Consider the following 42,608-nt stretch of genomic DNA (forward strand, 5'->3'; position numbering starts at 1 on the left):
GCGGCCTTCTGAACGTATACTCGCTCCACGACGGCGGAATCTGGATGGCATACGCGCTCGCCGCATCGGTGTACCGGCTGCCGACGACGGCAAAATCATCCGAGCCGTTCCACTGCTTGTACTCCTCGATCCACAGCAGATCGCTGTAAGGAACGCCCTCCGACTGTCCCGGCGCTTCCCGAAGCTTATGCACCTCGAGCATCCCGTCGCCGTTGCCGTCGCCGCTCAGCACCGCGTTCGCGTTCGTCTGCACGTTCTCGTCGCCGGATGTCGGCGGCGGGAAGACTTGGATCAGCTTGCCTGCATTCCATACCAGCATCGTCGAAGTGGACGAGTTCGATCCGATGGCGGCATCCGTCACGATTCCGAATTTGCCCGGGGCGAGCTTGCCCAGCTTCACCTGGATGTACCCGTTCACCGAGCCGTCCAGCCCGGCGGAAGCGATCTTGCTCACGTTGTCCCCGCGAAATTGGTACATTCCGATCGTCGCGGTCATCTTGATCCCTTGCAGGTTGATCAGGCCGATCTCCGGACTGCCGTCGCCGTTGCCGTCGCCGATGCCCATCGTATCGTACGGAAGCTCCGCGATCGGCTTCGGCGGGCTGATATCCCGCGGATCCGGGCTCAGATGGTACAGGGTCAAAATATGCTGCGGCTCGCCGAACTGGTTCCATCCGATCATCAGCTCGGGCACGCCGTCGCGGTCGAGATCCTCCGCCCGCAGCACGTCCACGCCGTACGCGGACGATTCCGCGAACGTAACGCGCTGCCTCCAGCTGCCCGCCGACTGCTCCAGCACCATGGCATGCTGCGTGCCGGTCTCGTCCGCGAAGACGACGAAAGCTTCCTTCGTTCCGTCGCCGTCGCCGTCGAATTCGAGAATCGACGCGTTCGCGGCCTCGTGGGTGACGACCGCCAACTTGGCGCGCAAGGGCAAAATGTTCTTCAACGCGGCGGCCAATGCCGTATTCGTCGGCATCGGCCGCGGGGCCATCAGCAGATCCGCCGGCGTCTTCGTATACCGGCAGCCTGCGGTCAGCAGCAGTACGGCCAGCCCTCCGAGCAGGAACGCCGCTCGCATATAACGTCGTATGACACTCAATCGTTTGGCGCTCCTTCCCGATTACTTCTTGGCAGGCAGTGCGCTTTTGTCCTCTGCCTTTGCGTTTTTGGTGGTAGCATTGGTGTCCGAATTATTGTTTGCATTTGTGTTTGCATTTGTGTTTGCCTCAGCATTTGCGTCAGTCTTAACGTTGGTTCCTGCTTTTGCGTTTGTATTCGTATTGGCCTTTGTATCGGCTTTTGCATCGGCTTTCGTATCCGTCTTTGCGCCGGCTTCTGTCTTTCCGCCTGTACCGTCCTCAACTTCTGCCTTTGCGTTTCCGCCGGCTATTGCGTTAGCGTCGGTCTTTGCACCAGCGTCCGCCTTCGTATTCGTGCCGGAGTTTGCTTTCGAATTCACGTTCGTCTTTGCGTGCGCCTTGGCCTTGGCGTCCAGCAGCTCGCTGACCGTGACGAAGGTATAGCCTTTAGCCTGAAGGTCTTTAATGATAAGCGGCAGCAGCTGCACGGTATTGCCAACATGCTTGCTTCCGAACGAATGCATAAGTATGATGCCGCCGGGATGCGTGTTTTTGTTCACGTTAGCCCGCATGGCCGTAATCGTGCTGCCATCCCAATCGCGCGTATCCACGGTCCAAAAAACGAGCGATCGCCCATTGTCGGCAACGATTTTCTTCAACTGGGGAGACGAAGCGCCGTACGGCGCCCTCACCAATCTCGGCACGAAACCGGTCTGCCTCCGGATCAACGTGTCCGTCCATTTAATTTGATTTAAAATAGGATTGCTGTCAAGCTTGGATAAATCTTGATGCGAATACGTATGATTGCCGATTTCGCTGCCTTCCTTCACGATCCGCTTCATGACGCCCCCGTAGCGCTTAACCTGGAGACCGACGCAGAAGAAAGTCGCATGGACTCCCTTCGCCTTCAACACGTCCAAAATCGCCGGCGTGTACCGGTTATCCGGCCCGTCGTCGAACGTCAGCGCCACAAGCTTGGCGCCCGGCTTGCCCTTATACGGCATCGCGGGCTCAGTCGGCTTGTCCAGCTTAACCGGCGCTGCAGGCGGTTTCGAATCCGCATCATTCGGCTTCGTCGCTCCCTTGGTGCCCGAATCCGAGCCGCTCGGCTTGGTATCCGGTTTGGAGCCCGTCTGCGGCGGCTTGGCTCCCCCCGAAGTTCCCTGAGGCGTCTGCGTTTGGCCGTCCGGCGGTTTACCCGCGGCGTCGGTACCGCCATCCTGAGACGATGAGCCGCTGCCGGAATTCTTTGGTCCCGTGCCCGCGTTCGCATTTGAACCCGTATCGGAGCCGTTATCTTGGCTGTTGCCGCTCTCCGACCCATTACCGCCGGATGTCCCTGTTCCGGGTGGACCTGCCGATCCTCCGCCGCCGGCCAAAGACCCCGCGTTTGATGATCCATTCGTATCCTCGCCATGGGCCGCGAGATTAGTTCCGGCGCCCGCGTGCTGCGGCTTCACTGACTGCAAGCCGCAGCCGCTTGCCAGCGCCAAGCCGCCTATCATCATCGTTGCCATTATCGAACAGGCTAAACGCCCGATAGTTCCTCTCATCCTCGTGAGCCGCATGAAGTTATCCCTCGCAGTCTACTTTATCTCTAGGTTCTATCCCCCCATCTTACTAGATTCGAAGCAAGCAGTCGTTACAAAGAAGTAACATGTCGCCGGTTTCCGCTGGCAGGGTTTCCAATAAACGCAAAAAAGCCGTTCCGCCGTCAATAATGACGTACGGAACAGCTTTACATTCAACCCTAGGATGAAAGCAGCGTGTGGATGAGTACTTGCGCAGGTGTTATTATTTCAATGCTTTCGCTGCAATGTCGGAACGGCTGTGCATGCCGTCGAAATGGATGACCGACACCGCTTCGTACGCGCGGGCGCGAGCTTCGGCGATATCGCGGCCGCGGCCGACGATGCCAAGCACGCGTCCGCCGTTCGTGACGATAGCGCCGTCTTTCAGCGCCGTGCCGGCGTGGAAGACCAAGGCGCCTTGTTCCTTGGCGGCCTCGAGCCCCGTAATTGGGAGACCCTTCGGATACGGTCCCGGATAGCCTTCCGATGCGGCGATGACGCATACCGCGGCTTCGTCGCTCCATTCGATGTCGAGCTGATCCAAACGGCCGTTCAGCGAAGCAAGGATGATGTCGAGCAGATCGGTCTTGAGACGCGGCAGCACGACCTGCGTTTCCGGGTCGCCCATGCGCGCATTGAACTCGATCGTCTTGACGCCGTTCTTCGTCATCATGAGACCTGCGAACAGCACGCCCCGGAACGGGCGGCCCTCGCTGACCATCGCCTTGGCCGTCGGCTTGATGATGTTCTCGATCGCATCTTCGACGAGCGCGGGATCGATGTGCGGCAGCGGGGAGTAGGTGCCCATGCCGCCCGTATTCGGTCCTTTGTCGTTGTCGTAGACCGGCTTATGATCTTGGGCCGGCACCATCGCGCGCACGGTTGCCCCGTCCACGAAGGCAAGGATGGACATCTCTTGGCCTTCCAGGAATTCTTCGATGACGACGCGTCCGCCGGATTGGCCGAATACCATGTCCACCATCATGCCGCGAAGCGCTTCTTCCGCCTCTTCGATCGTGTAAGCGACCGTTACGCCTTTGCCTGCCGCCAGGCCGTCGGCCTTCACGACGATCGGCGCCTGCTGCTCCCGCAAATAAGCGAGCGCGGACTCGTAATCGGTAAAGGTCTCGTATTTCGCCGTCGGGATGTTGTATTTCTTCAACAGGTTCTTCATGAAAATCTTGCTGCCTTCGATCTCGGCCGCATTCTTCCGCGGACCGTACACCGGGATGTTGCGCTCTTCGAACGCGTCTACGATGCCGTCCGCAAGCGGATCGTCGGGCCCGACCACGACGAGATCGACTTCGTTGTCGCAGGCGAATTGGATGAGATCGTCGAACCGGTTGACCGGGATCGGCACGCACTCCGCCAGCTCCGCGATGCCCGCGTTGCCCGGCGCGCAAAAGATTTTGTTTACCTTCTCGCTCTTCTCAAGCGCCCAAACGATGGCGTGCTCGCGTCCGCCGCTGCCAATAACCATGATACGCAAAGGAACCCCTCCTAGAAGCCGCTGTCCGCGTGCTAGTGTTTGAAATGACGAACGCCCGTTACGACCATGGCGATGTTATTCGCATTCGCGACCGCGATGGACTCTTCGTCCTTGATGGAGCCGCCAGGCTGGATGACGGCCGTAATGCCCGCTTTCGCGGCCATCTCCAGCGTATCGCCCATCGGGAAGAATGCATCGGACGCCAGTACGGCGCCTTTGGCTTTGTCGCCCGCTTGCTCGATTGCGATGCGCGCCGCGCCGACGCGGTTCATCTGGCCTGCGCCCACGCCGACCGTCATGTCGTCCGCCGCGAGCAGGATGGCATTGGACTTCACGTGCTTCACGACTTTCCAGCCGAAGAGCAGCTGCTTGAGCTCTTCTTCCGTCGGCTTGCGGTTCGTCACGACTTTGATGTCGTCTTCCGTCAGACTGTGCACGTCGCTCTCCTGTACCAGCATGCCGCCGTCCACGCTCGTGACGAGCCATTCCGGCTTGCGCTCCCCGGCCGCTTGCAGCTCGCCGAGCTTCAGCAGACGAATGTTCTTCTTCTTCGTGAGAATGTCGAGCGCGTCTTGCGTGAAGCTCGGCGCGATGACGATTTCCAGGAAGATCTCGCTGAGCAGCTGCGCCGTATCCGCGCCGATCTCGCGATTGGCCGCTACGATGCCGCCGAAGATGGACGTCGGATCCGCGGAGTAGGCTTTCTGGTACGCTTCGTGGATGTCTTGGCCGATGCCCACGCCGCAAGGATTCATATGCTTCACAGCGACGACGGCCGGCTCGTTGAATTCCTTCACGATGGCCAGCGCCGCGTTCGCGTCGTTGATGTTATTGTAGGATAATTCTTTGCCGTGCAGCTGTTCCGCTGTCGTGACGTTGCCTTGCGCCGCAAGCGGTTTGCGGTAGAACGCCGCCTTCTGATGCGGGTTTTCGCCGTAACGAAGGTCTTGTACTTTCTCGTAGGTGACCGTCAGGCTCTCCGGCAGCGGGTTGCCCTGCAGCTTGGACAGGTAATCGGAGATCAGCGCATCGTACGCGCCGGTGTGACGGAATACTTTCGCCGCCAGCGCTTTGCGCGTATCGAGCGTCGTGTCGCCGCCTGCTTTGACTTCGTCGAGCACGGTTTGGTAGTCCGCCGCGTCAACGACGACGGTGACGAACGCGTGGTTCTTCGCAGCCGAGCGAAGCATCGTCGGGCCGCCGATATCGATGTTCTCGATCGCGTCTTCGTACGCTACGCCGGGCTTGGCGATCGTCGCCGCGAACGGATACAGGTTCACGACCACGAGGTCGATGTAGTCCAGGCCGAGCTCCTGCATCGCTTTCTGATGTTCTTCGTCGTCCCGCACGGCCAGCAAGCCGCTATGTACCGCGGGATGCAGCGTCTTCACGCGTCCGTCGAGAATTTCCGGGAAACCCGTTACGTCGGAGATGCCGATGACCGGCACGCCTTCCTTTTCCAACAGGCTCGCCGTTCCGCCCGTCGAAATGATTTGAACGCCCAGTCCGGCAAGCGCCCGCGAAAATTCCACAATTCCCGTCTTGTCCGATACGCTGATCAGTGCTCTGCGAATAGTCACAATGATACCTCCTGAATGATATAGTGCGCGGCTGCTGCGAGCCCGCTTCTTCTATAGGTTCTGTTCTACCGAATTCCGCCGATGTAATGCTGCTTGGTGCACCTCTTGTGCCCGAAAACGCCGTTTCCCGGTCTTGTCTATCGCACAACTACATGACGTCCGTCCAGCTCCACCGCGCCGGCGGCGATCCGCCCGACGACCCACGGGAGCAGCTGCTGCTCCGCCCTGTGCATGCGCGGGGCCAACGACTCCAAGGTCTCGCCATCGGCGATCTCGACGACACGCTGCGCGATGATCGGACCGCTGTCGAGGCCGCCGTCCACGAAGTGGACCGTGACGCCGGTCAGCTTGACGCCGTAATCGAGCGCCTGCTTCATGCCGTTCACGCCCGGAAAAGCCGGCAGCAGCGACGGATGCACGTTGATCATCCGGCCGTAATAAGGCTCCACCAGCACCGGCGTGATGATCCGCATGTAGCCGGCGAGCACGATCAGCTCGATTCCGCGGCGCCGAAGCTCCGCGAGAATCTCCGCATCATGCGCTTCGCGCGCCGCATAATCCTTCGGCCGGAACACGAACGTATCGATGCCGGCCTCCCGAGCCCGCTCGACCACGGGAGCTCCCGGCCGATCACAAACAAGAAGCTCGAGGCTTGCGCCATCGAGCCTGTGTTGTTTTGCCGCTTCCGCCAGCGCGCCGAAGTTGGTTCCTTGGCCCGAGGCGAATACGGCAACACGAAGTCCTGCCATTAGACGTCCGCTCCCGTGAAGGTCACGACACGGCTGCCTTCCGTTACTTTGCCGATGATGTAAGCATCCTCGCCGAGCTCTTTCGCGGCGCGAAGCGCTTCTTCCGCCTGCTCGGCGCCGACGACGACGATCATGCCGACGCCCATGTTGAACGTCGTGAACATGTCGCGGTTCGTGATGCCGCCCTTCTCCTGCATCAGCTTGAAGACCGGTTGGATCGGCCACGAGCCGTATGCGATTTCCACGTTGACGCCTTCCGGCAGCACCCGCGGAATGTTCTCGATGAAGCCGCCGCCCGTAATATGCGCCATGCCTTTCACCGTCACGCGGTTGATCAGCTCCAGCACCGATTTCACGTAGATGCGGGTCGGCTCGATGATGACTTCGCCCAGCGTTTTGCCTTCCAGCTCCGGCAGTTTCTCGTCCAAGCCGTAGCCGGAGTTGTCGACCAGCAGACGGCGAACGAGGGAGTACCCGTTGCTGTGAATGCCGCTCGATGCCAGACCCAGCACGACGTCGCCCGGCCCAATCGTCTTGCCGTCGATGATCTTCTTCTTGTCCACGATGCCGACCGTGAAGCCCGCGATATCGTATTCGTCGCCTTGGTACATGCCTGGCATTTCAGCCGTTTCGCCGCCGATCAGGGCGCAGCCGGACTGCACGCAGCCGTCGGCGATGCCTTTGACGATCGCTTCGATCTTGGCAGGCTCGACTTTGCCGCAAGCCAGGTAATCCAAGAAGAAGAGCGGCTCCGCGCCTTGCACGATGATATCGTTGACGCACATGGCAACGGCGTCGATGCCGATCGTGTCATGCTTGTCCATGGCAAAAGCGACCTTCAGCTTCGTGCCTACGCCGTCCGTACCCGATACGAGTACCGGCTCCTCGTACTTGTCTTTGTTCAGTCCGAACAGTCCGCCGAAACCGCCAAGGTCCGTCAGCACTTCCGGGCGGAACGTTTTCTTCACGTGCTTCTTCATGCGTTCGACCGCTTCGTTGCCTGCCGCGATATCGACGCCGGCTTGTTTATACGCTTCTGCCACGCTGGGTCAGCTCCTTAAAGGTTTTTGCGGGACAATCCCGCCTCCGGTCGCCCGAAGGTTGTTGAATCTCTATTTAAAAAGCGAGAGCGCGCATAAAAACGCGCAAGCTCCCCCGGTCTTATAAAAATGGTCGAGCGCAGCGAAGAGGCCGGAGGCCGATGTGAAGTCGGAGAAACGCAAGTGGTCGCCTTTGTAGATGGAATTCAACCGCAAAGGTTGAAATTCAAAGAACTCCATCTACAACAGCGATCGGAGACTCACATCGGCCGGAGGCCGCCCCCCGTAGCCCCATCCCGCAGCTCCCTAGCAGCTGCAGCTCTTCTCCGAAGTCGGATCGACCGGCGTCGGATAATCGTTGTCGAAGCAAGCGAGGCACATGCCCCGGTTGTACTCGCCGTCGTTGCCGCCAACCGCCTCGATGAAACCTTCGTTGCTTAAGAAGTACAGCGAATCCGCATTGATGGCCTGACGAATCTCTTCCACCGTCTTCTGCGAAGCGATAAGCTCCTTGCGGTCCGGCGTATCGATGCCGTAGTAGCAGGGATTCTTGAACGGCGGCGACGTGATGCACACATGCACTTCCGTCGCGCCGGCTTCGCGAAGCATGTTGACGATACGCAGGGAGGTCGTGCCGCGGACGATCGAATCGTCGATCATCACGACGCGTTTGCCTTCCACCACTTTGCGGACGGCGGACAGCTTCATCTTGACGCCCTTCTCGCGCAGCTCCTGCGAAGGCTGGATGAACGTCCGGCCCGTGTATTTGTTCTTGATCAGTCCCAACTCGTATGGAATCCCCGTTTGCTCGGCATAGCCGATTGCCGCCGAGATACTGGAGTCCGGCACGCCGGTCACGATATCCGCATCGATAAACGATTCCAACGCCAGCTGGCGTCCCATCCGCTTGCGGGCGGAGTGGAGGTTGATGCCGTTGATGTCGCTGTCGGGACGGGCGAAATAAATGTATTCCATCGCGCACGTGGCGCGGCGCTCCAGCTTCTCGAAACGATCGACGCGCAGGCCGTCCTTATCCAGAACGAGCAGCTCGCCCGGCTGCACGTCACGTTCGTACTCGGCGCCCACGGTTTCCAGCGCGCACGTCTCCGACGCGAACACGTAGCCGTCGCCCAAACGACCCATGACAAGCGGTCGCAGGCCGTGCGGATCGGAAGCGACCAGCAGCTTGTCGTTCGTCATGATGAGGAACGCGAAGCCGCCGATAATGCGCTGCAGCGCATCCTTCGCCGCGCTGACGAAGTCCTTGCTCGAACGCGCGATCAGATGCGCGATGACTTCCGTGTCGCTCGTCGTTTGGAAGATCGAGCCCTGCATCTCCAATTCCTTGCGGATCGAAGGTGCATTGACGATGTTCCCGTTCGTGGCGACGCCGAGGTCGCCGTCCCGGTATTTGAAGATCAACGGCTGCGCATTCGCCAGCTTGCTCTCGCCGGCCGTCGAATACCGGACATGCCCGATGACGCGGTCGCCGGGCAGGCCTTCCAGCGCGGTTTGGTCGAACACTTCCTTCACGAGACCCATGTTGCGATGGTACGAGAACTTGCCGCTGGCGGATTCCACCGTGGCCATCCCCGCGCTTTCTTCGCCCCGGTGCTGCAAGGCATGAAGACCGTAGTAGCCGAGCGAGCAGGCGTCCGGCACGTTAAACGCGCCGAACACCCCGCACTCCTCGCGCAATTTATCGAAAATATCATCGCGGCCGATGCCTTCGTTGTAATGATCGCCCAACCACAGCTTCGGCAGCTGTTTTATTTTTTCATCAGACATGGAATCGCATCCTTCCAGACCTTCTCCAGTTGCTCAACCGGCGCATTGACGCCCGGTTTGCCATTGATGTTGATGATCAGTCCGCTGCTGCGTACGACGCCGATGATTGCATTCGGAACGCCTTGCTCCGTCAGGTATTGCGCAAGCTTGTCCGCTTGATCCGCTTTCGCCGAAAGCAGGATGCGGGATTGGGTTTCGCTGAACAGCGCAGCGTCCGCGCGCAGGTCAGTCACGACATTGACTTCGGCGCCGAGCTTGCCGCTGATCGCGGATTCCGCGACCGCGACGGCCAGGCCGCCTTCGGAAAGGTCATGCGCCGATGCGACAAGGCCTTGCTTGATCGCGCCAAGCACGCCCTGCTGCAGCTTCTTCTCGACCGCGAGGTCGATTTGCGGCGGACGGCCTTCGCTCTTGCCTTGAAGGACGTACTGCAGCTCGCTGCCGCCAAGCTCGTGCTTCGTTTCGCCGGCGAGGATGATGACGTCGCCTTCGGCTTTGAAGCCTTGCGTCGTGATGTGGTCCACGTCTTGCACGAGGCCGACCATGCCGATAACCGGCGTCGGGTAGATCGCGCCTTTGGCATTTTCATTGTACAGGCTGACGTTGCCGCCGATGACCGGCGTATCCAGCACGCGGCAGGCTTCGGAGATGCCGTCCGCGGCTTTCTCGATTTGCCAGAACACTTCCGGCTTCTCCGGGTTGCCGAAGTTCAGGTTATCCGTGATCGCGAGCGGTTCCGCGCCCGAGCAGACGATGTTGCGCGCCGCTTCGGCGACGGCGATTTGCCCGCCGACTTCCGGATCGAGGAACACGTAACGGCCGTTGCAGTCCGTCGTCATCGCGAGCGCCTTGCGCGTGCCGCGAATCGTGACGACCGCCGCGTCGGAGCCCGGTTGAACCGCCGTGCTCGTGCGCACCATGTAATCGTATTGGTTGTAGACCCACTCTTTGCTCGCCACCGTCGGCGAACCGAGTACTTGTTTCAGTGCATCCGTCAGATCCGTTACTTCCGGGTAAGCCGTCGTGTCGATCGCCGCGTTCGCTGCATAGTAAGCAGGCTCCTTGGACGGTTTGTCGTACATCGGGCACTCGTCGACGAGCGCTTTGACCGGCATGTCGGCGACTTCCTCGCCTTGGTGGAACAAGCGGAGACGTCCGTCATCCGTAACTTTGCCGACCTTCACGCAGATAATGCCCCAACGGTCGAAAATTTCTTGCGCTTGCGCTTCATGCTGCGGCTCGACGACGAAGAGCATGCGCTCCTGCGACTCGGACAGCATCATTTCGTACGGCGTCATGCCTTCTTCGCGCTGCGGCACCTCGTCGAGGTAGAGCTCCAGGCCGTTGCCGGCTTTGGATGCCATCTCCGCGCTGGAGCAGGTCAGGCCCGCCGCGCCCATATCTTGAATGCCGACCACGATGCCGGAATCGATCAGTTCCAATGTCGCTTCCATAACCAGCTTCTCCATGAACGGATCGCCGACTTGGACGGCCGTACGCTTCTCTTCGGACTCTTCGGAGAGTTCGACGGAAGCGAACGTCGCGCCGTGGATGCCGTCGCGGCCTGTCGCAGGACCTACGTAGAACACGGGATTGCCTACGCCTTTGGCCACGCCGCGCTGGATTTTGTCGTGATCGATGAGGCCGACGCACATCGCGTTGACGAGCGGGTTGCCCTCGTAGCTCTCGTCGAACATGACTTCGCCCGCCACGGTCGGGATACCGATGCAGTTCCCGTAACCGGCGATACCGCCGACCACGTGCTCGAACAAATATTTAACGCGCGCGTTTTCCAGGTTGCCGAAACGCAGGCTGTTCAGCAGCGCTACCGGACGCGCGCCCATCGAGAAAATGTCGCGGATAATGCCGCCGACGCCCGTTGCCGCGCCTTGGTACGGTTCAACCGCGGACGGATGATTATGCGATTCGATTTTGAACACGACCGCTTGGTTGTCCCCGATATCCACGATGCCCGCGCCTTCGCCCGGTCCCATGAGGACCTTCGGGCCGTCGATCGGGAACTTCTTCAGAATCTTCTTGGAGTTCTTGTAGGAGCAGTGCTCCGACCACATGACGCTGAATACGCCGATCTCGGTGTAATTCGGCTTGCGTCCGAGGAAACCGCAAATCAATTCGTACTCGTAATCCGTTACGCCAAACTGCGTGTAAATGCGCTGATCCGCGATTTGTTCCGCCGTCGGCTCCTTAGCCGTTAACTGCTGCGCCATGTTGTTCCCTCCATGCGTTCAAAATCGATGTAAACATCCGTTTGCCGTCTTCCGAGCCCAGCAGTTGATCCACCGCGCGCTCCGGATGCGGCATCATGCCGACCACGTTGCCGCGCTCGTTGCTGATGCCGGCGATATTCTTAAGCGATCCGTTCGGGTTGTTATCGTCGCCCGCATACCGGAACACGATTTGGTTGTTCGCTTCAAGCTGCGCGAGCGTCTCGTCGTCGCAGTAGTAGTTGCCTTCGCCGTGCGCGATCGGAATGTTGATGATCTCGCCTTGGCTGTATTGGTTGGTGAATGCCGTGCCGTTGTTCACGACTTCGAGCGGCGTTTGGTGGCATCTGAACTTCATGCCGCTGTTGCGGAGCAGCGCACCAGGGAGCAGGCCTGCTTCCGTCAGAATTTGGAACCCGTTGCAGATACCGAGGATGAACTTGCCGGCTTCCGCCGCTTTCACCACTTCGTTCATGACCGGAGCGAATTGCGCGATCGCGCCGCAGCGCAGGTAATCGCCGTACGAGAAACCGCCGGGCACGAGAATCGCGTCATAAGCGGACAGGTCTGTCGCCGTATACCATACGTAGTCGACCTCTTGGCCGATCGTATCTTCGACTGCTTTGTAGCAGTCGATATCGCAGTTGGAGCCTGGAAAAACGATTACCGCGAACTTCATCGTGTTACCCCTCCAATTCAAAGCGGAAGTCTTCAACGACCGTATTCGCGAGCAGCTTCTCGCACATCGCCGTCACGCGCGCTTCGGCTTCTGCTCGGTCGGACGTATCCAGGTTCAGCTCCATGTACTTGCCGATGCGGACTTTGCCGACTTCCTCGAAGCCCATCGTGTGCAGGGCGCCTTGTACGGCGCTGCCTTGCGGGTCGAGCACGTTCTCTTTGATCGTTACGTAGACTTTAGCCTTCATTAGGGGGGTCGCCTCCTGGAAAATGGTTGATTGCTTGGATGGGAGCGTTCCGCAAATGCCGGGAGTTCCCGCCTCCGTCGCTGTTGAACTTGGGGAAACGTGAACAATAACCTCGCGGTTGTTTCCCAAGTTCAAAGGCGATCGCTAACGCTCTTCGTCGGGAATCCCGCATTTGCTCCACCCATCCGGGTACACCTTTTTGCATGATGCTCTTGGGAGCGGCATGCGCGCTGCGCGGGCTTTCGCCGCGCGCGGCGGGTTATTCACCGGCGGCCTGTGCGCCGCCGGGTGGTACATTGCGCCGCGGGCTTGCGCCGCTTGGCGTTGTTGATTTTTTGGCCAGCGGGCTTGTGCCGCTTGGCGGTTGCCTTTGGGCCGGCGAGTTTTCCGCCGCTCGGCGAGTTGCTGCGTGCCGGCTGGGTGGCGCCGCACGGCGATTTATGTGATGCGGGGCATCTTTGCTTGTCCCGCGTGTTGTTGGAATTGGTGCAAGTATTCGAACGCGTTCGCCTGAGCGCAATCCACGCAATCCAGGCTAGCTATACAACTCGTGCAGCACCAGGCCCTGCTCAGCAGAAGCTAAGCGCACGCCCGAATATTGCACATCGTGCAATTTTCAGCCCGCGAATTAGCTGAAATCGCTCGATTGTTGCACTTAATACAGCTTTCTAGTCCCGAAACAGGCTCAAACGTAACTTTCCGTGCCTCATTGTTGCATATTGAGCAACTTTGGAGCTTACCGGCCTGTTCTAGACGCTGAATTGTTGCATATTGTGCAACTTTGGAGCGGATCGCATTAGCCCAAGGCCACGGACAAGTAAGTGCCGAGCCTTGCTTCGCTCTGACTCGCACTGGGCTGTCGCCCTGGCTCGCCCTGAGCTGCCGCTCTGACTGGCTCTGACCGGCTCTGACTAGCTCTGACTGGCTCTGACCGGCTCTGACTGAACAAGCCCGCTAGTTCAGCGGCTTGCCGGTCAGCGCTTCGTAGATCGCCAGATAGCGGTTGGTCGTTTCTTGAACGACCGCTTCCGGCAGCGGAGCCGGCTTGCTGTCGCGGTCCCAGTCGGATCCGAGCAGGTACGTGCGAACCGGTTCTTTGTCCATGCTGTCGATTTCGATGTCGAACGCATAGTTCGCTTTCGCCCAGAAACGGGAGGAGTCCGGCGTGAAGATCTCGTCGATCAGGATGACTTTGCCGTCGATAAGGCCGAATTCGAATTTGCAGTCCGCCAGGATGATGCCGCGTTCTTCGCAGAACGCGCGGGCGAATTCGTACAGCCGGATGCTTTTGTCGCGAAGCTCCTCGGCGAGCTCGGCGCCGACCATCTCCTGCATGCGCGCGAACGGGATGTCCTCGTCATGGCCGACGTCGTTCTTCGCCGCCGGCGTGAAGATCGGCGCCGCGAAGCGTTCGTTCTTCCGCAGGCCGGCCGGAAGCTCGATGCCGTTAATTCCCGATGCGTTCACATATTGTCTCCAACCGCCGCCTGTGATATAGCCGCGCACGACGCATTCGATGTCGATCCGCTCCGCTTTCTTCGTCACCATGATGCGGTTCTTGAGCAATTCCGGCTTCGTCACGAGATCCCCCAGCCGATGCACGTCCGTGTGAACGACGTGATTGGCCATGAGTTCCGCCGTCTGCTCGAACCAGAAAGCCGACAGGCGGTTCAGCACGTTCCCCTTCTCCGGCACGGCCGGATCCAGCACGTAGTCGAACGCGCTGATGCGGTCGGTCACGACGATCAGGAAATGCTCGCCGAGATCATACAGTTCACGAACCTTGCCTTTATAAATAAGCGGCGCCTTGATATATTCCGCGGCCGTGGACAATGCTTGCGTCATTTCTCCCTCTCCTCCTGCCCCATTCAAGGGCTTGAAATTTTTTTAAAAGGTTTGTACGGAGCAGGAGAAAACAGTCTGTAGAAGCTAAGGTGAATGCTGCATTCCCAGGCCCAGCCTAGAAATGCACTAATCACCTGAAGCGTTCGCCTTTGTACCCGGAATTTCTCCGAACAGGATAAATTCAAAAAATTCCGGGTACAACAGCGATCGAAAGACGTTTTCTCATGCGGAGTATGCTTTTAAATAAGTTCAAGCCGCTTGAATATCGTATCGACATGCTTCAAATGCCAAGCCGGATTGAAGCAATCGGCGATCTCGTCGGCCGACAGCTGGCTCGTGATCTCCGGCGTCGACTCGATGATGTCGCGGAATTGGCGCTGTTCTTCCCATGCCTGCATCGCGCGCGGCTGTACGGTGTCGTACGCTTGCTCGCGGCTGAAGCCTTTGTCGATCAGCTTCGTCATGACGCGGCCGGAGAACGGCACGCCGAACGTACGCTGCATGTTGCGTTTCATGTTCTCGGGGAACACTTGCAGGTTCTTCAGGATGTTGCCAAGACGGTTCAGCATGTAGTTCAGCAGCATCGTCGCATCCGGCAGGATGATACGTTCCGCCGAGGAATGGCTGATATCGCGCTCATGCCAAAGCGTCACGTTCTCGTACGCCGTCAGCATATGGCCGCGAATGACGCGGGACAGACCGGAGATATTCTCGCAGCCGATCGGGTTGCGCTTGTGCGGCATCGCGGACGAGCCCTTCTGGCCCTTCGCGAACGGCTCTTCCACTTCACGGAATTCGCTCTTCTGCAGGGCGCGGATTTCCGTCGCGAACTTGTCGAGCGACGTTGCGACCAGCGCCAGCGTCGCCATATATTCGGCATGGCGGTCGCGCTGCAGCGTCTGCGTCGAGATCGGAGCCGGCGTGATGCCGAGCTTGCGGCAGGTGAATTCTTCGACGAACGGATCGATGTTGGCGTACGTGCCGACAGCGCCGGAGATTTTGCCGAATTGCACGCCGTTCGCCGCATGGCGGAAGCGCTCCAGGTTCCGTTTCATCTCTTCGTACCATAGGGCGAGCTTGAGGCCGAACGTCGTCGGCTCGGCATGCACGCCGTGCGTACGGCCCATCATGGCCGTATCTTTATAAGCAACCGCTTGGCCGCGGAGAATTTCGATGAAGTTCTCGATGTCTTTCTCGAGGATTTCGTTCGCTTGCAGGAGCAGGTAGCCCATCGCCGTATCGACGACGTCCGTGGACGTCAAGCCGTAGTGCACCCATTTGCGCTCGGGGCCGACCGTCTCGGACACCGCGCGCGTGAACGCGATCACGTCATGGCGGGTCTCCAGTTCGATTTCATTGATGCGGTCGATATCGAACGTCGCTTTCTCGCGAAGCGCGACAACGTCCTCGCGCGGGATAATACCCAGCTCCACCCAAGCTTCGCAGGCGCAAAGCTCCACTTCGAGCCAGGCTTTGAATTTGTTCTCTTCGGTCCAAATCGCTCTCATTTCCGGTCTGCTGTAACGCTGTAGCATCAATTAAACCCTCCAAATATTCGTTTCAGAGATCCACGCCAGCGCTTGCTCCGCATTCTCGGCGAGCACGTTGACATGTCCCATTTTGCGTTTAGGTTTGGCTTCATGTTTCCCATATAAATGAATTTTAGGCGCGACGCCCAAACGTTCGGCCGAAGCATCCTGCTCCGCGACCAGCGCGAGCAGCGGCTCCACATGCTCCCCGAGCACGTTCACCATGACGACCGGCGTCAGCAGCGACGTGTCCCCCAGCGGCAATCCGCACACCGCGCGCACATGCTGCTCGAACTGCGACGTCCGGCAAGCTTCCATCGTGTAGTGCCCGCTGTTGTGCGGACGCGGCGCCAGCTCGTTCACGAACAGCTCGCCGTCTTCCGTCAGGAACAGCTCGACCGCGATGAGTCCGACGGCGCCGAGCCCTTCCGCGATGCGCGCCGCAAGCCGCTCGGCCTCCCGCTGAAGCTCCGCGTCGATGCGCGCCGGCACGATGGACAGATGCAAAATATTATCGACGTGAATGTTCTCCGCCGCCGGGAACGTCCGAATCTCTCCCTGCGGACTGCGCGCCGCGATGACGGATAGTTCCTTCTGGAAACGGATGAATTGCTCCACGACCAGCTCGGTGCCCGCCCGGTTCAGCGTCTCGAACGCTTCGTCGACCTCGGCCTCGCCGCGAATGACCCACTGTCCTTTGCCGTCGTAACCGCCCGTCGCCGTCTTCAGCACGCAGGGGAGGCCGAAGCGCGAGACCGCCTCGCGAAGCTCGTCCGCGCTGCGAACCTCCGCATAAGGCGCCACCTTCACGCCTGCCGCTTCGATCGCCCGTTTCTCCCGCAGACGATGCTGCGTCGTGTAAAGCAGCTCGCTGCCCTGCGGCACGTAAGACTGCTCCATCAGCATTGCCGCGACGCCGGCATCGACGTTCTCGAACTCATACGTAATGACGTCCGCGCGCTCGGCAAGCTCCTTGGCGGCATCGCGGTCATCGTACGCCGCGACGATCTGCCGGGCGACTTGCCCGCAAGGCGCGTCAGGCGTCGGGTCCAAGGCGACGAAGCGGTAGCCCATCGCGCTGCCTGCGTTCGCCATCATCCGTCCCAGCTGGCCGCCGCCCAGGATGCCGATCGTCGATCCCGGCAAAATCACTTTCATATCTTTAGCCGTTTCGCTCATAGCGTCTCACTGCTTTCCAGCACTTCGCGCTGAATCCGATCGCGGCGCGCCTGCACGCGGGCTTGTACCTCCGGATCGAAGGCGCCGATGATTTGGCCCGCCAGCAGTCCGGCGTTCGTGCCGCCCGCATTGCCGATCGCCACGGTCGCCACCGGGATGCCGCCTGGCATCTGCACGATGGAAAGCAGCGAGTCGAGGCCGTTCAAGTTCGACGACTTGACCGGAACGCCAATAACCGGCAGGATCGTCTTGGCAGCGACCATGCCGGGCAAGTGAGCGGCTCCCCCCGCCCCAGCGATAATGACCTTCAAACCGCGCTCCGCGGCGCTTTCCGCGTATTCGAACATCAGATCCGGCGTCCGGTGCGCAGAGACAACCTTCTTCTCGTACGGAATTTGCAGTTCGTCCAGAACGTCGCAGGCAAGCTTCATCGTATCCCAATCCGACTTGCTGCCCATGATAACGCCCACTTGTACCGCCATTTGCTTACGACACCCCTTCATAGGTAAAATTCCGCAAAAAAATCCCTCAGCATCGCTCCAAAAACCTGGCATGCTTCGGGATCCCACGAGACCTGCGGCGAAGGCGTTCCCGGCTTCTCCATCCGATGACCGGAATGAGAGGCAGGTACGTGAAGACAACATCAGGCTGCCCCGTCTTGGCGGCAACCTGGATCCTTCGCGGCAATGACTCGTAGTCCGAAAATTGAGGTTTTCGGGTAGATACTCTCGGGCCTGATTCCCAAGGATATACGAGATGAATCGACAAATTTTTATCAAGTTAACTATCTCTAGTTTATCAATCCTCACGTGGAATGTCAACGCAAAAACACGAACATTAACATCGGATTATCTCCGATAGTTCGTATTTAGACACCATTTCATACCAAATGCTTTTCATCCTATCGTTGAGATGATTTATTTTGTCAGAAAACTCAACCAACTTTGTGTTGACTGGAGAGTCAAATCGAGCTATAACTAAGTTGACTGGGCAGTCAACACGGCTCGTCTCCCTTCCATTCTAAGGAGGTCATCCCCTTGAAACCGATCGTGGACATCGAGCGGCTGAGCAAGACCTACGGCAAAAGCCGGGGCATCAAAGACATCACCTTCTCCATCGAAGAAGGCGAAGTATTCGGATTCATCGGACCGAACGGCGCGGGGAAGAGCACGACGATCCGAACGCTTCTCAACATCATCTTCCCTACCTCGGGCAGCGCGCGCATCTTCGGCAAGGACATCGTGGCGCATTCCAAGGAGATTCGAGAGGGTATCGGTTACCTGCCCTCGGAGGTTTTCTATTACGACGACATGAAGGTCATCGACCTGCTCCGTTTCTCCGCGTCGTTCCATCGCTGCCGGAACGAGAAACGAATCGCCGAACTTGCCGAACGGCTCGATCTCGACCTGTCCCGCAAAATCGAGGATCTATCCTTCGGCAACCGGAAGAAAACCGGCATCGTACAAGCGCTGCTTCATGAGCCCAAGCTGCTGATTCTGGACGAACCGACAGGGGGACTCGACCCGCTGATGCAAAATACGTTCTTCGAGCTCCTCAAGGAAGAACGCGCCAAAGGGACGACGATCTTCTTCTCCTCGCACGTGCTCAGCGAGGTGCAGCGCATGTGCGATCGCGTCGCGATTATCAAGGAAGGCGCGCTGATCAAGGTCGAGACGATCGAGAACCTGATGCGCAACAACCTGCGGCATATTACGTTCGCCGTGCAGCAGCCCGAAAGCATCGACCTGTCGGGAATTCGCGGCATCGTCAAGCAAGAGATCCTCGGCACGCATCTGAAGCTGCTGTACGAAGGCGATTTGCGAAGCTTCGTGCAAGGCGTGGCCGAACTTCCCTTCAGCGATATGCTGATCGAGGAGCCGTCGCTCGACGAGATATTCCTGCACTATTACATGAAATAACGGAGCGTGATCGCCATGCTGTTCAGAAGAGAGTTCAAACGGAATTTACGGAGCCTCATCATATGGAGCATCATTATCGCGGGCATTATTCTCATGTACTTAAGCATCTTCCCGTCGATGGCGAAGGAGCAGGCGAACATGGATAACCTCGTCAATGCCGTTCCGGAAGGCATGCAGAAGGCATTCGGCATGGACCGGCTCAGCCTCGGCACCCTGCTGGGGTTCTACGGGATCGAGATTCATCTCATGACGACGCTGCTCGGGAGCATCTACGCGGCCCTGCTGGCATCGGGCATCATCGCCAAGGAGCAGAACGAGAAGACGGCGGAGTTTCTGCTCGCGCTGCCGATCTCGCGACGGACGATCATCGCGCAGAAAGGGCTAGCCGTCCTTGCGAACGTCCTGCTGTTTAACTTCGTCATCGTCGTGTCGTCTCTGATCGGCTTTCAATTCGCGTCCGACCAGGATCTGCCTTACAAGGCGTTCTTCCTGCTCGAGCTCGCGGTGCTGATGATGCATCTGACCTTCGCCGGGATCGCTTTCCTGTTCTCCGCCGTGGCGCGCCGGACGAGATCGATCGTCTCCGTGTCGCTCGGCACCGTGTTCGTCATGTACTTTCTCAGCGTCGTCGCGGGCATCTCCGAGCGGCTGTCCTGGCTCAAATACGTCAGCCCGTTCAAGTACGCCGATTCCGCGCAGATCCTGACCGAGAGCAGGTTCCATCCGCTCTACGCCGTCATCATGGGGGTCGTCATCGCCGGTTGCTTCCTGTCCGCGTACTGGTATTATAGTAAAAAAGACATTGCCGTCTAACGCGCAGAACGAGGTGAGCCCCATTTATCCCGCATTCGCGAAGGTTCCCGCAGAGAAACAGGAGCTCATCCTGACCATATGCATCGAAGAGTTCGCTAAGAACGGGTACGACAACACGTCGACGGACACGATTACCGCGCGCGCAGGTATCTCGAAGGGCATCCTGTTTCATTATTTCAAAAGTAAGAAGAACGTATATATGGCCGTCGTCGCGCATTGCACGCAGCTGCTGATCGACCGGACGATGGAAGAAGTAAACCGCATCGACGCGGCGGATTTCTTCGACCGTCTCAAGGAAATCATCCTCGCCAAGCAGCGGGTGACCTTGCGGTACTTGCCGGAAGCCGAGCTGGTGCAGCGGGCCATGCTGCATCCTCCGAAGGCATTAAAGGAAGAACTCGATGCGTTCTTCGCCGCGCACCAAACCAAATACACGGATCCGTTCATGCTGAACGACCTGTTCAAGACCGACCTGCTGGCATCCGGCCCTCTCCGCGAAGGCGTCACGCCGGATAAGGTGTTCCGCATGGTGATGATGGTGCTGAACCAATACTCCGCTAAATATTTGCAGTTGTATCAAAGCGGAGGTTATACGCACGAAGCGCTGCAGGCGATGCTGATCGCGGAGTCGGAGGATTTTATCGACATGGTGAAGTACGGGGTCTATAGGAAGTAGGAAGCCCGAAGCAACGAATGACAACCAATCGGGATACGAAATAAAGGCATTCGGTCTGCGTCTCTGCCGAAAGACAGGGAAACAGCCGAACGCCTTTTTGTTTTGCCCGTTTTGTTCGTTGGCTCGTTTTGCTCGTTGTTCGTTTTACTCGTTTGCCCGGCGTGCAACTTCATACGCCCCGAGTGCGTTTACTATCTATCCAGAAAGATCCATATAAAACGGACATTAGGGGGAGAATTCCATGCAGCAAAAGACGCTCGTCACGCTGGCGCTGTCGTTTCTCGTTATCTTGCTCGTTGTCTTATGGTTCGTAACGGGCGGGAGCGGAACGGTCAAAACCTTCGAGACGACGATCGACTCCGTCCAAGCCCAGGATCAGGACCAGGATCAGGATCAGAACCAGGATAATGACCGCGGATTGCTCGTGAATTGCTCGGATCAAGTGAACCGCGGCAAACACGGAGACAGGGATGATATCGGTTACCTATGCAGCATCAAAGTAACGGACGGGACCAAGCTTGCGGACGCCGACGGCACGCCGCTGACATTTGACGATTTCGCGAATGGCGATTCCGTTCGAATTACGTTTTCGAAAGGCAAAAACATCAGCAGTCGCCATTTGCGTCAATATAACGCGGCCGAAATCACTCGTCTGCAGCAGGCTCAGGGCCAAGCGCAGGAGCAGCAAGCTCAAGAACAGCAAACCAAGGAACAGTAAGCCGTCTTATGCATTCTGCTTCGACGGACCGTCCACCCGGAACGCGGCTTTCGCCCAGCCGTAGTCGGGATCTTCCAGCGTGCCGTCCTTGTACGTCGAGATCAGCGCCCAGCGTTCCTCGCCGGAGCTGTTCGGATGCGAAGCATGGAACAGCAGGTCGTGAAAAATAATCGCGTCTCCTCGCGAAGCGATCAGATCGACGATACGTCCGGGATCGATATCTTCATCCCGAAGCCGATTGGTGAAGCCTTCTTCCCTGCCCGTAAAATCCGCATGCTCCACATCCTCGTGATGCGAACCGGGGACGATGCGCAGGCAGCCGTTCTCCGGCACGGCGTTGTCCAGCGCGATCCACACGGAAAATTTATGGCTGCCATGCCAGTACGGATAATCCTGATGCCAGGGCGATCCGAAATCCGTGGATGCGCTCTTGAACACCACCTTGTCGCTAAGAAACAGCACATGGTCGCCAATGATCTGCCCGAGGGCATTCGCGAGCACCGGATGCGCCGCTGCCTCCTTGAACGCGGGGCTCGCGACCGCCATGCCGACGTACACGCCCGATTTGTCGACGCCGTTCTTCTCGAGCACCCGTTTGGCTTCCGCTTTCAGCAGAACCGCCTCTTCCTCGTTGAAGAGCTGCTTAAGAACCACATATCCGTTCGTTTCAAACTGCTCCTTCAGCCTTGCATCCATGGGCAGACACCTCTCTCTTGGGTTTCAACCTATTGAACCGCTTTCACGTCAAAGCCATACCTTCTGAAGTACGCCGAAAATTCGGAATGGGGAGCAAGAGCAGTATGTACGACGGATCCCGTCCGGATATTCCTCATTCTCTAGTTTCACTATAGTACCGATTCACGAACATGGGAATCATAAAATGCGGCTTGCCTCCCTATCGCCGTGCGCAACCGATTGGCCCAAATTGCCGCAGAAGATCATCGCACGCTTGCCGACGCATAAAAAAGCACAGCGCCGGTCCGCGCTGTGCTCGAGTCTCTCTCTCTATTTAGCCCTGGCTGCCGATCCAACCGTAGCGCGCGATGATCAGAATCGCGAGCACCCACATGAGCCAGTGGACTTTGTATTTGCCTTTGCCCGACAGGTTGCCGACCGTTGCCAGCAGCACGTACGAGACGATACCCGCGGACACGCCGTTGGCGATGTTGTACGTGAACGGCATCAGCGCGATCGTCAGGAACGACGGAATCGCGAACACCATGTCTTGGAAGTCGATTTCTTTGATCGACTGCACCATCAGCACGCCCACGATGATGAGCGCCGCAGCCGTCGCGGAGCCCGGGATAAGCGAGATTAGGGGCCACAGGAACAGTGCCGCCAAGAAGGCAACGCCAGTCGTAACCGCCGTCAGGCCCGTGCGGCCGCCCTGCGCGATACCCGCGGAGCTCTCGACGAACGCCGTTACCGTACTCGTGCCGAGCATGGCGCCGCCGCTGACGCCGACCGCATCAACGAACATCGCTTTGCCGACGAGCTTCTTGCCTTTTTCCGGATCCTTCATCGCGCCCGCGCGGTTAGCCGTACCGACCAGCGTACCGAACGTATCGAACAATTCCACGAACGTGAACGTCGCGATGATGGAGATCAGACCCGTGTGCCATACGCCTTTGAAATCAAAATCCCAGAAGCTGAGTTCGTTGAAGTTCGGGGACCAGCTTTGGCCTTTGAGCGTTTCGCTCACGTTGACGTTGCCCGTGATGATCGCGATGATCGTCACGCCGATAATGCCGAACAGGATCGCGCCAGGCACGCGCAGTACCATGAGCACGGCGATCAGCAGCACGCCGATCAGCGTCAGGTAGACGCTGGAGCTCTCCAGGCTGCCCATGTGCAGAACCGTTTCGAAGCCAAGGACGTCCGTGAACGTGCCCTTCGGAATGTCGTTCAGCGATTCCACGCCGACCGTCATGATGCCGCTGTTCTTCAGGCCGATGATCGTGATGAACAAGCCGATGCCGACCGTAATCGCATGCTTCAAGCTGTCCGGAACGGCGACGATCAGCATCTGGCGAACCTGCGTGATCGTCAGGATCAAGAAGATGATACCCGAGATGAAGACGGCCGTCAGCGCCATTTCCGGCGAAATCGGCGAATTCGTCGCTTTCGAAGCCAGTACGGTGGTCGCGAAGTACGCATTCAAGCCCATGCCCGGCGCAAGCGCCGCTGGGAAGTTAGCGAACAGCCCCATCGCGATCGTGAAGATACCTCCCGCAAGCGCGGTAGCCAAAAACACGGAGTAGACATTCAGTCCAGCCCCTCCGAGAATGCTTGGATTGACGGCCAGAATGTATGCCATCGTCATGAAAGTCGTAAGGCCCGCCATAATTTCCGTTCTTACATTTGTTCCGTGTTCCTTCAAACGAAAGAAACCACCCATTTTTCTAAAACCCTCCCAAAAAATGTTGTCAGAACAAACAAAGAACCTAGAGAAAAACGCCGACGCTTCGGCATTATTCTCTAGGTTCTACGCAAAAACAAGACACGGAGCCCGCGAATGGACCGTTCGCGCGCGCGTTCTTGCTCTTCGTAGACAGGTCATTTACGGTGACCTCGTAGAGACTCTCAAGCCGATTCTTGAGATTATACGAAAAGACATGCAATTTGTTTGTATTGAGTCTGTGAACATTTTAGCTAGATTATTCACGGCCTGTCAATGGAAAACGTTCGGATATCAGGTTGAAAATAGCGGGTTTTCGTACCGAATGGCAAAAAATCGCAAGAATCGGCCTCGAAATGCAAAAAACCGCCCGAGAATGCTCGAACGGTCTTGTTATTCGCGATAACCCTTACTCCCACTCGATCGTGGCCGGCGGCTTCGACGTCACGTCGTAGACGATCCGGTTCACGTTCTCGACTTCGTTGACGATCCGCACGGAGATCTTCTCCAGCACGTCCCAAGGGATGCGCGCCCAGTCCGCCGTCATGCCGTCGATGGACGTCACCGCGCGAATGCCTACCGTGTAGGAATACGTACGGGCGTCGCCCATGACGCCGACGCTCTTCATGTTCGGCAGCGCCGTGAAGTACTGCCAGATCTCACGGTCGAGACCGGCTTTGGCGATCTCGTCGCGCAGGATCGCATCGGAATCGCGTACGATCTTCAGCTTGTCCTCCGTCACTTCGCCCAGCACGCGGATCGCAAGACCCGGGCCCGGGAACGGCTGGCGCCATACGATCGCTTCAGGCAGGCCGCATTCTTCGCCGACCTTGCGGACTTCGTCCTTGAACAAAGCCTTCAAAGGCTCGACGAGCTTGAATTTGATGTCTTCGGGCAAGCCGCCGACGTTATGATGCGATTTGATCGTTTGCGCCGTCGCCGTGCCGCTCTCGACGATATCCGTATACAGCGTGCCCTGCGCGAGGAATTCGAAATCGTCGAACTTCGCCGATTCCTCCTGGAACACGTAGATGAATTCGTTGCCGATGATTTTGCGTTTCTGTTCCGGGTCGTCCACGCCTTTCAGCTTGCCCATGAAGCGTTCCTTGGCATCGATCTTGACCACTTTCATGTCGAACTTGCCGACGAACGTCTCCATGACGCCTTCGGCTTCGTCTTTGCGGAGCAGGCCGTGATCGATGAACATGCAAGTCAGTTGATCGCCGATCGCCTTATGCAGCAGGATCGCCACGACGGAGGAATCCACGCCGCCGGACAGCGCGCACAGCACTTTTCCGCTGCCGACCTGCGCGCGGATGTCGCGGATCGTGTCGTCGATGAACGTGCTCATGCTCCAGTTGCCTTCGCATCCGCACACGTTATAGAGGAAGTTGCGGATCATTTCGTTCCCTTGCAGCGAGTGGCGCACTTCCGGATGGAATTGTACCGCGAACAGCTTGCGGTCCGGATGGCTCATCGCCGCGATCGGCGCATGGTCCGTGCTGGCATCGACGCGGAAGCCTTCAGGCAGCTGAACGACATGGTCGCCGTGGCTCATCCATACGGTCTGGCGGTTCTCCAGGTCCTTCACGAGCTCGCTGCCCGCGGCGAAATCCACTTCCGCTTTGCCGTATTCGCGCTTGCCGGCGCGTTCGACCTTGCCTTCGAGCTGATGCGCGATCAGCTGCATGCCGTAGCAAATGCCGAAGATCGGCAGGCCCAAATCATAAATCGCGGGATCTACGAGCGGCGATTTCTCCTCATATACGCTTGCCGGTCCTCCCGAGAACACGATGCCTTTCGGCTGCAGTTCGCGGATCCGTTCCACCGAGGTATTGTAAGGCAGCAATTCGCTGTACACGCCCAAATCCCGGATACGTCTTGCAATCAGCTGGTTGTACTGTCCGCCGAAATCGAGGACAACGATCATTTCATTTGGCTTGTTCACTTTTGTAGAAGCCTCCCTCAAATCATTGTGTCAATTATATATAGGCGGTATGGGACAGTCAAGAAAACGAAGGGCCCAAATAAGAGGCGGAAAAATGTAACCGCTACCGCTGGATAAATGATGCAATGACGCGTGCCGCATCGCGCAAAAAGAGCCGGACGGACCCGTTCTCGGCCCATCCGGCTCTCATGCATCGTGATTGGATCAGGCTCACTCGGCCGCGGCTGCGGTAAGCGCCTGCTGTTGCTTGTTCTTGGCCAGCTTCAAGTAGCCGTGCACGTTCTGGAATTCGCTGTCTTCCACGTAGCGCAGCCGGATAGATCCCGCTCCGTCGTCCAGGTAGCTCCGCAGCGCTGCGGCGCCGCCCCCAAGGACGTAGAAGCATTGGATATCCGGATTCTTCTTCCATCGCTTGACGATGAGATCCAGCACCTTGTTCGCCGCGCGGCCGAAGTAATTGTCCACGATCGGACGGATGTCCGCCTGCCCTTCCCCGATACGGTGAATAAGGTAATCGTTGCTCTTGATCTTCTGAATCAGCTTCGTGCGGCTCGGGAAACGGTGTCCGAACTGATCCTCGACGTCCCGGATGATCTGGTCCAGGTAGCCGGCCAGTCCGAACTGCTCGCCCGTGCTGAACTGATTGTCGATGCTCATCCGCTTGATGACCGGGAAGTCCGTCGTCAGCGCGCCCATCTCGCAGATGCCGATGCAGCCGTAGTACAGCTCTTCGTTGCGCACCGCCAAATTGTCGTGCGTCGCCATATGAAACAGCGCGGCAGCGCCCTCGATCGACACGACCGCCCGCTTGATGACGACCTTGATCGAGCGTCCGCGCAGCTTCGGCGTAGAGAGGAAGGTCACTTCATGCTCGCCGACGAGGCGCTCCTCGAACTGCTTATGGAAGCCGGCATACGTGCGGACGGGAAGCCCGGTGCCGACGATATATTCCACGACTTGGCTCGTCTGTCCCTCGGACGGCTGATAGGAGCCGCTCGTGAGACCCGCGTAAGCCAGCGCCGTCAACGCCACGATCAGCGCCTGGTCGCTCGTCGCCTTGTTGTCGGTTTCTTCCAGCTCGGAGTTGTCCTGGTCTTCCATGGCGAGCATGCCAACGAAATACCGCTGGTTGTTCTTCTTCAGCTTCGGGCTGTACACCCGCACGTCCAGCGCCTTCAGCGGCGAATCTTCCTCTTGGAAAATATGCCGTTCGTAGCCCGGCGCGAGAATGCTCGGAATGACGACGGGCTCCGTCGCTCCGTCGATCAACAATTTGATGCTGTCGTTTCCTACGTCTATACCTGCGAGCTTGATCACAATGATTTCCTCCGTTCATGTCTTGAAGCCGGCTCGCCGCCTATGCCTGCTTGGCGAATTCAGCGGCTGGCTAATCCGTATAGTGGCTCATCATTTCGCCATCATCCGACAAATTCCTTTCAGAATGTCGAATTTATTTCAAAGCTAAGCTTTTTGCGAGCGTCTGCCGAAATTAATCGGTATATGTGTTTTCGGCATAATCATCCCAAAACGTTAAGGAGGCAGGCATGAAGAAGAAAAGACGTCTTGCGGGCGGCCGGTATACGTTTCTCGTTCTTCCCGACGACGGCGGTCCTTCCGTTCGGTTTCGGGCCTCCGCCCTCCTCTTGGCGGTTATACCGATCTTGACGATCGCGCTGGCCGGCGCGGCGTCGACGTTCTATCTGCTGCATGAACGCAGCGCATGGAAAGTGGACCGCCTCCAGGAGCAAATCGCCATGAGCTCCGGCTCGTACCGAAGCGAAATCGCCTTCAAGGACGCCTCCATCCTGAATCTCCGGAAGCAAGTGGTCGAATTCGCGGGGCAGGCCGCCGACGTACAGTCGCGCTTGGACGAGCTGGACAAGCTGGCTTCGGCCATGCAGTCCTTCGTCGGCCTGAAGGATTCCTCCCCGCGGGAGAAAACCGCCGAAGACGGCACCGGGGGCGAGCTCTTCACCGCGACCGACAGCGATTACAGGGACTTAGCCGACGGCATGGACGACTTGTACGCCTCGCTGGATGCCGAGATCGACGAGTTGAAAGCGACGCTGACCCGCGCGCATACCGAGGTCGTGAAGAAAAAGCAGCTGCTGCGCTCGGTGCCTTCATTGTGGCCGACGCATTCGCAGCGCATCACGTCGCAGTTCGGCGTGCGGATCGACCCGTTCACCGGCAACCCCGCCAAGCATACCGGACTTGATATCGCCGGACATTTCGGCGATTCCGTCTACGCCGCGGCCGACGGCACGGTAAGCGAGACCGGCTTTACGAGCACGCTCGGCAACTATGTCCTCATCCGCCATAAGGGAAGCCTTTCAACCAAATACATGCATATGTCCCGGATATCCGTCCGAAAGGGCGACGTTCTTAAGCAGGGCGGCGTTATCGGCGCCATGGGCTCCACCGGGCGCAGCACCGGTCCTCATCTTCACTTCGAGGTGCTGGAGCATGGCGTGCCCGTCGATCCGAAACCGTACTTAAACATAGCTATGAAGGAGCTGCCGACTGATGTTCAAGTTTTGGAAGAGAGACAAGATTAGCACGCTGCTGACCGATACGTTCATCGGCGAAGGCACCATCGTCGAAGGCGCGATCCGCTCGGCCGGCAGCGTCCGGCTGGAGGGCCAGCTGCGCGGCGACGTATTCAGCGAGGGAGACGTGGTGCTGGGCGAAAGCGCGTTTGCCATCTCCAACATTACGGCACGGAATGTATTCCTGGCCGGCCAGGTAACGGGGAACGTGCGCATCAGCGGCAAGCTGACGATCGCGGCGACCGGCAAATTATACGGCGACTTGGACGCGGCTACGATCGCGATCGAAGAAGGCGGCGTCTTCCAAGGCAACAGCGCCATGGATACGGGCGAGCCCGTCGTCAGCCCCGTGGAGCGCCGCGGCGGACGCGACCGCCGCGCGGCGGGCGGGTCCGGTTACGACGGCGAAGAGCGCAGGAGCGGTTATGACCGCCGGGACAAGGACGGGCAGTCCGCGCTGCGGCTGAGCCGATTGGCGTCCGATCGGGTCCGCTCCTCCCTCGCGGCGGCGGAAACCGCGGCGGGGCCGGAGGACGCGCCGGCAACGACTCCGGACACTACTCCGGCCGCTCCGGCCGCGCCTGCGGCCGATCCGCTGCGCGAAAGCGGGCGGGCGTTCATGCAGAGCATGCATGGCGGCGGCAGGCAGGCTGGAGCCGCAGCCGAAGGCATCAGCGAGGATGAACGGGCTGCATTGGGCATGCCGGGCCATACGGTCATCGCTGCGGCTTCATTGATCTCAGCAAGCAAGGCCGGACCTATCGGAGATACGGTGGCGGCCGAAGGAAGCAGCGAGGAGCTCCCGGCGGACACGGCCGGGGATCAAGCAGCGAAGGCGGCAGCTGCCGCGGATGGGCTTGCCGAGCTGCTCGATGACGTTACTGCGGCCGCGGACGCGTCGGTAGATGCCGCGCTTGCAGCGGACAGCCTCTTCGGCGGAGAATCCGATAACGCCGCAGCGCCCGCGCCCGCCACAATGGATGCCATGCTCGCAACCGAAGCGCCTTCCGAGGAACTATTCGTCCATGCTGGCAGAGCGCCCGTCGGCGTCGAGTCAGATACCGCCCTTGAAGCGAGCGATTCGTCCCCAAGCACGATCTTCGCCTCCCCTATCGATCCTAACGGCAGCGTCGCGGATGCCATATCTATGGAGCTCGAAACTGTCGATGCCGGCGTGCAGTCCGGGAGCCCCACGGCATCCGGCGCCGGCCCGGACAACGCTTCCCGGAGGGAAGAGGAAGCCGCGGCCTTATTGCGAAATTGGTAGCAGCCAAGGCACGACGCAAATCGAACGCAAATTAGCCTTGGCAGCCGCGGCCGCCAAGGCTTTTTATAGTAGAAGTTCCTTCGGCCGGGGGAGGCCTCTAAGAAAGGTTGATCGAACGAATCGTCTCTAGCGGAATCTTAGGCTTTCGATCCTCGGTCAGCAGCCCGTTGATCTCCTGCTGCACGTCCGTGATCTGGGTGTAGCAATACCCGCAGACGCTCTCCGTGTCCTTGATCGCCTGCGTAATGCTCCTGAACCGGGCGATGAACGCTTCCTCGTCCTTCACCTGATCGCCGTACCCCCAGCCCTTCTCGTCCGTGAACGCGATGCCCCCGAACTCGCTGATGATGATCGGCTGCCCGCGGTACGCATAGCCCTGCGCCATGGCGAAGCGCCAATTGTTGAAGGCCAATTCGTTGCCGGCGATGCCCGCGATATGCTTGTAACGGGCCAGGAATTTCTCGCCGTATTGCTCGTAATCGTGCAGCGTGAGGATATCGGACACCGTGTGCTCCCAGCCGTCGTTGACGATTACCGGCCGCATCGGATCGAAGGCCTTGGTCAAATGATAGACCGCCTCGGTAAACTGCTGCTGCCGCTTGTCGGAGAACACGTTGCCGATTCCCCACGACTCGTTGAACGGCACCCACGTCACGATAGAAGGGTGATTGTACTGCTGGCGGACGATCTCCATCCACTCCCGCGTGAACCGTTCCACGGCCTCGTCGTTGAATTCGTAGGTCGCCGCCGCTTCCGACCAGACCAGCAGCCCCTTCACGTCGCACCAATAGAGGAACCGCGCATCCTCGATCTTCTGATGCTTCCGGACCCCGTTATAGCCCATCGCGAGGATCGCATCGATGTCCGCGATAATTGCTTCTTCCGACGGCGGCGTCAAATGGCTGTCCGGCCAGTAGCCCTGATCGAGGATCATCCGCTGATAAAGCTGGTCGTAGTTCAACATGACCTTGCCGTTCACGATCGAGATCTTGCGCAGGCCGAAATACGAAGAGACGCGGTCGACGATCCGATCGTCTTCGCGCAGGACGAATTCCACCTCGTACAGCTTCGGGTTCTGCGGACTCCAATACTCCGCGCGCCACTCCCGCTTCTCGCTGATCAAATCCACCGTCGCGAAGAACGCGGCACGGTCGACCAGCTGGGTCGTTTCCTTGATCAGCTCGCCTTCCATGCTGATCGAAGTCGTCAGCCGAAGCGGCTTCGGCGAAGCGCCGAGCGCCACGCGGTAATCGAACCGCACGGCGTTGGCGTCGACGTCTGGCGTCATTTTGACCGATTGCACATGGCTCGCTTCCACGTATTCCATCCAGACCGTCTGCCAGATGCCCGTCGTCTGGACGTACCAGCAGCCGAAGTTCGCGCCGCGCCAGCGCTGCTTGCCCCGCGGCTGCGTGCCGCTCTCGGTATCCTCCGCGCGCACGACGACATGATTATCGCCGCTAGGACGCACGAACGGCGTCACGTCGAAGGAGAACGCGGCGTAGGCACCCTCGTGGCAGCCGGCATATTGTCCGTTGACCCATACCTTCGCCAGATAATCCACGCCTTGGAAATGCAGGACGATCCGTTTGTCCCGCTGTTCCGCTGGCACCTCGAACGTCCGGCGATACCAGACGTAAGGATGGGCGGTTTCGTCCGCGATGCCGCTCGCCTTGGTCTCGTACGAGAAAGGCACCTCGATTCGAAGATTCGAAGGGAACGCGTCGAACCAGCGGGCCGCCTCTCCTTCGTTCCGATCATCGAAACGGAAATCCCATGTCCCGTTCAAATTGAGCCAGTCCTGGCGGACGAATTGCGGCCGGGGATAATCCGGCCGATATATGCTGAGCGTCAAAGCTGTCACCCTGCCTTCATTTTATGAGTTGTAAGATAGCCGTATTAGGAAAGGCCGTCACCGTCTTCCGGCAGCGACGGCCTTTCGATTCGCATGCAATGCGGCATGCAATATTCGCATGCTGTAAATGCACGCTTTATTCGCATTCAAAAGCACGTGCCGTTCGATCCATTAATCAACCCGCCTCGGGCAGCGGCGCGACGCCGAACGCATCGAACCGCGAAGACGCGGAGACGGACTTGAAGCCGACCCGCCCGTGCAGGAAGGCATCGTCCGCGTCGTCGGCATACCGAATCGCAGGTTTCGCCGCGTCCCCTACATAGACGGAGATGACGCTTCCCGCCGCCGCCACCTTGAGCCGGACCATCTCGCCGGCCTTCGGCATCGCCATCGCAGCGTCGGCAAGCGACGTCGTATCGTAATCGTGCTTCGCAAGATGCACGCCCTGCACGTCGACGTACGCGAAATACCCGCGCTGGAAATCGCTGCGGTTCTGATTCAGCTCCGCGCCGTTCGCCGGCTCCGTCACCCGAACCAGCAGGCCGGTCTGCCCGCCTTCGTCCGGTACCGTCACGTCGGCTTCGACCGCGTAATCGCTCCAGCCGTCCTCGCCCGTCAAGATCTTGCCGTCCTCCGAAGAAGACGCGCGAAGCTGGCCTTCCTTCACCGACCATTGGCCGTCGTAAGGCGTCCAGCCGCGAAGCATCTTCGCGTCGAACCCGTCCTGCTTCGCCGCGACCGGCACGTCGGGCGATGCCGCGAACCAAGCCGCGCTCAGCTCGCCCTGCTCCACCTCGAGCGTCAGGCGATGCGGACCGGCGCTCAGCTTCGCGCCGCGAACGGAGACCGTCTGCCACGAAGCGCCGCTGCCGCCGCTCGGCTTGATCTCGACGTCATCCGTGACCGGCTTGCCGCCTTCCGTCAGCCGCAGCCGCGCCCCGCCTGATGCCGACACCCGGAAGTCGAAGCGGTACGTATCGGTCTTGGCGGCGTTGACCCGATACGTCAACGGCCCCAAAGCGTGCAGCTTCGCCGCGGCGAATCCTCCCGCTCCGTCGTCCGCGAGCATGGACCGGCTCGCAGCGCCGGCTTCGTCCTGAAACGCATTGACGCGCCCCGGCAGCGGCGCATACGCCAAGCCCGTACCGCTGCCGTCGATCGAGCCGCTGAAAGCGACATAGCCGAAGTCCGCGTCTGCTCCCTCGACGGCATAGCCGATCTGCCCGGCCCCGGCTTCCGCCGGCAGCGCCATCGTCAGCAGCTTCATCCCTTCCGCGTAGACCCGCAGCTCGCCGCCGGCCTTCTCGATCCGCACCGTCTGCAGCTGTCCGAGATCCAAATTGCCGGGAACCTTCGCCGATTGTTCCGCTGCCGCTTGGCCGTTCTTCACGTAACGCGCCTCCAGCGTATGGTCCGCCGCATTCCACTCGGCGATGCCGTAGTTGGCGCCGTCGACGTAAGAGAACACGACGCCCGACTTGCCCTTCCCCTCGGTCAGATGGCGCACGTGGAATTCGGCCGTGTAGCTGGCCGGCGTCTTCTCGCGCGCGACCAGCGTCGACAACGCCGGCCGGTCTGTCCCCTTCGCCGTCAACCCTTGCTCGGCCGTGATGGACCAGTCCGCATCTCCCTTGCTCTTCCAAGCCTTGCCGAGCTTCGTCCGATCGAACCGGTCGGCGAACGCAGGCAGCGCCGGCGCCGGCTGCGCCTCCGACGTCGGGCCCGCGACCTGCAGCCGATTGCCGTCCCAGACGATGCGGTCGATATTCATATGCCGCAGCGGCCCCACGACGCCGTGACCTTCCAGGTTGTGGTACACCATGTACTGCGTGTCCAGATCGGGACCGGTCACGACCGAATTATGGCCCAGGCCGACGGTCGCGCCTTCCGTCCGCAGCAGCACCGGATTATTCGCCTGCCCGGCGAATCCTTGCAGCGGCGAATCGCTGACGGCGGCATCGACGCGGTAGCCGGCGCTGAACACATGGTTGCCCGTATAGGTCATGTAATACTTGCCGTTATGCTTGAACACGGTCGGACCCTCGGTCCAGCCGCCCATGTACGCGCCCGTTTGCGCTTCTTCCGGCGCGACGGTCAGCGGATCGGTCATCGGCGCCGACTGAATGCCGGACGGCCCCGCGTAATAGAAGTACCACTGCCCGTCGTCGTCCACGAACGTCGTGCCGTCGATCGTGCGGCCGAAGTTGTCGGTCGCGACCGTGAACGGCCCCGTCGGCTTGTCGCCGACCAGCACGTAGTGTCCTTGGCCGGCAGGCGACGTGTACATGTAGAACTTGCCGTTCCAATACCGGACTTCCGGGGCGTACGCCCCCGTCGTCACGGGATCGTCCGCGGCCAAGCCTTCGTACGTCCAGTCGACGAGATCCTCGGAGCGCCACACCTTGACGCCCGCGTCGGTATCGCGCGTGCTGACGTAGAGATAATAAGCCCCGTCGAAGGCGAAGACGAACGGGTCGCCAAGTCCGTAATCGCCCCACTCGTCGGCCAGCTTGATCGGATTCGCGTACGTGCGCTCCAGCGCGGGCCCGGGTACTTTCTTCTCGCCGGCGTCGTCATTGTCCGCGCAGCCGGCCGTCCCCAAGCAAAGCAGGAGCAGGAGCGATCCCGCCCATTTCATGCGCGACATGCGGCCGTTCCCCCGTTCTCCGTGATTATTGGCCTAACACGATCTTGCGGATCTGCTCGAGCGGCAGCTTCGGCTGACGGTCGTACGTCAGCAGGCCGTTAATCTCCTGTTCCACGTCGGTCAGCTGCGTGTAGCAGAAGCCCTGCACGAGCGGCGCCTGGCGGAGCGGCTCTACCACGTTGCGCAGGCGCGCCTCGAAATCGGCTTCGTCCTTCGCGCCGGAATAGCCCCAGCCCTCCCAGTCGCCCTTCTGGAACGAGATGCCGCCGAACTCGGTCACGAGAATCGGCTGGCCTTCGTACGGGAAGCCCGGCACGAGGATCCAACGGTTGCCCGGACGGGCGGCAAGCGCCTTGTCTGCCGACGAGTACCGATCGGCCAGTACCTCGCGGCGCCATTCGTAATCGTGGATCGTCACGAGATCGGTCTTCACGAGCTCCCAGCCGTCGTTGGAGATGACCGGACGGGTCGGGTCGAGCGATTTGGTCATATGGTACATCGCCAGCGTATGCTGGCGCTGCTGCTCGTCGACGAGAATGTTGACGACGCCCCAGCTTTCGTTGATCGGCACCCAAGCGACGAGGCAAGGGGCATTATAGTCGCGTTCGACGGCCTCGATCCATTCGCGCGTGACGCGGCCGACGTACGATTCCGAGAAGTGGTACGCGTTCGCCATCTCGCCCCATACGAGCAGGCCGAGCCGGTCCGCCCAATACAGGTAGCGCGGATCCTCGATCTTCTGATGCTTGCGGGCGCCGTTGAAGCCCATTTCCTTCGTCAGCTCGACGTCGCGCTTCAGCGCTTCGTCGCTCGGCGCCGTCAAGAGCCCCGTCGGGAAATAGCCTTGGTCGAGCACCATCCGCATCTCGTACGGGCGGTTATTCAGCAGGACGACGCCGTCTTCGATGGAGATCTTGCGCATCCCGAAATAGGTGTCTACGCGGTCGGTCTCCTCGCCATCCACGACGAGCGTCAGGCGCAGGTCGTACAGGCTTGGCTTCTCCGGGCTCCACCAGCGGCCGAGGCCGTGGTCGTTGAAATCATGAATGCCGATGATGCGCGTCTCCGATTCCCGCGTCACGCGGAACGTATCCTCCGAGACGAGCTCGCCCTCGAACGACACCGTCGCGCGCAGCGATACTTCCGCTTCGGGGCGCAAGCCGCCGATGAACGCCTGCAGCTTCAGCTGGTTATGGTCGATGTCCGGCGTCATGCGAACGCGGCCGATATGCGTCGGCGCGACCGGCTCGAGCCATACGGACTGCCAGATGCCCGTCGTGCGGGTGTAGAAGATGCCCGCGGATTTCTCTTCCCAGAACTGCTTGCCGCGCGGAAGCGTGACGTCCTTGCTGTAATCGACCGCTTTGACGACGAGCAGGTTCGCGCCGTCCATCAGGGCATCGGTGATATCGGCCTTGAAAGGCGTATGGCCGCCTTCATGCGCGGCCACGAGCTTGCCGTTCACCCAGACGCGGCATTCGTAATCGACGGCGCCGAAATGCAGCACGATGCGCTGGTCCGCATAATCGGCTGGAATCCCGAACGAGCGGCCATACCACACGATGTCGTGGAAAGCCGTGTCCGCGATGCCGCTAAGCTCGCTCTGGTAGCAGAAAGGGACGTTGATCTTCGCCTCGAAGGCGCCGGTTCCGTCCTGCCATCCCTCGCGTTCCCCGACATTGCCGTCGTCGAAGGCGAAATCCCATTCTCCGTTCAAATTCATCCAGCGGTCGCGAACGAACTGCGGGCGCGGGTATTCTTCTCTAAGTTGTCGTTGTTGCATGTTCTCTCCCACTCCTTGTACGCTTCTGTCTATCTTTCTTCGTGATGATCCAGACGCCGAACGAGGCGACGGCCAGCAGCGCTGCCGCCATCCATAGCCCGTCCAAGGCGCTTAGGAGCAGATTGTTTTGTTGGTTGCCCTTCAGGGCGAAAATAAGCAAATTGCTCATGACGAGGCACCACAGCACATTGCGTCCCATCGCTTCGAACGGGGCGAACGGCGCGGGATAGCGCTCCATCAACCGGCTGAGCATATAGTAGCCGTACAGCAGCAGCGCAGGTCCGGCGATCCACCAGATCGAAGGCGGGAACCGTTCCGGCAGCGCGCCGCCCGCCAACCACTTCCATAGAAATGCGCCGGAGGCGAGGACAGCGCCCGCCAGCACGCGCCAATCCCATACGATGCGATAGCGGGCGAACAGCATGCCGACGATATAATAAGGAAAATATTGCAGGACCGGAAACGACGCGAAATCGCGCGTGCCGACCAGCGGCCCCAGCTTCATCGCGTGGACGGAGCCGTAGGGCAGGTAAGTCGCCGCGAGCAGCAGCCCCGCGATCGCGAAGCCGAGCCATTTTCGCTCCGCCAGCCGCTTGAGCGGCGCGAACAGCACGAGCCCGAGCACCATCAGATACGCGAACGACCAGAGAAACTCCGACCATCCGGGCATGTCGTTCAGCAGCAGGATCGGCTTGACGTTCGCCCACGAGAGCACTCTGCCGTCGATGAACAGACGGTACGCCGTGCCGGATACGTAGAAGGCGATCAGCGTCTTGAGCGCCGCGGCGAGCATGCGGGGAGCGGCTTCCCGGAACGATTTGCGATAATAGGCCAGCTGGGCCACGTAGCCGAAGCTGAAGACGAAGCCCGAGAACGTAATCAAATTGATGATATCGATGACGTGCTGCCCGTTCGGATAGATCTGCTGGTCGCTGAAAAATTGCAGGACGTGGCAGTACACCATCCCCAGGACGAGCAGTCCTTTGAACAGGTCGATTGCTCTCTCGCGCCTCGGCGCGGCCGGCGCCCCGCTCAACCTTTAATACCGGACAGGCTGACGCCTTTGACGATCTGGCGTTCGAAGACGAGGAAGAGCAGCATGATCGGCAGCGACGCGATCGTGTTCACGACCATCGGCTTGACGTAGTCTTCCGAATAGGAGCTCATCAGCGTCGGGATGCCCATCGGCAGCGTGAACAGGTTGTCGTCCGTAATGGACAGGAACGGCCAGAGAAAATTGTTCCACGAGCCGATGAACGTCAGAATCGCCATCGACGCGAGCGCCGGACGCGTGAGTGGCAGCATGATGCTTTGGAAAATGCGCCACGTGCCGCCGCCGTCGATCTGCACGCTCTCGAGCAAGTCGTTCGGCACGCCGTCGAAGAAGCTCTTGAGCACGATGACCGCGAACGGCGAGGCGAGCGCCGGAATGATCAAGCCTTGGTACGAGTTCAGGAGATTCATGTCCTTGGCGACTTGGTAGAGCGGAATAATGATGGCTTCGCCGGGAACGAGCAGGCCGGCCAGGATGAAGAAGAACATGAACGAACGATAGCGGAACGGCACCTTGGACAGCACGAAGCCGGCCATCGCCGCGATGATTACCGTCAGGACCGTCACGCAGACGGCGACGAAAAAGCTGTTCAGCACCCAATTCGAGAGCTTCGTGCCGCTCAGGATCTGGTCGTAGACCGCGAACGAATACGGCGGCGTGAACCAGTCGAGCACGGTGACGATCTTCATGCCTTCTTCCTTGATGGACACGACGAGCATCCAGACGATCGGAGCCAGGAAGAACAGCGCGAAGAGAAGCGATACGATGCGGTAGACGTTTTTCATTTAAGCGTTCGCTCCTTTCCGGTTGTTCAGCCAGTATTGGAAGACCGACAGCACGAGCAGAATCGCGAACAACATGTAGGACATCGTCGCCGCGTAGCCGAGGTTGTTCTTCTTGAAGCCCGTTTCGTAGATCAATTGGATGATGGGACGCGTCTTGTCGAGCGGTCCGCCGCCGGTGATGATGTAGATCTGCAGAAACACTTTGAAGGAAGCGATGATCTGGAGCATCGTGATCGTCTTCGTGATCGGATTCAAATACGGGAACGTGATCCGGAAGAAGATCTGTCTATCGTTCGCGCCGTCCAACCGGGCGGCCTCGTAGATTTCATCGGGAATTTCCTGCATGGCCGACAAGTACAGGATAAAATTGAAGCCGACGGTCCACCACAGCGTGATGACCGCGATGGCGATCCAGGACAGGTTCGTCTCCGTCAGCCAGAAAATTTCGGTATTCTCCGGGAGCAGCCGAATCAGATGAAGCGCCGAATTGACGAGCCCGGTATACGGTTGAAACACGAAGAGGCCCAGAAACGATGCGACCGCCACGGACAGTACGCTCGGCAGGAAGAAGATGCTGCGATAGAAACGCTGAAGCCTGGACTTGCGATTGGCGATCATGGCCAGCACGATGGCGAGCACGACCATGGCCGGCGTGGTCAGCAGGACGAAGATGCCGGAGTGCCCGATGGCCGCCCACATGTCTTTGTCGTGAAGCATGGCGGAATAGTTATCCCAGCCGACGTATTTCATTTTGCGGATCAGCGTCCATTTATAGAACGTCATGTTTACGCCTTTGATCATGGGCCAGATCGTGAACAGAATATAGACGACCAGAAACGGCAGGAGATATAGAAGCGCCTGCACGTCCGCTCTCAGCTTGCTCATTCTCATTTTGCGGCTTCTCCTCTCCATTTCGCCGCAGAGCTTGCAGCCATAAACGGCCGCAAGCTCTCGGGAAACGATACGATATGAATCGAACTACTCGCCGATCGGACTACTCGTCAAGGACCTTCTGAACGCCTTCTTGCAGTTTCTTCATGGCGTCCGCCGGGCTCAGTTTGTTCGCCCATACTTCGTTCAGGACTTTGAAGGACGCATTGTCGCGAATTTGCCAGTTTTTCGTGGACGGCTTGTTGAACTTAACGGTCGAGGCAACCGACGCATAGTCGCTGCGGTAAGGCATCGCTTTGTAATCGGCGTTCTCAAGCACGGACGGCTTGGACGGAATGTGGCCCGCTTTCGCCCAGATTTGGCCGTTGGATGCGATCCAATCCGCGAAAATCATGGCCGCTTTGCGTTTCGCCGCATCTTCGGACTTCGTCACGGGCAGGATGATCGTGTGGGAATCGCCCCATGTCGCTTCTTGGTCGAAGATTTTCGGAATCGGCATCGCGCCGAACTCGAGGCCTTTCGTCGACTCCCAAGTACCCGTTGCCCATACGCCGGTCATCATGATCGCCGCCGTGCCGCTTTGGAAATTCTTGTAGAAGTCAGGGTCGTTCTTCTTGATGTAACCGCCCGTGTAGAGCTTCTGGATATAGTCGGCCGCTTTGGCGCCTTTATCCGCATCGACGGATGCCGTCTTCAGGTCGTCGGCGACGATGTCGTTGCCGCCTTGCTGGGAGTACAGCGACCACCACAGACGGTAAGGGTCGTCGTTGGAATTGGACAGCGCGAACGGCGTTACTTTCGCCGGCAGTTTCGCTTTCAGCGTGTCCAGGAACTTCATGAAGCCGTCCGCGGATTGTTCCAGAACCGGTTTGCCGTCTTCGCCGAGAAGGCCGGCATCCTTCAGCAGCTTTTTGTTGTAATACATGATGAACGGATGGGTATCGATCGGAGCGGCATAGTGCTTGCCGTCGACGACCGTTGCGTTCAGCAGGTTCTGATTGTAGGAGCCCCAGTCGACGCCTGCATCCTTCGCGGCATCGTCCAGTTCGGTCACGACGCCTTGATCGATCAGATCGGGCAGGCGCGACGTGTGTGAAATCCCTACGTCGGGGCCGTTGCCGTTGCCGACCGCCGTAATGAGTTTCGTATAGTACTCGCCCCAGACGAGCTTGGTGTTCTTGACTTGAATGTTCGGGTGCGTCTTGTTGAACTCGTCGACAAGCGCCTGCATGTTCGCGCCGTCTCCGCCGTCGAACAAAGTCCAGAAGGAAAGGTCGACTTTCTCGTCGCTGTCCGCGGGAGCCGCGTTGCCGGCATCGGCATTGGTGCCCGCGTTATTGGTCGGTGCCGTATTTCCGCCGTTAGCGCTTCCATTGTTGCCGCCTTCGTTGCTGTTTCCGCCGTTGCCGCCGCAAGCGGTCAGGAGCAGGGAAATCGAAAGCAGTGACGTCATTGCCAGTGAATAAGTCTTTTTCATGGTTGGCCTCCCTATAATTCTATCATTCCGGTCTAGAAACAAAATATGTTTCTTGATTTGTTACACACATCTTGTTTCTATGACCTTATATTAGCTGTCGTTTTTACGGATGTCAACGGTTTCATTCAACATATTTGTAACTAAACAGACAAAATAAACCTTTAACTACAGGGATTCTGTAATTAAAGGTTTATTATTCGCATGATTTGCCGTTTTTAGTCGAGACGGCCGATTGGGCATAGTAATCGAGTTAGCAAAGCTAACCAAGTTAACCTAGTTACCCCGCCAAGATTGATTGAGTACTCAACCAATCATTGAATGAATCAGGTTACCCAAGTTAGCTAGTCAAGTTTTAATCGAGCACGTACGTCACTTTCATCGCGATCTCCTGCTCGTAATCGCCGAAATGCCGGCCGAACAGGTTCACGCCGCCTTTATGCACCGCGTCGTCCTTCACGCCGATCCGGAGCTTGACGCTCGGCCGCTGCTTCAGGTTCAGGTCCGCCAGCTTGACGTCCGACACTTCCCGCATATCCAGCGTCGTCCGCTCCTCGTTGATGATCCAGGTTTTGAGCAGCCCGTATTGGGTCGCGACGTCCAGCCACCAGGACGGATTCAGCTTGCCTCTCCGGTCTCCGAAATCGCCGGGGCTCGTCCAGCAGCCGATCTCCCGCCCATTGACCCACAGCGTGATGTCCGAAGGCCAGTTATGATCGTAATTCGGCGCTTCCGAACACATCTCCATCGCGAATTCGAGCGACTTGATCCGCGCGCCCGACGGCAGATCGAGCGGCAGCTGATATTCGACGTAGCCCTTGCGGAACCAGATCAACTGGGCATCGATATGCTTCGGATGGTAGAACTGCACCGGCTCGTCTTCTTCGAAGAGCACCTTGTCCGCTCCCGCGATGCCGCAGGTCGGGTACACCTCGCAGTCGCTGTAATGGCCGATCGGAATCTCGATCCTGTATTCGAGCGCCTCGCCCTTCGGCGGCAGCTTGGGCGCGTTGAAGCCGATATGGATGTCGTCGTAGTTGCGGCTGCATACTTTCATCGCCCCGCGCGTCGCCGGGAGCAGCTCGGTATTGATCAGGCCGGCGGCTTCCAGAATCTTGACGTTGTTCGCCACGGTCGAAACCGGGAGACTCAGCGCTTCCGCGATTTCCACGACATTCATTCTCTTGGTGCTGAGCAAGTGAAGAAGGTCGACGCGCGAACGCGTGGATAACGCATGCGCCACGGCCACCAGCTCGTCCGGTTCGTCAAAACTAAGTTCCAGCACGCCAAAACCCCACTCCATAAAGTGATTTGATACAAGCATTATACACAAAACAGCGTTTTCAATCAACAAAACTGCATTAAAACATGATTATTGTAGGATTGACTGAGGTCAGGACTGCTGCTTTTCGTCCTGCATGCCGTCGCACTGTCCGCCAGCGCCCCTCGCCGAACTCCCGAACCCGAATACGAACTCGAGCCCGAGCCCGAACCGAGCCCGAAAGTGGACCGGCAATCGAAAAACACCTCCGTTTCCCCCAGCAACCGCCCATTCCGATACCACGGCTTTGGATGAAGACTAAGCAGCTGCGGTGCGGACGATAGCGGCGCGCGTATTCACAGATTGTTCTAGGTGCAGGGGGTATGGCGTTGCGCGAATATGCGCGAGGTTTGCGTTATGCGTGCTGTGATGTGGCGTATGTGCAGCGATGCGAATTAAGGGTTATGTGCACTTATTTCGGAGCGACGAACGGGGTAAGTGCGTTCTCCTAGGGCGAACGAACCGAATAAGGCGTGTCTGTGCTTATTTCGGCGCTTCTCGTGAAACGACCAGGATACAGGCGTTCTCCTACGGCGAGAACGAAATAAGGGCGTGTCTGTATTTATTCGGCACTTCTTGTGAAACGACCAGGATAAGGGCGTCCTCGTACGGCGAACGAACGGAATAAGGGCGTGTCTGTAATTATTTCGGCACTTCTCGTGAAACGATCAGGATACGTCCGTTCTCAAGCGACGACTGAACGAAATAAGTGCATATCTGCAATTATTTCGGCTCTTTTTCGTGAAACGAACGGAATAAGTGCGTATCTGCACTTATTTCCCGAATGACAGCCTTATAAGCATACATAAGCTCAAATTAAGTGCACATTTGCACTTATTGATCTCGATTTGCTCGATTATCCGATAATAAGTGCATTTTTACACTTATTTTTCTCCGGGCATCGTTTTATCCACTTGAACGGAGGGTTATGAAGGCGCTCCGACCCCCTCGCTGAACGAACTCGAACTCGAACTCGAACTCGAACTCGAACTCGAGCCCGAACCGAGCCCGAAAGCGAACCGGCATTCGAAAAACACCTCCGTTTCCCCCAAGGATGGGGTTCGTCCACAATCCAAAAAGCCGCAAGCCGGGTTTCATCCGGCTTGCGGCTCTTCTTAGTTCGGGGCGGTCAAGCCCGCGACCAGCTCCGCGATCTGCTGCTGCGTCGGCAGGCGGTGCGCGTACGCGTCGAAGCGCGCTTCTTCGTCCCAGCGCACGAAATCCGCGACCAGCGGCGCGGTCTGCGGCGGCAGGCTCAGCGCCGCCGCGTATTCGCGCGCCGTGCGGTGCGGAGGCCTCGCGCCGCACTGCTTGTACAGCTCGCGCCACAAGGCGTCCGCGAGCTGGAGGAACTGGCTGCGGGCCGCGGTATGCCGGCCCGCGCGCAGCGCGCTGCCGTAGCGGCGCAGCGCCGCTCCGAACGCGAAGCGTTCGCGCCGGCGGCGCGCCGCCGAGGCGAGCCCGGCCGCGCCGACAAGGGCGGCGGCGCAGGCCGCCTTGGCCCATT

33 protein-coding genes and 2 riboswitches (1 of these 35 only partly in view) are annotated in these 42,608 nt (G+C 59.0%); of the genes, 6 read left to right on the forward strand and 27 right to left on the reverse strand.

The window, feature by feature from the left end; translation table 11 throughout:
* The 14 genes from GT003_RS28365 to purE all read right to left on the reverse strand — a co-directional run.
* A protein-coding gene (locus GT003_RS28365) for a hypothetical protein (RefSeq protein WP_161704364.1) crosses the window boundary here: on the reverse strand, nt 1-1,102 show its 5' portion. Its footprint begins 293 nt before the window's first position; only the first 1,102 of its 1,395 coding nucleotides appear in the window; the start codon lies at nt 1,100-1,102; the stop codon falls past the left edge of the window.
* Nucleotides 1,103-1,123: 21 nt separating this feature from the next.
* Nucleotides 1,124-2,599 (reverse strand): polysaccharide deacetylase family protein, encoded by a 1,476-nt coding sequence (locus tag GT003_RS28370; protein ID WP_161704366.1) that lies wholly within the window; start codon nt 2,597-2,599, stop codon nt 1,124-1,126.
* Between the two features lie 277 nt (nt 2,600-2,876).
* Nucleotides 2,877-4,142 (reverse strand): phosphoribosylamine--glycine ligase, encoded by a 1,266-nt coding sequence (gene purD, locus GT003_RS28375; protein ID WP_161704368.1) that lies wholly within the window; start codon nt 4,140-4,142, stop codon nt 2,877-2,879.
* Nucleotides 4,143-4,174: 32 nt separating this feature from the next.
* Complete coding sequence (gene purH / locus GT003_RS28380; protein ID WP_161704370.1) at nt 4,175-5,722, reverse strand: bifunctional phosphoribosylaminoimidazolecarboxamide formyltransferase/IMP cyclohydrolase; 1,548 nt, start codon at nt 5,720-5,722, stop codon at nt 4,175-4,177.
* A gap of 137 nt (nt 5,723-5,859) precedes the next feature.
* Complete coding sequence (gene purN, locus GT003_RS28385; RefSeq protein ID WP_161704372.1) at nt 5,860-6,471, reverse strand: phosphoribosylglycinamide formyltransferase; 612 nt, start codon at nt 6,469-6,471, stop codon at nt 5,860-5,862.
* Complete coding sequence (purM, locus tag GT003_RS28390) at nt 6,471-7,514, reverse strand: phosphoribosylformylglycinamidine cyclo-ligase (protein ID WP_161704374.1); 1,044 nt, start codon at nt 7,512-7,514, stop codon at nt 6,471-6,473. The genes purN and purM overlap by 1 nt, the downstream gene beginning before the upstream one ends.
* A gap of 303 nt (nt 7,515-7,817) precedes the next feature.
* The gene (purF, locus tag GT003_RS28395) at nt 7,818-9,299 is read right to left on the reverse strand and encodes an amidophosphoribosyltransferase (protein WP_161704376.1); all 1,482 of its coding nucleotides are present in this window, start codon (nt 9,297-9,299) and stop codon (nt 7,818-7,820) included.
* Complete coding sequence (gene purL / locus GT003_RS28400) at nt 9,281-11,527, reverse strand: phosphoribosylformylglycinamidine synthase subunit PurL (protein ID WP_161704378.1); 2,247 nt, start codon at nt 11,525-11,527, stop codon at nt 9,281-9,283. Before purL ends, purF begins: the two co-directional genes overlap by 19 nt.
* On the reverse strand, nt 11,505-12,203 hold the full coding sequence (gene purQ / locus GT003_RS28405) for a phosphoribosylformylglycinamidine synthase subunit PurQ (protein ID WP_161704380.1): 699 nt from the start codon (nt 12,201-12,203) through the stop codon (nt 11,505-11,507). The genes purL and purQ overlap by 23 nt, the downstream gene beginning before the upstream one ends.
* Before the next feature lie 4 nt (nt 12,204-12,207).
* Nucleotides 12,208-12,450 (reverse strand): phosphoribosylformylglycinamidine synthase subunit PurS, encoded by a 243-nt coding sequence (gene purS / locus GT003_RS28410; RefSeq protein WP_161704382.1) that lies wholly within the window; start codon nt 12,448-12,450, stop codon nt 12,208-12,210.
* Between the two features lie 954 nt (nt 12,451-13,404).
* On the reverse strand, nt 13,405-14,295 hold the full coding sequence (locus GT003_RS28415; protein ID WP_161704384.1) for a phosphoribosylaminoimidazolesuccinocarboxamide synthase: 891 nt from the start codon (nt 14,293-14,295) through the stop codon (nt 13,405-13,407).
* 239 nt (nt 14,296-14,534) lie between these two features.
* Entirely contained in the window at nt 14,535-15,830 is a 1,296-nt protein-coding gene (purB, locus tag GT003_RS28420) for an adenylosuccinate lyase (protein WP_161704386.1), read from the reverse strand.
* A gap of 3 nt (nt 15,831-15,833) precedes the next feature.
* Complete coding sequence (gene purK, locus GT003_RS28425; protein ID WP_161704388.1) at nt 15,834-17,003, reverse strand: 5-(carboxyamino)imidazole ribonucleotide synthase; 1,170 nt, start codon at nt 17,001-17,003, stop codon at nt 15,834-15,836.
* The gene (gene purE, locus GT003_RS28430; RefSeq protein ID WP_161704390.1) at nt 17,000-17,485 is read right to left on the reverse strand and encodes a 5-(carboxyamino)imidazole ribonucleotide mutase; all 486 of its coding nucleotides are present in this window, start codon (nt 17,483-17,485) and stop codon (nt 17,000-17,002) included. The genes purK and purE overlap by 4 nt, the downstream gene beginning before the upstream one ends.
* A gap of 192 nt (nt 17,486-17,677) precedes the next feature.
* A riboswitch (purine riboswitch) is annotated at nt 17,678-17,778 on the reverse strand.
* Nucleotides 17,779-18,040: 262 nt separating this feature from the next.
* Between purE and GT003_RS28435 the strand changes: the two genes are divergently transcribed.
* The 4 genes from GT003_RS28435 to GT003_RS28450 all read left to right on the forward strand — a co-directional run bounded on the left by GT003_RS28435 (nt 18,041) and on the right by GT003_RS28450 (nt 21,129).
* Nucleotides 18,041-18,922 carry an ABC transporter ATP-binding protein gene (locus tag GT003_RS28435; RefSeq protein ID WP_170312364.1) on the forward strand — a complete coding sequence of 294 codons (882 nt, stop codon included), beginning with the start codon at nt 18,041-18,043 and terminating at the stop codon, nt 18,920-18,922.
* 15 nt (nt 18,923-18,937) lie between these two features.
* Nucleotides 18,938-19,735 (forward strand): DUF2705 family protein, encoded by a 798-nt coding sequence (locus GT003_RS28440; protein ID WP_161704392.1) that lies wholly within the window; start codon nt 18,938-18,940, stop codon nt 19,733-19,735.
* A 13-nt stretch (nt 19,736-19,748) separates the two neighbouring features.
* On the forward strand, nt 19,749-20,411 hold the full coding sequence (locus GT003_RS28445) for a TetR family transcriptional regulator (protein ID WP_161704394.1): 663 nt from the start codon (nt 19,749-19,751) through the stop codon (nt 20,409-20,411).
* 241 nt (nt 20,412-20,652) lie between these two features.
* On the forward strand, nt 20,653-21,129 hold the full coding sequence (locus GT003_RS28450; protein WP_161704396.1) for a hypothetical protein: 477 nt from the start codon (nt 20,653-20,655) through the stop codon (nt 21,127-21,129).
* Nucleotides 21,130-21,135: 6 nt separating this feature from the next.
* Here GT003_RS28450 and GT003_RS28455 read toward each other — a convergent pair whose 3' ends face one another.
* From GT003_RS28455 to GT003_RS28470, 4 genes are all read right to left on the reverse strand, one after another.
* On the reverse strand, nt 21,136-21,825 hold the full coding sequence (locus GT003_RS28455) for a phytanoyl-CoA dioxygenase family protein (RefSeq protein ID WP_161704398.1): 690 nt from the start codon (nt 21,823-21,825) through the stop codon (nt 21,136-21,138).
* A gap of 313 nt (nt 21,826-22,138) precedes the next feature.
* Complete coding sequence (locus GT003_RS28460; protein ID WP_161704400.1) at nt 22,139-23,527, reverse strand: NCS2 family permease; 1,389 nt, start codon at nt 23,525-23,527, stop codon at nt 22,139-22,141.
* Nucleotides 23,528-23,657: 130 nt separating this feature from the next.
* Nucleotides 23,658-23,758: riboswitch (purine riboswitch) on the reverse strand.
* A gap of 178 nt (nt 23,759-23,936) precedes the next feature.
* Nucleotides 23,937-25,475, reverse strand: coding sequence for a glutamine-hydrolyzing GMP synthase (gene guaA / locus GT003_RS28465; RefSeq protein ID WP_161704402.1), 1,539 nt, complete (start codon nt 25,473-25,475; stop codon nt 23,937-23,939).
* Between the two features lie 210 nt (nt 25,476-25,685).
* Complete coding sequence (locus GT003_RS28470; protein WP_161704404.1) at nt 25,686-26,792, reverse strand: ParM/StbA family protein; 1,107 nt, start codon at nt 26,790-26,792, stop codon at nt 25,686-25,688.
* Between the two features lie 227 nt (nt 26,793-27,019).
* Between GT003_RS28470 and GT003_RS28475 the strand changes: the two genes are divergently transcribed.
* Both GT003_RS28475 and GT003_RS28480 read left to right on the forward strand, forming a co-directional pair.
* Complete coding sequence (locus GT003_RS28475; protein ID WP_161704406.1) at nt 27,020-28,033, forward strand: M23 family metallopeptidase; 1,014 nt, start codon at nt 27,020-27,022, stop codon at nt 28,031-28,033.
* Nucleotides 28,002-29,291 carry a bactofilin family protein gene (locus GT003_RS28480; protein ID WP_161704408.1) on the forward strand — a complete coding sequence of 430 codons (1,290 nt, stop codon included), beginning with the start codon at nt 28,002-28,004 and terminating at the stop codon, nt 29,289-29,291. The genes GT003_RS28475 and GT003_RS28480 overlap by 32 nt, the downstream gene beginning before the upstream one ends.
* Before the next feature lie 97 nt (nt 29,292-29,388).
* Here the strand turns inward: GT003_RS28480 and GT003_RS28485 are convergent, their stop codons facing one another.
* The 9 genes from GT003_RS28485 to GT003_RS28525 form a co-directional block, all read right to left on the reverse strand.
* Nucleotides 29,389-31,146 carry a glycoside hydrolase family 2 protein gene (locus tag GT003_RS28485; protein WP_161704410.1) on the reverse strand — a complete coding sequence of 586 codons (1,758 nt, stop codon included), beginning with the start codon at nt 31,144-31,146 and terminating at the stop codon, nt 29,389-29,391.
* Nucleotides 31,147-31,321: 175 nt separating this feature from the next.
* Nucleotides 31,322-33,793: a family 43 glycosylhydrolase gene (locus GT003_RS28490; protein ID WP_161704412.1), complete on the reverse strand. Its 2,472-nt coding sequence runs from the start codon at nt 33,791-33,793 to the stop codon at nt 31,322-31,324.
* A 25-nt stretch (nt 33,794-33,818) separates the two neighbouring features.
* On the reverse strand, nt 33,819-35,576 hold the full coding sequence (locus GT003_RS28495) for a glycoside hydrolase family 2 protein (RefSeq protein ID WP_161704414.1): 1,758 nt from the start codon (nt 35,574-35,576) through the stop codon (nt 33,819-33,821).
* On the reverse strand, nt 35,557-36,612 hold the full coding sequence (locus GT003_RS28500; protein ID WP_161704416.1) for an acyltransferase family protein: 1,056 nt from the start codon (nt 36,610-36,612) through the stop codon (nt 35,557-35,559). Before GT003_RS28500 ends, GT003_RS28495 begins: the two co-directional genes overlap by 20 nt.
* Entirely contained in the window at nt 36,609-37,415 is an 807-nt protein-coding gene (locus GT003_RS28505) for a carbohydrate ABC transporter permease (protein WP_161704418.1), read from the reverse strand. The genes GT003_RS28500 and GT003_RS28505 overlap by 4 nt, the downstream gene beginning before the upstream one ends.
* The gene (locus GT003_RS28510) at nt 37,416-38,306 is read right to left on the reverse strand and encodes a carbohydrate ABC transporter permease (RefSeq protein WP_161704420.1); all 891 of its coding nucleotides are present in this window, start codon (nt 38,304-38,306) and stop codon (nt 37,416-37,418) included.
* A 103-nt stretch (nt 38,307-38,409) separates the two neighbouring features.
* Nucleotides 38,410-39,783, reverse strand: a complete 1,374-nt coding sequence (locus GT003_RS28515; RefSeq protein WP_161704422.1) for an ABC transporter substrate-binding protein — start codon at nt 39,781-39,783, stop codon at nt 38,410-38,412.
* A 352-nt stretch (nt 39,784-40,135) separates the two neighbouring features.
* Entirely contained in the window at nt 40,136-41,065 is a 930-nt protein-coding gene (locus GT003_RS28520; protein WP_161704424.1) for a helix-turn-helix domain-containing protein, read from the reverse strand.
* Between the two features lie 1,151 nt (nt 41,066-42,216).
* Nucleotides 42,217-42,608: DUF4129 domain-containing protein (locus GT003_RS28525; RefSeq protein WP_161704426.1), on the reverse strand; the 392-nt coding region annotated here is incomplete at its 5' end.

This window comes from Paenibacillus sacheonensis, from assembly GCF_009909195.1.
Taxonomy (GTDB): domain Bacteria; phylum Bacillota; class Bacilli; order Paenibacillales; family Paenibacillaceae; genus Paenibacillus_Z; species Paenibacillus_Z sacheonensis.

Excerpts from the sequence above, each read along its gene's own strand:
- GT003_RS28370 (WP_161704366.1), bottom strand. The coding sequence starts at position 2,599 with ATGGCAACGATGATGATAGGCGGCTTGGCGCTGGCAAGCGGCTGCGGC.
- purN (WP_161704372.1), bottom strand. The coding sequence starts at position 6,471 with ATGGCAGGACTTCGTGTTGCCGTATTCGCCTCGGGCCAAGGAACCAAC.
- purF (WP_161704376.1), bottom strand. The coding sequence starts at position 9,299 with ATGTCTGATGAAAAAATAAAACAGCTGCCGAAGCTGTGGTTGGGCGAT.
- purL (WP_161704378.1), bottom strand. The coding sequence starts at position 11,527 with ATGGCGCAGCAGTTAACGGCTAAGGAGCCGACGGCGGAACAAATCGCG.
- purQ (WP_161704380.1), bottom strand. The coding sequence starts at position 12,203 with ATGAAGTTCGCGGTAATCGTTTTTCCAGGCTCCAACTGCGATATCGAC.
- purS (WP_161704382.1), bottom strand. The coding sequence starts at position 12,450 with ATGAAGGCTAAAGTCTACGTAACGATCAAAGAGAACGTGCTCGACCCG.
- GT003_RS28415 (WP_161704384.1), bottom strand. The coding sequence starts at position 14,295 with ATGACGCAAGCATTGTCCACGGCCGCGGAATATATCAAGGCGCCGCTT.
- purB (WP_161704386.1), bottom strand. The coding sequence starts at position 15,830 with ATGCTACAGCGTTACAGCAGACCGGAAATGAGAGCGATTTGGACCGAA.
- purK (WP_161704388.1), bottom strand. The coding sequence starts at position 17,003 with ATGAGCGAAACGGCTAAAGATATGAAAGTGATTTTGCCGGGATCGACG.
- purE (WP_161704390.1), bottom strand. The coding sequence starts at position 17,485 with ATGGCGGTACAAGTGGGCGTTATCATGGGCAGCAAGTCGGATTGGGAT.
- GT003_RS28440 (WP_161704392.1), top strand. The coding sequence starts at position 18,938 with ATGCTGTTCAGAAGAGAGTTCAAACGGAATTTACGGAGCCTCATCATA.
- GT003_RS28450 (WP_161704396.1), top strand. The coding sequence starts at position 20,653 with ATGCAGCAAAAGACGCTCGTCACGCTGGCGCTGTCGTTTCTCGTTATC.
- GT003_RS28455 (WP_161704398.1), bottom strand. The coding sequence starts at position 21,825 with ATGGATGCAAGGCTGAAGGAGCAGTTTGAAACGAACGGATATGTGGTT.
- GT003_RS28460 (WP_161704400.1), bottom strand. The coding sequence starts at position 23,527 with ATGGGTGGTTTCTTTCGTTTGAAGGAACACGGAACAAATGTAAGAACG.
- GT003_RS28475 (WP_161704406.1), top strand. The coding sequence starts at position 27,020 with ATGAAGAAGAAAAGACGTCTTGCGGGCGGCCGGTATACGTTTCTCGTT.
- GT003_RS28480 (WP_161704408.1), top strand. The coding sequence starts at position 28,002 with ATGTTCAAGTTTTGGAAGAGAGACAAGATTAGCACGCTGCTGACCGAT.
- GT003_RS28490 (WP_161704412.1), bottom strand. The coding sequence starts at position 33,793 with ATGTCGCGCATGAAATGGGCGGGATCGCTCCTGCTCCTGCTTTGCTTG.
- GT003_RS28495 (WP_161704414.1), bottom strand. The coding sequence starts at position 35,576 with ATGCAACAACGACAACTTAGAGAAGAATACCCGCGCCCGCAGTTCGTT.
- GT003_RS28505 (WP_161704418.1), bottom strand. The coding sequence starts at position 37,415 with ATGAAAAACGTCTACCGCATCGTATCGCTTCTCTTCGCGCTGTTCTTC.
- GT003_RS28510 (WP_161704420.1), bottom strand. The coding sequence starts at position 38,306 with ATGAGAATGAGCAAGCTGAGAGCGGACGTGCAGGCGCTTCTATATCTC.
- GT003_RS28515 (WP_161704422.1), bottom strand. The coding sequence starts at position 39,783 with ATGAAAAAGACTTATTCACTGGCAATGACGTCACTGCTTTCGATTTCC.